General features: G+C 35.5%; 56 protein-coding genes (1 of these 56 running past the window's edge). 55 read left to right on the top strand and 1 reads right to left on the bottom strand.

The annotated features are described in order from the left end of the window. From GMD78_RS16190 to GMD78_RS15995, 40 genes are all read left to right on the top strand, one after another. Positions 1-41 carry the 3' end of a FliA/WhiG family RNA polymerase sigma factor gene (locus GMD78_RS16190; protein WP_155670153.1) on the top strand. The gene continues 727 nt to the left of window position 1, outside the view, so the window shows 41 of its 768 coding nt (coding positions 728-768); its start codon lies beyond the left edge, outside the window; it ends in the stop codon at positions 39-41. A 19-nt stretch (positions 42-60) separates the two neighbouring features. Beyond that, positions 61-1,431, top strand: coding sequence for a flagellar assembly protein A (locus GMD78_RS16185; protein WP_155670151.1), 1,371 nt, complete (start codon positions 61-63; stop codon positions 1,429-1,431). A gap of 21 nt (positions 1,432-1,452) precedes the next feature. After that, a complete protein-coding gene (locus GMD78_RS16180) occupies positions 1,453-1,761 on the top strand; it encodes a hypothetical protein (protein WP_155670149.1) in 309 nt (102 codons plus the stop codon). A 10-nt stretch (positions 1,762-1,771) separates the two neighbouring features. Then, the gene (locus GMD78_RS16175; RefSeq protein ID WP_155670147.1) at positions 1,772-2,257 is read left to right on the top strand and encodes a DUF6115 domain-containing protein; all 486 of its coding nucleotides are present in this window, start codon (positions 1,772-1,774) and stop codon (positions 2,255-2,257) included. A 186-nt stretch (positions 2,258-2,443) separates the two neighbouring features. Beyond that, positions 2,444-3,193, top strand: coding sequence for a 30S ribosomal protein S2 (gene rpsB / locus GMD78_RS16170; RefSeq protein ID WP_155670145.1), 750 nt, complete (start codon positions 2,444-2,446; stop codon positions 3,191-3,193). A 92-nt stretch (positions 3,194-3,285) separates the two neighbouring features. Next, positions 3,286-4,170, top strand: coding sequence for a translation elongation factor Ts (tsf, locus tag GMD78_RS16165; protein ID WP_155670142.1), 885 nt, complete (start codon positions 3,286-3,288; stop codon positions 4,168-4,170). Positions 4,171-4,276: 106 nt separating this feature from the next. After that, the gene (gene pyrH / locus GMD78_RS16160) at positions 4,277-4,999 is read left to right on the top strand and encodes a UMP kinase (RefSeq protein ID WP_155670140.1); all 723 of its coding nucleotides are present in this window, start codon (positions 4,277-4,279) and stop codon (positions 4,997-4,999) included. 2 nt (positions 5,000-5,001) lie between these two features. Next, complete coding sequence (gene frr / locus GMD78_RS16155; protein ID WP_155670138.1) at positions 5,002-5,559, top strand: ribosome recycling factor; 558 nt, start codon at positions 5,002-5,004, stop codon at positions 5,557-5,559. Between the two features lie 230 nt (positions 5,560-5,789). Continuing rightward, positions 5,790-6,554, top strand: a complete 765-nt coding sequence (gene uppS, locus GMD78_RS16150; protein WP_155670135.1) for an undecaprenyl pyrophosphate synthase — start codon at positions 5,790-5,792, stop codon at positions 6,552-6,554. 15 nt (positions 6,555-6,569) lie between these two features. Then, positions 6,570-7,352: a phosphatidate cytidylyltransferase gene (locus GMD78_RS16145; protein WP_155670132.1), complete on the top strand. Its 783-nt coding sequence runs from the start codon at positions 6,570-6,572 to the stop codon at positions 7,350-7,352. A 54-nt stretch (positions 7,353-7,406) separates the two neighbouring features. Next, the gene (gene rseP / locus GMD78_RS16140) at positions 7,407-8,678 is read left to right on the top strand and encodes an RIP metalloprotease RseP (protein WP_155670130.1); all 1,272 of its coding nucleotides are present in this window, start codon (positions 7,407-7,409) and stop codon (positions 8,676-8,678) included. Positions 8,679-8,816: 138 nt separating this feature from the next. Further along, the gene (locus GMD78_RS16135; protein ID WP_155670128.1) at positions 8,817-13,106 is read left to right on the top strand and encodes a PolC-type DNA polymerase III; all 4,290 of its coding nucleotides are present in this window, start codon (positions 8,817-8,819) and stop codon (positions 13,104-13,106) included. 271 nt (positions 13,107-13,377) lie between these two features. Then, positions 13,378-14,232: an STAS domain-containing protein gene (locus tag GMD78_RS16130; protein ID WP_155670291.1), complete on the top strand. Its 855-nt coding sequence runs from the start codon at positions 13,378-13,380 to the stop codon at positions 14,230-14,232. A 251-nt stretch (positions 14,233-14,483) separates the two neighbouring features. Next, a complete protein-coding gene (rimP, locus tag GMD78_RS16125) occupies positions 14,484-14,954 on the top strand; it encodes a ribosome maturation factor RimP (RefSeq protein ID WP_343042386.1) in 471 nt (156 codons plus the stop codon). Positions 14,955-14,969: 15 nt separating this feature from the next. Further along, a complete protein-coding gene (nusA, locus tag GMD78_RS16120) occupies positions 14,970-16,076 on the top strand; it encodes a transcription termination factor NusA (RefSeq protein WP_343042385.1) in 1,107 nt (368 codons plus the stop codon). Positions 16,077-16,089: 13 nt separating this feature from the next. Beyond that, complete coding sequence (gene rnpM / locus GMD78_RS16115) at positions 16,090-16,371, top strand: RNase P modulator RnpM (protein WP_155670124.1); 282 nt, start codon at positions 16,090-16,092, stop codon at positions 16,369-16,371. After that, the gene (locus GMD78_RS16110; protein WP_155670287.1) at positions 16,361-16,660 is read left to right on the top strand and encodes a L7Ae/L30e/S12e/Gadd45 family ribosomal protein; all 300 of its coding nucleotides are present in this window, start codon (positions 16,361-16,363) and stop codon (positions 16,658-16,660) included. Before rnpM ends, GMD78_RS16110 begins: the two co-directional genes overlap by 11 nt. 20 nt (positions 16,661-16,680) lie before the next feature. Then, positions 16,681-18,834, top strand: coding sequence for a translation initiation factor IF-2 (infB, locus tag GMD78_RS16105; protein WP_155670122.1), 2,154 nt, complete (start codon positions 16,681-16,683; stop codon positions 18,832-18,834). Further along, a complete protein-coding gene (locus GMD78_RS16100; protein ID WP_155670119.1) occupies positions 18,831-19,109 on the top strand; it encodes a DUF503 domain-containing protein in 279 nt (92 codons plus the stop codon). The genes infB and GMD78_RS16100 overlap by 4 nt, the downstream gene beginning before the upstream one ends. A gap of 117 nt (positions 19,110-19,226) precedes the next feature. Further along, positions 19,227-19,568 carry a 30S ribosome-binding factor RbfA gene (gene rbfA / locus GMD78_RS16095; RefSeq protein WP_155670117.1) on the top strand — a complete coding sequence of 114 codons (342 nt, stop codon included), beginning with the start codon at positions 19,227-19,229 and terminating at the stop codon, positions 19,566-19,568. 75 nt (positions 19,569-19,643) lie between these two features. Next, positions 19,644-20,537 carry a tRNA pseudouridine(55) synthase TruB gene (gene truB / locus GMD78_RS16090; protein WP_155670115.1) on the top strand — a complete coding sequence of 298 codons (894 nt, stop codon included), beginning with the start codon at positions 19,644-19,646 and terminating at the stop codon, positions 20,535-20,537. A gap of 25 nt (positions 20,538-20,562) precedes the next feature. After that, a complete protein-coding gene (locus GMD78_RS16085) occupies positions 20,563-21,498 on the top strand; it encodes a bifunctional riboflavin kinase/FAD synthetase (protein WP_155670113.1) in 936 nt (311 codons plus the stop codon). Positions 21,499-21,643: 145 nt separating this feature from the next. Further along, positions 21,644-21,913 carry a 30S ribosomal protein S15 gene (rpsO, locus tag GMD78_RS16080; RefSeq protein WP_155670111.1) on the top strand — a complete coding sequence of 90 codons (270 nt, stop codon included), beginning with the start codon at positions 21,644-21,646 and terminating at the stop codon, positions 21,911-21,913. Positions 21,914-22,051: 138 nt separating this feature from the next. After that, positions 22,052-24,163 carry a polyribonucleotide nucleotidyltransferase gene (locus tag GMD78_RS16075; protein ID WP_155670109.1) on the top strand — a complete coding sequence of 704 codons (2,112 nt, stop codon included), beginning with the start codon at positions 22,052-22,054 and terminating at the stop codon, positions 24,161-24,163. A 345-nt stretch (positions 24,164-24,508) separates the two neighbouring features. Then, positions 24,509-25,456: a polysaccharide deacetylase family protein gene (locus GMD78_RS16070; RefSeq protein WP_155670107.1), complete on the top strand. Its 948-nt coding sequence runs from the start codon at positions 24,509-24,511 to the stop codon at positions 25,454-25,456. A gap of 46 nt (positions 25,457-25,502) precedes the next feature. Next, positions 25,503-26,726, top strand: a complete 1,224-nt coding sequence (locus tag GMD78_RS16065; RefSeq protein ID WP_155670105.1) for a M16 family metallopeptidase — start codon at positions 25,503-25,505, stop codon at positions 26,724-26,726. Positions 26,727-26,801: 75 nt separating this feature from the next. Then, positions 26,802-27,035, top strand: a complete 234-nt coding sequence (locus tag GMD78_RS16060) for a YlmC/YmxH family sporulation protein (RefSeq protein ID WP_155670103.1) — start codon at positions 26,802-26,804, stop codon at positions 27,033-27,035. A gap of 211 nt (positions 27,036-27,246) precedes the next feature. Further along, positions 27,247-28,134, top strand: coding sequence for a dipicolinic acid synthetase subunit A (gene dpaA, locus GMD78_RS16055; RefSeq protein WP_155670101.1), 888 nt, complete (start codon positions 27,247-27,249; stop codon positions 28,132-28,134). Continuing rightward, a complete protein-coding gene (gene dpaB / locus GMD78_RS16050) occupies positions 28,131-28,721 on the top strand; it encodes a dipicolinate synthase subunit B (protein ID WP_155670099.1) in 591 nt (196 codons plus the stop codon). The genes dpaA and dpaB overlap by 4 nt, the downstream gene beginning before the upstream one ends. A gap of 66 nt (positions 28,722-28,787) precedes the next feature. After that, the gene (gene asd / locus GMD78_RS16045; RefSeq protein ID WP_155670097.1) at positions 28,788-29,837 is read left to right on the top strand and encodes an aspartate-semialdehyde dehydrogenase; all 1,050 of its coding nucleotides are present in this window, start codon (positions 28,788-28,790) and stop codon (positions 29,835-29,837) included. Between the two features lie 36 nt (positions 29,838-29,873). Continuing rightward, the gene (dapG, locus tag GMD78_RS16040) at positions 29,874-31,124 is read left to right on the top strand and encodes an aspartate kinase (protein ID WP_343042384.1); all 1,251 of its coding nucleotides are present in this window, start codon (positions 29,874-29,876) and stop codon (positions 31,122-31,124) included. 6 nt (positions 31,125-31,130) lie between these two features. Continuing rightward, positions 31,131-31,994 (top strand): 4-hydroxy-tetrahydrodipicolinate synthase, encoded by an 864-nt coding sequence (dapA, locus tag GMD78_RS16035; protein ID WP_155670095.1) that lies wholly within the window; start codon positions 31,131-31,133, stop codon positions 31,992-31,994. Positions 31,995-32,113: 119 nt separating this feature from the next. After that, positions 32,114-32,848: a ClpP family protease gene (locus GMD78_RS16030; RefSeq protein WP_155670093.1), complete on the top strand. Its 735-nt coding sequence runs from the start codon at positions 32,114-32,116 to the stop codon at positions 32,846-32,848. After that, the gene (locus GMD78_RS16025) at positions 32,845-33,051 is read left to right on the top strand and encodes a YlzJ-like family protein (RefSeq protein WP_155670091.1); all 207 of its coding nucleotides are present in this window, start codon (positions 32,845-32,847) and stop codon (positions 33,049-33,051) included. The genes GMD78_RS16030 and GMD78_RS16025 overlap by 4 nt, the downstream gene beginning before the upstream one ends. A gap of 131 nt (positions 33,052-33,182) precedes the next feature. Further along, positions 33,183-35,474, top strand: a complete 2,292-nt coding sequence (locus tag GMD78_RS16020) for an FtsK/SpoIIIE family DNA translocase (protein WP_155670089.1) — start codon at positions 33,183-33,185, stop codon at positions 35,472-35,474. 223 nt (positions 35,475-35,697) lie between these two features. Then, complete coding sequence (locus GMD78_RS16015; protein ID WP_155670087.1) at positions 35,698-36,423, top strand: GntR family transcriptional regulator; 726 nt, start codon at positions 35,698-35,700, stop codon at positions 36,421-36,423. Between the two features lie 103 nt (positions 36,424-36,526). Continuing rightward, positions 36,527-37,633, top strand: coding sequence for a BMP family lipoprotein (locus tag GMD78_RS16010; RefSeq protein WP_425495061.1), 1,107 nt, complete (start codon positions 36,527-36,529; stop codon positions 37,631-37,633). 143 nt (positions 37,634-37,776) lie between these two features. Beyond that, complete coding sequence (locus GMD78_RS16005) at positions 37,777-39,318, top strand: ABC transporter ATP-binding protein (protein ID WP_155670082.1); 1,542 nt, start codon at positions 37,777-37,779, stop codon at positions 39,316-39,318. Then, positions 39,305-40,357, top strand: a complete 1,053-nt coding sequence (locus GMD78_RS16000; RefSeq protein ID WP_155670080.1) for an ABC transporter permease — start codon at positions 39,305-39,307, stop codon at positions 40,355-40,357. The genes GMD78_RS16005 and GMD78_RS16000 overlap by 14 nt, the downstream gene beginning before the upstream one ends. After that, positions 40,354-41,307, top strand: coding sequence for an ABC transporter permease (locus tag GMD78_RS15995; RefSeq protein WP_343042382.1), 954 nt, complete (start codon positions 40,354-40,356; stop codon positions 41,305-41,307). The genes GMD78_RS16000 and GMD78_RS15995 overlap by 4 nt, the downstream gene beginning before the upstream one ends. Before the next feature lie 452 nt (positions 41,308-41,759). On the opposite strand, the gene GMD78_RS15990 is transcribed toward GMD78_RS15995, so the two are convergent. Then, the gene (locus GMD78_RS15990) at positions 41,760-42,191 is read right to left on the bottom strand and encodes an RNA-guided endonuclease TnpB family protein (protein ID WP_196493846.1); all 432 of its coding nucleotides are present in this window, start codon (positions 42,189-42,191) and stop codon (positions 41,760-41,762) included. Positions 42,192-42,601: 410 nt separating this feature from the next. On the opposite strand from GMD78_RS15990, the gene yfmF reads away from it, so the two are divergent. From yfmF to cotE, 15 genes are all read left to right on the top strand, one after another. After that, entirely contained in the window at positions 42,602-43,900 is a 1,299-nt protein-coding gene (gene yfmF, locus GMD78_RS15985; protein WP_155670074.1) for an EF-P 5-aminopentanol modification-associated protein YfmF, read from the top strand. After that, on the top strand, positions 43,893-45,176 hold the full coding sequence (yfmH, locus tag GMD78_RS15980) for an EF-P 5-aminopentanol modification-associated protein YfmH (protein WP_343042381.1): 1,284 nt from the start codon (positions 43,893-43,895) through the stop codon (positions 45,174-45,176). The genes yfmF and yfmH overlap by 8 nt, the downstream gene beginning before the upstream one ends. Before the next feature lie 8 nt (positions 45,177-45,184). After that, positions 45,185-45,901 carry an elongation factor P 5-aminopentanone reductase gene (gene ymfI, locus GMD78_RS15975; RefSeq protein ID WP_155670072.1) on the top strand — a complete coding sequence of 239 codons (717 nt, stop codon included), beginning with the start codon at positions 45,185-45,187 and terminating at the stop codon, positions 45,899-45,901. 88 nt (positions 45,902-45,989) lie between these two features. Next, the gene (locus GMD78_RS15970; RefSeq protein ID WP_155670069.1) at positions 45,990-46,250 is read left to right on the top strand and encodes a DUF3243 domain-containing protein; all 261 of its coding nucleotides are present in this window, start codon (positions 45,990-45,992) and stop codon (positions 46,248-46,250) included. Between the two features lie 167 nt (positions 46,251-46,417). Then, complete coding sequence (locus GMD78_RS15965; protein ID WP_155670067.1) at positions 46,418-47,209, top strand: DUF3388 domain-containing protein; 792 nt, start codon at positions 46,418-46,420, stop codon at positions 47,207-47,209. A gap of 17 nt (positions 47,210-47,226) precedes the next feature. Continuing rightward, complete coding sequence (locus GMD78_RS15960; RefSeq protein WP_155670282.1) at positions 47,227-48,132, top strand: helix-turn-helix domain-containing protein; 906 nt, start codon at positions 47,227-47,229, stop codon at positions 48,130-48,132. A gap of 76 nt (positions 48,133-48,208) precedes the next feature. Continuing rightward, positions 48,209-48,787 carry a CDP-diacylglycerol--glycerol-3-phosphate 3-phosphatidyltransferase gene (gene pgsA / locus GMD78_RS15955; protein WP_155670065.1) on the top strand — a complete coding sequence of 193 codons (579 nt, stop codon included), beginning with the start codon at positions 48,209-48,211 and terminating at the stop codon, positions 48,785-48,787. After that, positions 48,787-50,028 (top strand): competence/damage-inducible protein A, encoded by a 1,242-nt coding sequence (locus GMD78_RS15950; protein ID WP_155670063.1) that lies wholly within the window; start codon positions 48,787-48,789, stop codon positions 50,026-50,028. The genes pgsA and GMD78_RS15950 overlap by 1 nt, the downstream gene beginning before the upstream one ends. 177 nt (positions 50,029-50,205) lie before the next feature. Continuing rightward, positions 50,206-51,243: a recombinase RecA gene (recA, locus tag GMD78_RS15945; RefSeq protein ID WP_155670061.1), complete on the top strand. Its 1,038-nt coding sequence runs from the start codon at positions 50,206-50,208 to the stop codon at positions 51,241-51,243. A gap of 257 nt (positions 51,244-51,500) precedes the next feature. Further along, positions 51,501-53,069, top strand: a complete 1,569-nt coding sequence (rny, locus tag GMD78_RS15940) for a ribonuclease Y (protein WP_343042380.1) — start codon at positions 51,501-51,503, stop codon at positions 53,067-53,069. Positions 53,070-53,288: 219 nt separating this feature from the next. Next, positions 53,289-54,086 carry a TIGR00282 family metallophosphoesterase gene (locus GMD78_RS15935; protein WP_155670059.1) on the top strand — a complete coding sequence of 266 codons (798 nt, stop codon included), beginning with the start codon at positions 53,289-53,291 and terminating at the stop codon, positions 54,084-54,086. Positions 54,087-54,190: 104 nt separating this feature from the next. Further along, positions 54,191-54,451, top strand: coding sequence for a stage V sporulation protein SpoVS (spoVS, locus tag GMD78_RS15930; RefSeq protein ID WP_027447636.1), 261 nt, complete (start codon positions 54,191-54,193; stop codon positions 54,449-54,451). A 230-nt stretch (positions 54,452-54,681) separates the two neighbouring features. Then, a complete protein-coding gene (miaB, locus tag GMD78_RS15925; RefSeq protein WP_155670058.1) occupies positions 54,682-56,262 on the top strand; it encodes a tRNA (N6-isopentenyl adenosine(37)-C2)-methylthiotransferase MiaB in 1,581 nt (526 codons plus the stop codon). Between the two features lies 1 nt (position 56,263). Then, positions 56,264-56,692 carry a YlbF/YmcA family competence regulator gene (locus GMD78_RS15920; RefSeq protein ID WP_155670057.1) on the top strand — a complete coding sequence of 143 codons (429 nt, stop codon included), beginning with the start codon at positions 56,264-56,266 and terminating at the stop codon, positions 56,690-56,692. 170 nt (positions 56,693-56,862) lie between these two features. After that, on the top strand, positions 56,863-57,438 hold the full coding sequence (cotE, locus tag GMD78_RS15915; RefSeq protein ID WP_155670056.1) for an outer spore coat protein CotE: 576 nt from the start codon (positions 56,863-56,865) through the stop codon (positions 57,436-57,438). The last annotated feature ends 233 nt before the right edge of the window (positions 57,439-57,671 follow it).

Below are 57,671 nucleotides of genomic sequence, written 5' to 3'. Positions count from 1 at the left end.
AAGCTGTTGTGAAACTAAGAGGGATACTAGAAAAAATATAACACCAAAGAGGGGAAGAACATGGGGCAGATTCACGAACATTTCACTCTAAAAATTTCCCATGATTATATGTTTGCAGAAATTGATTGCACAGAGTCATATCATGAAGAAGATATTGATGTAGCGTACGAAGAAATCACTCAATATCTTCGTGAACATAATATTGTTTATGGAATTATTGAGCATCATGTTACATTATTATCTAAAAGAATGCCTAAGGATCAATTTCCTATTGTTGTTTCTAAAGGAACACCTGCACAAGTGGGAATTGACGGTAAAATACAATATGCATTTGACCTTAATTCTGACGTTGACAAAGATAATGCTTGGAATTTTCGTGATGTCATGCGTATTCCTTCGGTTACAGATGGGGAGAAGTTAGCAGAAGTAATTCCTCCTACAAACGGTATCAATGGAAAGGATATCTTTGGGAATATTGTACAGGCAAAGCCAGGGAAGGCTCTAACCATTACCGCTAGAAAAAATGTTGAATTTAAAGAGGACACCCAATCATTTTATGCTACTTCAGATGGACAAGTTAGTTTGAAAGGAAACTATATTGACGTACATGAGGTATTTGAAGTACATGATACTTTATCTATGAAAGATGGAAATTTAGATTTTATTGGTTCGATCATTGTTCATGGGAATGTTCCTTCTGGGTATAGGATTAAAGCCTTAGGAGATGTTAAGGTGTTTGGGATGGTTGAAGCAGCAGAAATAGATGCTGGTGGTTCTATTTATATTTCTGGAGGTTTATCGGGATTGCAAAAAGGCAGTATAACAGCTGCAGAAAATATACATATTGGTTATATCAATCAGGGTATAGTGAATGCAGGAAAGAACTTATATGTAGAAAATTCAATCATGCATAGTGTTAGTACAGCGGGAAATCAGGTGTTTTGCCAACGTGGTAATATTATTGGTGGTAGTGTTTCAGCTGGTGAGTTTATCGAAGCAAAAGAGATAGGAAACAAATTACAAACTAAAACAGAAATTAGCTTTGGAGTTAATAAACTTCAACGTGAAAAAGAAGAAGAATTACTACTTAAAAAAGAGGAATTATTAGATTCCTTGACGAAATTAAATATAATTGGAAATAAATTAAAAGAAAGAAACGACATTCAAGATAACCCAAAATTAAGAATTGCCTTGCTTAGACAAAAACACACCTATCAACAAACAACCCAAAAGATAACAGAAGTTAATAAGATGCTTGAGGATATTAATTCAAACTTAGGCGATGAGAAACAGGCTAAATTAATTGTTAATACGTATTTATACCCGAATGTTATGGTTAGTTTTGGTAAGTACAAAAAAACAATTAATACCGTCCATCAACATATACAAATGAAACTGGATCATCATGAGATCATCAGTATTAGCTTGTAACTATGGAGAGGGTGTTTCTAATTGAGTTGGAAATCAATAGAATTACAAGTGGCACTTCCAAGAACACAGGATGCAGGAAAACTACAAGACCAAATGTTAAAGCAGAATCAACATTTCCAGGAATCACTTGTACAAAGTCAATTAAAACAAGAAGAATTAAAACGTAAAAAGGTACAGCAACAGGAAGATGTAGCAAAAACTAAGCTAGAAGATGAGGAAAATAACAGTACTACTAATCAACATGATACGCAGAGGAAAAATTCAACAAAAAATAAGAAGCAATCTATAGATCATCCTTATTTAGGGAATAAGTTTGACTTCACGGGATAGAAGGGATTTTATGACATCTTTTTTACTGATTATTAGTTTTTTATTACATATTATTACGCTAAGTGGTCTTTTCTTTTTACTCAAGCAACTACAAGGGAAAAATGATGAAACTAGTTCAGAGATTCCGAATTTGTTGGAATCCTATTTAGAGGAAATAAAGGCAGAAAACAAACGGCTACAAGATGAAATTTCTGCTAACCATATAGTGAAGAAAGAAAATAGACTAGATCCTTCACCAAATAAGGATCGTGACTTAGATCAGCATATGCAGATAATAGAAACGAAACAAGATACGGTAGAAGGTAGAATTGAAGAGAATGATGATAAATATGTAGCATCAAAATTGGATACGATGAATGACGAAGTACAAGCATCATTGCAAGCAAGAATATTACAATTACATCAAACTGGTTTATCAGAAGAAGAAATAGCTCGAAAATTAAACTGTGGTAAAACTGAAGTAGCATTAACTATTAAATTACATGGAAAAAAATAATATTTTTGCTTGATTACAGGTGTTCTGTATGATATATTTATTTTTGGTGTAAATAATGTTTACTAATTTGAGTGAGCATGTAAAAAAACACACGTTTGTTAATTTGTATATTGGTGCCATTCTTATGAAAGGTCTTATACAAAAATGATACAAACGGAGGATAAAAACCATTTAGGAGGAAACATTATGTCAGTAATTTCTATGAAGCAATTGCTAGAAGCTGGTGTACATTTTGGACATCAGACACGCCGTTGGAACCCTAAGATGAAGAAATATATCTTCACAGAGCGTAACGGTATTTACATCATCGACCTACAAAAGACGGTTAAAAAGGTAGATGAAGCATATAACTATGTAAAGGAAATCGCTGCAAATGGCGGTACAATTCTTTTCGTAGGTACAAAGAAACAAGCGCAAGATTCTGTGAAAGAAGAAGCAATTCGTTCTGGTATGTACTTTGTTAACCAACGCTGGTTAGGTGGTACATTAACTAACTTCCAAACTATTCGCAAACGTATCAACCGTTTAATCGATATCGAGCGTATGGAAGAGGATGGAACGTTTGAAGTACTTCCTAAAAAAGAAGTAGTTGGCTTGTTGAAAGAAAAAGAACGTCTTGTTAAATTCCTTGGTGGAATTAAAGATATGAAGAAACTTCCAGATGCATTATTTGTAATCGACCCACGTAAAGAACGTATTGCGATTGCAGAAGCACATAAATTAAACATCCCAATCATTGGTATTGTTGATACAAACTGTGATCCGGATGAAATCGATTATGTAATCCCTGCTAATGATGACGCAATTCGCGCCGTTAAACTTTTAACTGGTAAAATGGCAGATGCTATTTTAGAAGTTAAACAAGGGGAAGAAATGGAAGAAGTTCAAACAGAAGAAACTGTTACTGCTGAAAAAGAAGAAGTAGAACAGAACTAATTCTTTTTAAAAAGGTCGGGGTGATAAGAGGATAAGCCTTTTATCACCCTTTTTTAAAAACTTATAATCTTAACAATCAAGGAGGAATTACAATGGCTATTACAGCTAAAATGGTAAAAGAATTACGCGAAAAAACAGGCGCTGGTATGATGGATTGTAAAAAAGCACTTACTGAAACAGATGGTGATCTTGATAAAGCAATTGATTACTTACGTGAAAAAGGTATTGCAAAAGCAGCTAAAAAAGCAGATCGTATCGCAGCAGAAGGTTCTACATATATTGAAGTAGATGGAAATACAGCAGTGTTACTTGAAGTAAACTGTGAAACGGATTTTGTTACTAAAAATGATCAATTCAAAAACCTACTTGCAGATTTAGGAAAACATTTAGTTGAGCAAAAGCCTTCTACTGTAGAGGAAGCTCTTCAACAACCATTACATGGTGACGGAGATACTGTAGAAACTTACATTAACTCTGCAGTAGCTAAAATTGGTGAGAAAATTTCACTTCGTCGCTTTACTGTTATAACAAAAACAGATAATGATGCATTTGGTGCATACCTTCATATGGGTGGACGCATTGGGGTTCTAACTTTACTTGAAGGAACTACTGATGAATCTGTTGCGAAAGACGTTGCTATGCACGCGGCAGCTGTAAATCCTAAATACGTTTCTCGTGATGAAGTTTCAGAAGAAGAAGTTGCACATGAGCGTGAAGTATTAAAAACACAAGCATTAAACGAAGGTAAACCTGAAAATATTGTTGAAAAAATGGTTGAAGGTCGTCTTGGGAAATTCTTTGAAGAAATTTGCTTACTTGAGCAAAATTTCGTAAAAGATCCAGATCAAAAAGTGAAAAAATTTGTAGCTGATAAAGGTGCTACTGTGAAAACTTTTGTACGTTATGAAGTGGGAGAAGGTATGGAAAAACGCGAAGAAAACTTCGCAGAAGAAGTAATGAGCCAAGTGAAAAAATAATTTCTTAAGTAGGGGACATCTTTTGTTCCCTATTTCTCCATGAAGAAGCAAATAAGACAGATAATTATAGTAAGGAATAAATCATTAAATTTCTTTGGAGGTTATTATGACAACAGCTCGTTACCGTAGAATTGTGTTAAAATTAAGTGGAGAAGCTTTAAGTGGACAACAGGGTTATGGCATTGAACCAAAAGTAATCCAATCAATAGCTCAACAAGTAAAGGAAGTTGCTGAACTTGGTGTTGAAGTAGCTGTTGTTGTTGGTGGTGGTAATATTTGGCGTGGAAAAGTCGGAAGTGAAATGGGTATGGACCGTGCGAATGCCGATTACATGGGAATGTTAGCTACTGTAATGAATTCACTAGCACTACAGGATAGTCTAGAAACAATTGGTATCCCAACACGCGTACAAACTTCTATTGAAATGCGCCAAGTTGCAGAGCCATATATTAGAAGAAAAGCCATCCGCCACTTAGAAAAGAAACGGGTTGTCATCTTTGCAGCTGGTACTGGAAACCCTTATTTTTCAACAGATACAACTGCAGCTTTACGTGCAGCAGAAATAGAAGCTGAAGTTATACTAATGGCGAAAAATAATGTTGATGGTGTCTATACTGATGATCCAAAAATTAATAAAGATGCTGAAAAATACGATAACCTATCGTATATGGAAATGTTAAATGAGGGTCTAGGTGTAATGGACTCAACTGCATCATCTTTATGTATGGATAATGATATTCCGTTGGTTGTATTTTCAATAACAGAAGAAGGAAATATTAAAAGAGTTGTTCAAGGTGAAGAAATAGGAACAACAATAAGGGGGAAATAAAAATGACAGATGCTATTTTAAAGCAAAGCAAGGATAAAATGAATCAAGCTGTACAAGCGTTTTCTAGGAATTTGGCAACTGTAAGAGCAGGTCGAGCAAACCCTAGTTTATTAGATAGTGTGTTTGTTGATTATTATGGTGCTTCAACTCCATTGAATCAATTAGCTACAATTTCTGCTCCAGAAGCACGTTTACTTGTTATTACTCCTTATGATAAGAGTGCAATTGGAGATATCGAAAAAGCAATTCAGAAAGCAGACCTAGGATTGTCTCCTTCAAGTGATGGAAATGTAATTCGTATTAATATTCCTGCATTAACTGAGGAACGTCGTAAGGACTTAGTTAAAGTTGTAGGGAAATTTGCTGAGGAATTTCGAGTGCAAGTTAGAAATGCTCGTCGTGATGCAAACGATCAACTTAAGAAAGCCGAAAAGAATGGCGACTTAACTGAGGATGAACTACGAATTTCACAAGATGAAGTGCAAAAAGAAACAGACAAACACATCGCTGAAATAGATCAACTTGCTAAAAATAAAGAAGAAGAAATTATGGAAGTTTAATCATTGATTTCTTCCATAACGTATTTAGCTAAAATAAGAAGCAAAAGCCCTCTTGTTTAAGAGGGTTTTTGTATTCTTATGAAAATATCGTTATAATAAATATGCATTACGTGTTATACTAATTTTTATTTACTTTAATACATAGCATGTTATACCTACATTTACATACATATAATTATAATGTAAGAAAGAATAGATTGGGATTATTACCAGGGTTCGGAGGACAAAATATGTCAATGAGACTTCCTTTTTTTAAAAAAAATAAACAATCACAACCTGAGAACGACTCTGAGCTAGTAAACGTACCAGAACATGTAGCGATTATTATGGACGGTAATGGCCGCTGGGCTCAAAAAAAAGGGTTACCTCGTGTTGCTGGTCATAAAGAGGGAATGGATGTCGTGAGAAACACAGTAAAGGCAGCTGTGAATTATGATATTAAAATTCTTACGCTTTTTGCATTTTCCACAGAAAACTGGAAAAGACCTAAATCTGAGATAGAATTCATTATGCGTTTACCTAAAGAATTTCTACATATTTATTTACCAGAGCTAATGGAGAATAATGTACGAATTGAGACTATTGGTGACTTTAATACATTACCAGATTATACAAAAGAAGCTATACAATATGCCAAAGAACAAACGAAAGATAATAATGGCTTATTATTAAATTTTGCTTTAAACTATGGAAGTAGATATGAAATTATGCGTGCAATAAAACTAATTATGTCAGATGCAGATCATGCAAAAATTTCTATAGATGAGATAGATGAAAATTTGTTTTCAGAATATCTATATACAAATGGTTTATCAGATCCAGATTTATTAATTCGAACTAGTGGAGAAATGCGTTTGAGTAATTTCTTATTATGGCAGTTGGCATATACTGAATTTTGGTTTACAGATGTACTTTGGCCAGATTTTAGTGAGGATATTTTCAAACAAGCACTCCTTGACTATCAACATCGAAAAAGACGTTACGGAGGTATATAAGGTGATGAAAGGTAAATGAAACAACGTATTCAAACAGCAGTTATAGCTCTTATCGTATTTATACCAATTGTTATATATGGGAACTTGCCTTTTTCTATTCTTATTTATCTCTTGGCAACAATAGGGTTAATCGAATTAATGAAAATGCATAAAATTCCTATTGTTTCTGTTCCATCTTTTTTAGCAATTGGATTAGTATGGTTGATTATTCTCCCACAAACATCAGAGGCATTTATGTGGTTTAATAAAACACAATTTATCATGATTTTTGTTATGCTACTACTTTCATATACTGTGCTTGTGAAAAATAAATTCACCTTTGATGATACTGGTTTTATTTTACTGGCTGCTCTATATGTGGGTACTGGTTTTCTTTTTTTTCATGAAACAAGACTTGAAAATGGACTAGCTCCGATTTTTTATGTGTTACTTGTTGTATGGGCTACAGATACAGGAGCATATTTTTCTGGTCGTTCATTTGGTAAGAGGAAGCTTTGGCCACAAATTAGTCCTAACAAAACGATAGAGGGAGCTATAGGTGGTATTTTACTAGCTATGGTGGTGGGAGTTATCTATCATTTAATTTTTCCTATGTCATATACTATAGGTATCATTATTATCGTGTCTATTTTAGTATCGATATTTGGCCAGATCGGCGATCTAGTGGAATCTGCTTTTAAACGACATTATGATGTGAAAGATTCAGGGAATTTATTACCGGGTCATGGCGGTATCCTTGATCGCTTTGATAGCTTATTATTTGTTTTTCCAATGCTACACTTCATTTATTTCTTTTAACGAAAAATCGGATAAGCTATTAATCCCTAGCCCATAAAAGGAAGGTGTATCTATTTGAATACGGTTATTGCATTTATTTTCATGTTTGGATTGCTCGTTTTTATTCATGAGTTTGGTCATTTGATCTTTGCAAAACGTGCTGGAATGCTTGCTCGTGAATTTGCAATCGGGTTTGGTCCAAAGATCTTTGCATTTACTAAAAATGAAACAGTTTATACGATACGATTGCTCCCTATTGGTGGTTATGTAAGGGTGGCAGGTGAAGATCCAGAAATTATTGATTTAAAGCCTGGTCATCATATTGGTTTGGAGTTCAATGAATCTGGAAAAGTTAACAAAATCATCGTTAACAACAAATCCAAACATCCTAATGCTCGTGTCATTGAAGTAGAACGAGTTGATTTAGATCATGATTTAATTATTGAAGGATATGAAATAGATGAACAGGATGAAAAACTACGATTTGATGTAGACAGTAAAGCCTATTTCGTCATGGACGAACGTGAAACGCAAATAGCTCCTTATGATCGCCAGTTTGCTTCTAAAACACCTGGCCAACGTGCAATGCAATTATTTGCTGGTCCAATGATGAACTTCCTTTTAGCTATTTTTATTTTCTTGATCCTTGGTATAATTCAAGGTGTTCCAACGGAGGAAGCGCGATTAGGAGAGATTCAACCTGGAAGTCCTGCTGAGGAAGCTGGATTCCAATCGAGTGATGAAGTAATACAAATTGAAGGAAATGCAGTTTCTACGTGGGAAGAGTTTACAACTATTGTTCGCGCTAATCCTGGGCAAGAACTAAATATGACAGTGTTAAGGGATGGTCAATCAGAGGCTGTTACAGTTATTCCTGGTGAGGTTATTGTTGAAGGACCTGAAGGTGAAGAAACGATTGGTCAAATTGGTGTTTACCAAGCGTTTGAAAAGTCCATATTAGGAACATTTAAGTATGGTATAACCCAGACCTATGATACAACTTCCCTTATTTTAACAAACCTTGGTATGCTAATAACTGGTCAATATTCAATCGATATGCTATCTGGTCCTGTTGGAATTTATGACGCAACAGATCAAGTTGTTCAAACTGGGTTTATGAATTTTCTTATGTGGACAGCTATCTTAAGTATTAACTTAGGTGTTATTAACTTAGTTCCACTTCCTGCACTAGATGGTGGACGTCTATTATTTGTAGGGGTTGAACTAATACGAGGAAAACCGATGGAACCAGAAAAGGAAGGTATTTTTCATTTTGTCGGGTTTGCTTTCTTAATGTTACTTATGATAATCGTAACATGGAATGACATACAACGATTATTTTTATAAAATAATTTTAAGAGTTATCATGAAACGAAGGACTTAAAACCCTTGTCTATTTCTATTAAATGGCAAGGGTTTACCTTGTTTAAAAATGATATAATGAATCTTACCGTTACACTGTAAATTGTAACAGGAGGAATACGAATGGACATTTTAAAACGAGAAAAGATGGATATTTTATTACAGCAGGTACAGATGAATGCAGACCAAATCGAAACATTTTTTAAAGATAGTTTACTGGAGCGATTGGTAGTATATAAAAATGAGAAACGCTGGCATTTTTATATACAAGTTAATAGCGTACTACCTGTAGCCGTTTATCAGGAGTTTCGAGCAAAGCTACAAGAATCATTTAGTCAAATTGCAGCCGTAGATATCACATTAAATACATTAGATAATCAGTGCAACGCTGAAGTACTATGCGATTACTGGAAACTATTTATACAATCTACGAATGACTTGTCACCGGCATATCGAGATTTGGTGTTCAATCAAAAGCCAGTAGTTAACAATAATAAAATTATGTTAACTGTAAGAAATATTGCTGAAGGTAATGCTTTGAAAAAAAGATTAGAAGAGGAGTTCCGTTCGTTTTGTAAAAAGGCAGGAGTTCCATTTTCTTCACTTGAAGTAGAAGTCAAATCTCAGGATGAAGAAATTCAAAAATTTAGAGAGCAAAAAGCACTAGAAGATCAGCAATTGGTGATGAAGACGATCCAAGAAAAAGAAAAACGTGATCAAGATCGTATGAAAAATGAAGATCAACCATTTACGATCGGATATAAAATTCCAGACGAACACACACTTTTGGAAGAAATTCAAGAAGAAGAGCGTCGTATTACTGTACAGGGTTATGTGTTTGATGTTGATATTCGGAAACTACGCTCAGGTAGAAGCTTATTAATTGCAAAGGTTACAGATTACACCGATTCATTACAAATTAAAATGTTCTCAAAAGGGGACGAAGACGCAGCTAAATTTGATCAACTGAAAAAAGGTATGTGGATTAAAGCACGCGGAAGCATCCAAACAGATATGTATTCCAACGAATTAGCTATGATGGCAAATGATATGCATGAAATCAAGGTGGAAGCTCGTCAAGATACGGCTAATGAAGATGAAAAAAGAATCGAGTTTCATGCTCATTCGACAATGAGTCAAATGGATGCGGTTGTTTCGCCTAGTCGTCTTGTCGAACAAGCAGCAAGATGGGGACATAAGGCAATAGCTATTACAGACCATGCGGGGGTCCAAGGGTTTCCAGATGCTCATTCAGCAGGTCAAAAACATGGAATTAAAGTAATGTATGGAGTAGAAGCTAACCTTGTTGATGACGGTGTGCCAATCGCGTATAACGAAACCGATGTAGATTTAGAATCAGGTACCTATATTGTTTTTGACGTGGAGACAACGGGTTTGTCTGCCGTTTATGATACGATCATTGAATTGGCTGCGGTTAAAATACAAGGTGGGGAAATTGTTGACCGGTTTGAATCATTTGCTAATCCACACCACCCTTTATCCCAAACAACTACTGATTTAACTGGTATTACAGATGATATGGTGAAGGATGCTCCCGAGATTGATGATGTCTTAAGAGATTTTTATGAGTGGTGTGGCAATGATATTTTAGTTGCCCACAATGCAAGCTTTGATATTGGATTCTTAAATCAAGGGTATAAAAAGATTAACTATGATAAAGTTATCAATCCAGTTGTTGACACGTTAGAATTGGCTAGATTTTTATTTCCAGAATTGAAGAATCACCGCCTAAATACATTGTGTAAGCATTTAGATATTGAATTAACACAACACCATAGAGCAATTTACGATGCAGAGGCAACGGGTTATTTATTATGGAAATTAGTTCAAAGGCTATTAGAGAAAGAAATTACGAACCATAATCAATTAAATAATCATATGGGTGAAGGAAATGCATATCAGCGTTCTAGACCTTTCCATTGTACTTTAATTGCTAAGAATGAAGAGGGATTGAAAAATTTATATAAACTTGTCTCTCACGCTCATATCGATTATTTTTACCGGGTACCAAGAATTCCACGTTCTCTATTACAGAAACTGAGAGAAGGAGTTTTAGTAGGGACTGCTTGTGACCAGGGTGAAGTCTTTGAAACGATGATGCAAAAATCAGCAGATGAAGCTGAAAGTGTTGCAGAATTCTATGATTATATTGAAATACAGCCACCAGCCAACTATACACATTTAATTGAAAAAGATCTTGTGCAAAACGAAGCACAAATTTTAGATATTATTACAAAAATAGTAGACTTAGGTGCTAAAATGAATAAAACAGTTGTTGCGACAGGAAATGTTCATTATATTGATGAGCATGAGAAGCTGTATCGACAAATTTTAATAGCTTCGCAAGGTGGTAACCCATTGAATCGTGTTACACTTCCAGACACACCGTTTAGAACAACAAATGAAATGCTTGAATGCTTCAACTTTTTAGGTGAAGAGAAGGCGAAAGAAATTGTTGTAACAAACACACACGCATTAGCGGAACTTATTGAGGAGGTTTCCCCGGTTAAGGACGGGCTGTATACACCAACGATTGAAGGTGCTGACCAAGAAATGCGAGATTTGTGCTATGCTCGTGCGAAGCATATTTATGGGGAGCCAGTACCACAAATCGTTATTGATCGATTAGAAAAAGAATTAGATAGTATAATTAGTAATGGGTTTGCGGTTATCTATCTGATTTCTCACAAGCTAGTGAAAAAGTCATTAGATGATGGTTATCTTGTTGGTTCAAGAGGTTCAGTTGGATCCTCGCTAGTAGCAACGATGACGGAAATCACCGAGGTGAATCCATTACCTCCACATTATGTTTGTCCAACTTGTCATCATAATGAATGGATTACAGATGGATCGGTTGGTAGTGGATTTGACTTACCAGATAAAAATTGTCCACATTGTGATACACCTTTAACAAAAGATGGACAAGATATTCCATTTGAGACGTTTTTAGGGTTTAAAGGAGATAAGGTTCCGGATATCGATCTCAACTTCTCAGGGGAGTATCAACCGAATGCACATAATTATACAAAGATTTTATTTGGTGAAGATAATGTTTATCGTGCAGGTACAATTGGTACGATTGCAGAAAAGACTGCTTATGGTTATGTAAAAGGATATGCATCTGATAAATCTTTAGTATTTAAGAATGCAGAAGTCGATCGATTAGTGCAAGGATGTACTGGTGTGAAGCGTACTACAGGACAACATCCAGGTGGAATCATTGTTGTACCTGACGATAAAGAGATATATGATTTTACACCAATTCAATATCCTGCTGATGATCGAAAAAGTGAGTGGAAAACAACACATTTTGATTTCCATTCCATTCATGATAATTTATTAAAATTAGATATACTTGGACACGATGATCCGACCGTAATACGTATGTTGCAGGATTTAAGTGGAATTGATCCAACAACTATTCCAACGGATGATAAAGAAGTAATGAAAATATTTTCTGGTACAGAGTCATTAGGTGTTACAGAAGACCAAATTAACTGTAAGACAGGAACACTAGGTGTACCCGAGTTTGGAACGAAGTTTGTTCGTCAAATGCTTGAGGACACAAAACCAAGTACATTTGCTGAACTTGTTATTATTTCTGGTCTTTCCCATGGGACAGATGTATGGTTAGGAAATGCCCAAGAATTAATTAATGATGGTATTTGTGAACTACCAGATGTTATTGGGTGTCGTGACGATATTATGGTCTATTTAATGCATAAAGGTCTAGAAGCTTCATTAGCCTTTAAGATTATGGAATTTGTTCGTAAAGGTAAGGGGCTACAGGATGAATGGATTGTTGAAATGAAAAAACATGGTGTACCAGATTGGTATATTGAATCTTGTAAAAAGATTAAGTACATGTTCCCTAAAGCTCATGCTGCCGCATATGTATTAATGGCCGTTCGCATTGCCTATTTTAAAGTTCACTATCCAATTTATTTCTATGCGGCTTATTTTTCCGTACGAGCTGGAGACTTTGATTTAAATACAATGGTGAAAGGTTCAGACGCTATTAGAAAGCGTATTGAAGAGATCTCCTTAAAAGGAAATGATGCTTCACCTAAGGAAAAAAACTTATTAACAGTACTAGAAATTGCTCTAGAAATGAGTGAGCGTGGCTTTTCGTTCCAAAAAGTAAACTTATATAAATCGAAAGCATCAGAATTTATTGTGGAAGGAAACACGTTAATTCCTCCTTTTAATGCAGTAGATGGACTAGGAACAAATGCTGCGATCAACATTGTTAATGCGAGAGAGGATGGCGAATTTCTTTCTAAAGAGGACTTGCGAGAAAGAAGTAAGATCTCTAAAACGGTATTAGAGTATTTAGATAATCATGGTTGTCTAGAAGGGATGGCAGAGAAAAACCAGCTATCTTTATTCTAAGTTTATTGATTTTCAAAGTAATAAATCTTGATGAATAATTAACGTAGACTCCGTAGTAACTTATATGGTTTACTCTTAATTTACCTGATATAGGGATCTTTCCTATAGGATAAAAAGAGTCATTTAAATACAAGCACTAGCAGAGATGTTAGTGCTTTTTATATTAATAGGTAAACTATAATATGCTATAATAAAATTCATAACATTGACACATTTATCTAGAAATATTAGTAAGGAAGTGAGTATTTTGAATCTTAATTTTAATGAAACGATGGATATTCGAGAATTTTTAATTATAAATAGAGGAGTATTTGAGGAGAATCTTTTAAATGAAGCTGTAAACGTAAGAGATAAAATTGATGAAATACATTTAATTGGAAATATCAATTTACTAGATAATGCCCATAAATTGGTTTTACTAGTCGTGGAAGAAGACTATGAAGAGGTGACTAACTTCGCAAAACAAGAAGGTGTTTTGTGGGCGAAGTTTTCTCTAACACTAGCATTCAAACTAGAATGGCTCCAAGCAATTAGAAGAACATTATGGAAGTTTTTACGTGAATATGATGTACTAAGTGGAAATATTGATGTTGGAGAACATTTTTATGATATGGAAAGTAAAATAAATGATTCCATTGATATGTTCTTAAATGGTTTTTTCATTAGTTATTCTAAATATAAGGATGAGCTAATTGAAAGTCAGCGGAAGTTAGTAGATAATTTATCTGTTCCAATTATTCCAATCACACCATCTGTTTGCATTCTACCTTTGATTGGAACCATTGATACATATCGTTCACAAATTATTGAAGAGAAAGTACTTATGGAAATTGGGAAATTACGGATTCAAACATTAATTATGGATCTATCGGGAATAGCAGAAATGGATTCTGAATCCATTAAACTTTTCCTTAAGTTGCTAGACGGAATTTCAATGATGGGTACAAAGTCTGTTATTACTGGTTTACGACCAGAGATTGTTCGGGATATCGTTAAACTTGACATCTCATTTGGATCTAAAGCTGATACTAAAGGATCATTACAGAAGGCGTTACGAGATTATTTGAATATTGGCTTTCCGTCAGATGAGCGAAATATAACGGTTGACTTGCAAGCGAAAAAGTAACAAGCTTATTTTGTTGCGAAATTTTACTTCTTATGATATAGTAAAAACGTGTTGATATGAACGTTTAAAAGAGTGGGCACTCCCCACTCTTTCTTTCATACCAAAATCATCTTTTGTCGTATCCCTTGCCACTTTTTTAGGCAAGGGTTTTATATTGAATATAAGCTAAGCAATACATATGGAAATGAAAATGGCTATGTTTGTCCATAATAAGAAGAAGTAGGAATAATCGAAGTAAAGGAGGATTAAAGGTGAGTTCTCAAGTTATACACACAACCGAAGAATTAGTAAAACCAATTTTAGAAGATAAAAATCTAGAGTTAGTAGATGTAGAGTACGTAAAAGAAGGGAAAAACTGGTTTTTAAGAGTTTATATTGATAAAGAAGGCGGCGTTGATATTACCGAATGTGGTGAGGTTTCAGAAAAATTAAGTGAAAAACTCGATGAAGTCGATCCAATAAAAGAAGCTTATTTTCTTGAAGTATCTTCACCAGGTGTTGAACGACCACTTAAGACAAAAGAAGATTTTGCTAGTAATGTGGGAAGTAATGTTTATATCAAATTATATGAACCAATTGATGGAGAAAAAGAATACCAAGGTATTTTACAATCATTTAGTAATGATATGGTAACCATTGAATACAAGAAGAAAACACAAAAAAAACAAGTGGAGATACCATTTGGAAAAATTGCCAAAGCAAGGCTAGCAGTTTCATTATAAAGGGGGAAAAGAAAAGTGAGCAGTCAGTTGTTTGACGCAATTGAGAATTTAGGAAAAGAAAAAGGTATTGACAAAGATATATTATTAGAAGCTTTGGAAGCAGCATTAATTTCAGCATATAAAAAGAACTTTAAATCTGCTACAAATGTTCGTGTTGATTTGGATGAAAGCGCTGGAACAATGCGTGTTTTCTCTCGGAAAACAGTAGTAGACGAAGTAGAAGATAGTCAGCAAGAGATATCCTTAGATGAAGCAAAAAAAATTGATCCTAATTATGAGTTAGAGGATATTATTGAAGTAGAAGTGACCCCAAAGGATTTCGGACGAATTGCTGCCCAAGCTGCAAAGCAAGTTGTTACACAACGAGTAAGAGAAGCAGAACGTGGAGTTATTTTTGGTGAATATGCTGACCGAGAAGAAGATGTAATGACTGGTATTATTCAACGAAAAGATAGCCGTTTTGTATATGTGAATTTAGGGAAAATAGAAGCGAAATTGGCTGAAGCTGAACAAATGCCAACAGAAGAATATCATATCCACGATCGAATTAAAGTATTTGTAACGAAAGTTGAAAATACAAACAAAGGACCACAAATTTACATTTCAAGATCCCATCCAGGACTTCTAAAGAGATTGTTTGAGATGGAAGTGCCTGAAATTTATGATGGTATCGTAGAGATAAAATCAGTGGCTAGAGAAGCTGGGGATCGTTCCAAAATATCTGTTTATGCACCAGATCCTGAAATTGATCCAGTTGGTTCTTGTGTTGGGCAAAAAGGACAACGTGTTCAAGCGATAGTTAATGAGCTAAAAGGCGAGAAAATCGATATTGTTGAATGGTCAGAAGATCCAGTTGTATACGTATCTAATGCATTAAGTCCTTCTAAGGTTATTGATGTACTAGTTAATGAAGAGGAAAAATCAACAACAGTAATTGTTCCAGATTATCAACTTTCACTTGCGATTGGAAAGCGTGGTCAAAATGCTCGCTTAGCTGCGAAGTTAACTGGCTGGAAAATTGATATTAAAAGTGAATCGGAAGCTCGTGAAGAAGGGCTATTGACTGAAACAGAAAATACTTATTCCGATATCGAAGAAGTGGAAGAAGATTTATTCGAATAGAGGGGGTATTTTAATGGTCCAAAAACGAAAAGTTCCGGAGCGTAAGTGTGTTGTCACGAATGAAATGAAGCCCAAAAAAGAATTAATCCGTGTGGTTCGAAACAAAGAAGGAGAAGTCTTTGTTGATCCAACCGGTAAGAAGAATGGCCGTGGGGCGTATGTGTCCAAGGATATAGAAGTTATTGAAAAAGCAAAAAAAACTGGAGTACTAGCACGACAACTTAATGCACAAATCGATCCGATAGTTTATAACGAGCTAAGCGATTTGGTTCTTGGTGAGAAGAATGAAAAATGATTATCTAAACATGGTCGGGCTTGCTTATCGAGCTAGGAAATGTTCCTTAGGCGAAGAGACCATTGTAAAAGATATACAGAAAAAGCGTGCTAAGTTAGTTCTGATAGCTAAAGATATTGGACCTCAAACACATAAGAAGTTAACAAATAAGTGCAAATCGTATGATGTACCTTATGTCATCGTGGATGATCGGGATACATTGTCAAATGCGATTGGAAAATCCCAGAGAGTAGCAATTGCGATTTTAGATGAAGGCTTCGCAGCTAAGATTAAATCGTTACTCGGGTAAATAAATTCGGGGGTGAACGTATGAGTAAAATGCGTGTATATGAATATGCAAAACAAAATAACACAAGTAGTAAAGATGTTATAAACTATTTAAAAGAAATAAATGTGGAAGTATCGAATCATATGTCAACAATTTCTGATGATGTTATTTCCAAGTTAGATGGTAAATTTGGTACTGCAAAACGTTCTGAATCAAAAGGGAATAGCTCTAAGAAAGAGGAAAATAAGAACACGAACCAAAATAAAAAGTCTGTGCAGTCAGGATCAAATCATAATAAAGATCATAAAGGAAAACCCAATAAAAAGGGTAATCACCAACAAGGACAAAAAAATAAGCCTCAAAATAAAGATAAAAATAAAAAACAAAAAGGTAATAGAAACAAGCAGGCATATCAATCTCAACAGCCTGTAGTAAAAGAGACTCCAAAAGAAATTAAATATTCTGGTACACTAACTGTTAGTGAATTAGCTGAGAAATTAAATAAAGAGGCTTCTGAAATCATTAAAAAGCTTATGTTTTTAGGGGTAATGGCTACTAAAAACCAAGATTTAGATGATGATGCAATTGAATTAATTTGTTCAGAATTCGATGTGGAAGTAGAAAAAGAAATCGTATTGGAAGATACAGATTTTGATAAGTATGTTGAAGAAGATGATGAAGCAAATCTTCAAGAAAGACCTTCAGTTGTTACCATCATGGGACATGTTGACCATGGTAAAACAACGTTACTTGATGCAATTAGACATACTAAAGTAACAGAGGGTGAGGCAGGTGGAATTACCCAGCATATTGGGGCTTATCAAATTGAGAATGAAGGCAAAAAAATTACATTCTTAGATACACCTGGTCACGCCGCTTTTACTAGTATGCGTTCACGTGGTGCTCAAGTAACTGATATTGCTATATTAGTCGTAGCCGCAGATGATGGAGTAATGCCACAGACAGTGGAAGCAATTAACCATGCCAAAGCTGCTGAAGTTCCAATCATCGTTGCTGTAAACAAGATTGATAAAGAAGGTGCCAATCCTGATCGCGTAATGCAGGAGTTAACGGAGTATGAATTAATTCCAGAGGACTGGGGCGGAGAAACGATTTTTGTCCAATTGTCTGCACTACAAAACCAAGGTATTGATGATTTACTTGAAATGATTCTTCTTGTAAGTGAGGTTGAAGAGTTAAAAGCTAATCCAAATAAAAATGCATTTGGTACAGTAATTGAAGCGGAGCTTGATAAAGGTAGAGGATCTGTAGCTACATTATTAGTACAAAACGGTACATTACATGTTGGTGATTCCATTGTAGTCGGTAATACATTTGGACGTGTGCGTGCAATGGTTAATGATTTAGGCCAACGTGTAAAAGAAGCAGGACCATCTACTCCTGTTGAAATTACAGGTCTTAACGATGTACCTCAAGCTGGAGATCAATTCTTAGTATTTGATGATGAAAAGAAAGCACGTCAAATAGGAGAAGCTCGTCAACAAAAACAAATCCAAGAGAATCGTGGAGAGCAAACCAAAGTAAGCCTAGATGATTTATTCGAGCAAATCAAACAAGGTGAAATGAAAGAAATTAATGTTATTCTAAAAGCAGACGTTCAAGGTTCTGTTGAGGCATTAGCATCCTCCCTACAAAAAATTGAAGTAGAGGGCGTTAAGATTAAAATTATCCATACTGGTGTAGGAGCAATTACGGAATCAGATATTATTCTAGCTTCTGCTTCCAACGCAATTGTTATTGGGTTTAATGTTCGTCCAGATGCAAATGCTAAGAAAGCAGCAGATTCTGAAAATGTCGATGTACGTTTACACCGTGTAATTTATAAAGCAATTGAAGAAATAGAGGCTGCAATGAAAGGGTTACTTGACCCTGAATTTGAAGAAAAAGTTATTGGTCAGGCAGAGGTTCGTGAAACATTTAAAGTATCACGAATTGGAACAATTGCTGGAAGTTATGTAACGGAAGGTAAAATCACTCGTGATGCTGGTATTCGACTTATTCGCAACGGCGTAGTCCAATTTGAAGGAGAAATAGATGCACTTAAGCGTTTTAAAGATGACGTAAAAGAAGTTGCCACGAACTATGAATGTGGTATTACCATTAAAAATTTCAATGATATTAAAGAAGGCGATATTATTGAAGCGTTTGTGATGGAGGAAATTGAACGCAAATGATCTTCTACCTAGAAGTAGAATGTATGATGTATGAAGGTCATTCTTTAAAACAAAAACGATCTGTTATTAAACGAATTATGGCTAAACTACGTCATGAGTTCAATGTTGCTGTAACAGAGCTGGATTATCATGATTTATGGCAGCGAACCAAACTTGGGATCGTTACCATTTCAAATGAAAGAAAGCATGGAGAACAGATTATGCAAGAGGTTTTACGTGTGATCGATACGTATTCAGAGCTTGAGCGTACAGTAACGAATGTTGAGCGACTTTAGAAAAATCTCTTATTGGAGTGTAGGATCATAAACAGCACGAAGAATCCAATATCTTGCTTCGCATTCGTCATTATGTTGCTGGCGTATGCCAAGTTTCCTAATAAAGAGGTGATAGAAATGAGCAATTTACGTGCAAATCGTGTAGCAGAACAGATGAAAAAAGAATTAGGAGAAATACTAACTCGTAAAATTAAAGACCCACGTGTTGGGTTTGTAACTGTTACTGATGTAGAAGTGACTGGAGATTTACAACAAGCTACCATCTATATTTCCGTTCTTGGAGATGAAAAGAAGAAACATGATACATTATTGGGTCTTGCGAAAGCAAAGGGATTTATACGCTCTGAGATTGGAAATCGTATTCGCTTGCGAAAAACGCCAGAACTAACATTTGAGTTTGATGAAGCATTAGAACAGGGAAATCGAATCGAAACTATACTACGTGATTTAAACAAATAAAACCATTAAAATCTGGCTCATTATTACTACTAAATGGGTCAGATTTTTCCTTACCTAAAGGAAGGTGAATGACAATTGGACGGAATATTAGCTCTATGGAAACCAAGAGGAATGACTTCTCATGATTGTGTCATGAAGATTCGAAAACTATATAAAACGAAAAAAGTAGGACATACAGGTACTCTAGATCCTGAGGTTGAAGGTGTATTACCAATATGTATTGGCCAAGCTACAAAAATTGTTCCCTATCTTACGGAAACCAAAAAAGTTTATATTGCGGAAATTATGCTTGGGTCAGCAACAGAAACGGAAGATAGTTATGGTAAAATAATCGAAAAAGTAGATGTAAAGGAAATTCCATCTAAACAGAATATTGAAAACGTGTTACAATCTTTTAAGGGTGATATTGTGCAAATACCACCTATGTATTCTGCGGTTAAAGTAAACGGGAAGAAATTGTATGAGTATGCACGTGCTAATCAATATGTAGAGCGTCCAAAAAGAACGGTTACTATATATGATATTAAGCGCTTACCAAATGAGAAGAACGATCCAAGATATATTAGTATGGAAGTCGTTTGCTCCAAAGGTACATATATTCGTACATTATGTGTTGATATTGGAAAAGAATTAGGGTTCCCAGCACATATGTCTGATTTAGTTCGTATAGAAACTGGATCATTTACCAGAGATGAAACCGTAGATTTTCATGAGATTGAACAAGCAGTTGATGAAGGAAAACAAGCAGAGTTATTATTACCAATTGTAAGTGGGCTGAGCCATTTAGAGAGTTTCCGAGTTGATGAAAGCACGAAACGAAAAGTTCTAGTCGGACAAAAATTAGCGAAGCCTGAAACTATTCGGAGCACGAAACCATTTGTAATCATGTATGGGAAACAATTATTAGCAATATATCAAGTCCACCCAAATAATCCTGATGAAATTAAACCGGTTCGTGTTTTTTCATGAATGAGAAAGTTGTAGGTGATGAACAATGAGAACGATTGAATTAACATATCCTCATACTTTGTCAATCGAGGATCTACCTGAAACAGTATCAGCAATCGGTTTCTTTGATGGGATACATAAAGGTCACCAGCGTGTTATTCAAACGGCTGTTGAAGAAGCCAAACAGAGTGGGATGGAAAGCGCAGTTATTACGTTTCATCCACATCCATCTGTTGTCTTAAATAAAGAGAAAAAGCATGTTAAGTACATTACACCTATGCGAGAAAAAAAAGAAGTACTTACTAGAATGAATGTAGATCGCCTTTATATAATTACATTTAATAAAGAGCTTTCTTCGTTATCTCCAGAAGATTTTATTGACCACTTTATTATTGGCCTAAATATTAAACATTTAGTAGCAGGATTTGATTTTTCTTATGGTCATAAAGGAAAAGGAAATATGAATGTTATTGGCGACCATGCAAAAGGATTATTTACTTATACTACTGTAGATAAAGTGATCAATGAAGGAGAAAAAATTAGTTCGACAAGGATTAGAAAGCTTCTTGATCAAGGAAATGTAGAGAAGGTTCAAGAACTATTGGGACGACCGTTAAGTATCTCAGGTAAAGTAATTGAGGGGGCTAAACGGGGAAGGGAAATAGGTTTTCCTACAGCCAATATAGAAATTAACTCAGATGTACTATTACCTAAGCCAGGTATTTATGCAGTAAAAGTAATATATAAAAACACCCCATATGAAGGAATGGCAAGTCTAGGAATAAATCCTACTTTTACAGCAGATCGCGTTGATCTATCATTAGAAGTTAATATATTTGATTATAATAATGATATATATGGGGAAGAATTACAATTACAATGGTTTAAGTTTATTAGAGATGAAGAAAAGTTTGATAGTGTTGAAGAACTAATTGATCAAATTCATCATGATGAGAAAGTAATTCGTACTTATTTTAGTTAATCTAGTATTGCATATTCGTATTTTCCCTTGCATTTTGGTCGAAAAAGATGTACGATATAAAAGTTGAAACCTTCGCTTGGCAATTCGTAACTCCGACGTTTGCTAGGGGACAGGGGATATTTAATATTATTAGGAGGTGGGCCGAATGGCTATTACAAAAGAACGTAAGAATGAAATCATTAATGAGTACAAAGTTCATGAAAGTGATACTGGTTCTCCAGAAGTACAAATCGCTGTACTTACGGAAGAAATTACTACATTAAATGAACATTTACGTGTACACAAAAAAGATCATCATTCACGTCGTGGTCTTTTGAAAATGGTAGGTAAGCGTCGTAACTTGCTTAACTACTTACGTAATAAAGACGTTACTCGTTACCGTGAATTGATTAAAAACCTTGGCTTACGTAGATAAACTAAAAGCAGGAGTAATCCTGCTTTTTTTCATATATGTTTTATTAACCGACAAGTTTAACATACATAAAATTTACTTTATTGCTGATAAACTATAAAATAGGTACTAGAATGATTATTGAAAGGAGTACTACTACTAATGGCAGAAGAAAAACAAATATTCTCCACAGAAATTGCGGGCAAGCCGTTTATTATTGAAACTGGAGAATTAGCTAAGCAAGCAAATGGTGCATGTATGGTTCGTTATGGTGATACATCGGTATTATCTGTAGCAACAGCATCAAAAGAACCGAAGGATTTACCATTCTTTCCACTAACCGTTAACTATGAAGAGCGATTATATGCAGTCGGAAAGATTCCTGGAGGATTTATCAAACGTGAAGGAAGACCAAGTGAAAAAGCAATTTTAGCATCACGATTAATCGACCGACCAATCCGACCAATGTTTCCGGATGGGTTCCGTAATGAGGTACAAGTAATTAGTACCGTAATGAGCGTAGACCAAGACTGTTCAACTGAAATCGCGGCAATGGTCGGTTCATCTATTGCACTAAGTATCTCTGACATTCCATTTGCAGAGCCAATTGCAGGTGTGCATGTTGGACGAGTAGATGGCGAATTCATCATTAATCCCACGGTAGAACAGGAAGAGAAAAGCGATATTGATTTAACCGTAGCTGGTACGAAAGATGCAATTAATATGGTTGAGGCGGGTGCAAATGAAGTACCTGAAGAAACGATGCTTGAAGCGATCATGTTTGGACATGAAGAAATTAAGCGTTTAGTTGCTTTCCAAGAAGAGATTGTACAAGCAATTGGCCAAAAGAAATCAGAAGTATCTTTGTTTGAATTAGAAGAAGATTTACTTGCAAAAGTGGAATCTGAAGCTAAGGACAAGCTTTTAGAAGCAATTCAAGTAAAAGAAAAACATGCAAGAGAAGATGCGATTAATCAAGTCAAAGAAGAAGTACTTGTAGCATATGAAGAGGAAGAAGATGTAATTAAACAAGTTAAATCTATTTTAGATAAAATGGTTAAAGAAGAAGTCCGACGTTTAATTACAAAAGAGAAAATTCGTCCCGATGGTCGTAAACCGGATGAAATACGTACACTGTCATCTCGAATTAATGTGTTACCAAGAACTCATGGTTCTGGATTATTTACTAGAGGTCAAACACAAGCATTAAGCATCTGTACACTTGGCGCTTTAGGTGATGTACAAATCCTTGATGGTTTAGATCTAGAAGAATCCAAACGTTTTATGCACCACTATAACTTCCCACAATATAGTGTAGGTGAAACGGGACCAATTAGAGGACCAGGTCGTCGTGAAATTGGACATGGTGCATTAGGAGAACGTGCATTAGAAAAAGTTGTTCCATCAGAAAAAGACTTTCCATACACAATTCGTTTAGTATCTGAAGTTCTAGAATCAAATGGTTCTACTTCACAAGCAAGTATTTGTGCAAGTACATTAGCGATGATGGATGCGGGTGTTCCGATTAAAGCACCGGTGGCAGGTATTGCAATGGGCCTTGTTAAATCAGGTGATGATTATACCATTTTAACGGATATTCAAGGAATGGAAGATGCACTTGGTGATATGGACTTTAAAGTAGCAGGTACTGAAAAAGGTGTAACAGCTTTACAGATGGATATTAAGATTGATGGATTATCTAGAGAAATCCTTGAAGAAGCATTGACACAAGCGAAAAAAGGTCGTATGCAAATTCTTGAATCCATGCTAGCTACAATTAAAGAACCAAAACAAGAATTATCACAATATGCACCTAAAATCATGACAATGACAATTAATCCAGATAAAATTCGTGATGTTATTGGACCAAGTGGAAAACAGATTAACAAAATCATTGAAGAAACTGGTGTGAAAATTGATATTGAACAAGACGGTAGTGTCTTCATATCTTCTACTGATCCTGAGATGAACGAAAAAGCGAGGAAGATTATCGAAGATCTTGTACGTGAGGTTGAAGTTGGTCAGATGTACTTAGGAACGGTAAAACGTATTGAGAAATTTGGTGCATTCGTTGAATTGTTTAAAGGAAAAGACGGATTAGTTCATATTTCTGAATTAGCAGAAGAGCGTACCAATAAAGTAGAAGATGTTGTAAGTATTGGTGACCAAATCATGGTTAAAGTAAAAGAAATTGATAATCAAGGCCGTGTTAACCTTTCTCGTAAAGCGGTGCTTAAAGAGGAAAAGGAAAAAGCGGAAAAACTCAAATCATAGAAAAAGTAAGAAGCTGGAACCCCAGTTTCTTTTTTTATTATTGTCGTTTCCTAACTGGTTAGGGTGATTTTTTCGAAACAGATATTAACCACCCACGGCAAAGTAGACACTGTGATAGCGACTAAAAAGGAGCTTGAACAGATGCCGCCCTTGTGCTCGAAGTGAAAGCAAAATGTGTTTCCGGAGCGGTTTAAAAGCTCCAATCCATCAATTCTAGTTACTACGCATTCTATATCAACTACAAGGCTTAATAATAAAATAGGATATAGTCTTGTTTAAAATCAGATCATCTTTTTCATAACTTGTCCTCCTCGTTCATATAATCTGAAAGAGGAGGGAGAATGCATGTATCTATACAAAGATTTTATCAACCTTTGTGTGTTTATTATAGTTGTTGCTGTAACATTTAACCCAGAAACAAACCCTTTTGCTACAAATCATATAGATAGTGTTTCAGTTACCGAGGTTTCTAAAAATGATCCCTTATATGCTGAAATTCAACAAAAAAGCACTACCCTAGAGCAAGAACCACAAGACGCATATATTGATAAAGTATGGAAAAAAACCCCTGGTCTAAATGGTGTGCGAGTAAATTTAGACCGATCCTATAAGCAAATGAAAAAAGAAGGAAGATTTAACGAATCATTAATCGTTTATGATCAAGTATCTCCAGATGTAACCTTAGATGACTTGCCAGCTGCACCCATTTATCGTGGTCATCCAGAGAAACAAATGGTTTCTTTTTTGATCAATGTATCATGGGGTGAAAAATACATACCTGATATCCTAAATATTTTGAAAAAAAATAATGTAAAGGCTACATTTTTTATTGAAGGGAAATGGGCAAAAGAAAATATAGATTATGTAAAAATGATTAATGAACAGGGGCATACTATAGGTAATCATGCATACAATCATCCTGACATGTCTAGATTATCCGAACAAGCAATTGTTGAGCAGGTAACGAAAACTAATGAAGTGTTAAACGGAATTACCGGTGAGGAACCGAAATGGTTTGCTCCTCCAAGTGGTAGTTATTCCGATTTAGTTGTAAAGAAGATAGATCAAATAGGAATGGAAACGATCCTATGGACTGTAGATACGATTGATTGGAAGAATCCATCCGTTAGTGTTATGATGAATCGAGTAATGGGGAAAATACATCCAGGTGCAACTATTTTAATGCATCCAACGGAGTCTGTGGTTAATGCGCTTCCAAATATGATAGCCGATATTAAAGGAAATGGGTATAAAATTGGTACAATAGATCAATTATTGGACGAGAAAAGATAACCTATTAGATATCCCTAATGAACAGGAAGGTATAGGAGGCAACAATTTGATACAAAAACATACAAGTAAAAATGGACTGAGAGTCGTCTTAGAGAATATTCCATCAGTTCGTTCAGTAACAATAGGAATATGGGTATTAACGGGTTCAAGAAATGAAACAGAAATTAATAATGGTATATCGCATTTCTTAGAACATATGTTTTTTAAAGGTACCGATACTAGGTCTGCAATTGACATTGCTGAAGCTTTTGATTCGATCGGTGGTCAAGTGAATGCATTTACTTCTAAAGAATACACTTGCTACTATGCTAAAGTGCTTGATACACATAAAGATTTTGCATTAGAGGTATTAGCTGACATGTTTTTTAATTCTTCGTTTGATGCAGAAGAAATGGAGCGCGAGAAAAAAGTAGTTTATGAGGAAATAAAAATGTATGAGGATACCCCTGATGATATTGTACATGATTTATTAGCACGTGCATCATTTGGTGGGCATCCACTTGGATATCCAATCCTTGGGACAGAAGAGCATTTAAGAACATTCTCACCAGACATATTAAGAAATTATGTAAAAGATCGATATGCACCAGAAAATGTTGTCATATCTGTTGCAGGTAATGTAGATGAATCATTTATTCATAAAGTAGAAGGTTATTTTGGTAACTATGAATCACATCGTCATATAGAGTCCATTTCAGAACCGACATTTATGGCTAATCATATAGAGCGGAATAAAGAAACGGAGCAAGCGCATTTATGTATTGGTTACAATGGGCTATCTATTGATTCTGAAAACATATATAGTCTAATTATAATGAATAATGTCCTTGGTGGAAGTATGAGCTCTCGATTATTCCAAGAAGTTAGAGAAAAGCAAGGACTTGCCTATTCAGTGTTTTCCTACCACTCATCCTTTCTTGATAGTGGAATACTTACCGTCTATGCAGGTACAGGAAAAGAGCAATTACCTTTACTAAAAGAAACGATACAAAAAACCACCGATACTCTAATTACTAAAGGCCTAACCGATAAAGAATTGAAAAATAGTAAAGAACAACTAAAAGGAAGCCTAATGCTAAGTTTAGAAAGTACAAATAGTCGAATGAGTCGAAATGGAAAAAATGAGTTATTACTAAAAAGACACCGTACCTTAGATGAGATGATTGCCGAAATTGATGCAGTAAGTCATGATTCTATTCAAGAAGTAATTCACAAGATCTTTGAAAAAGAACCGTCAACCGCTTTAATTGCACCTAAAGTTTCATTTTAAGAGCCAATGTATAACATAGGCTCTTTTTTCTTTGCATATGTATATAGCAAAGAGATTTTAATGGAGGCTATACCAATGCGCTATAACGATATTAGTGGTAAGGAAATTGTAAATGTCAAACATGGTTCAAGGCTAGGAATATTAGGTCAAACCGATTTAGAAATCGATGAGAAGACGGGTCAGATTGAAGCGTTTATTTTACCAAATTATAAATGGTTTGGACTAAAGAAAGAGGGTGGTGAAACAAAAATTTATTGGAACTCCATTACTAAAATTGGTGAAGATATGATAATGATTGATATTGATTAAAATGGTAAAACCATTGATTAGGCTAGTGTCCAATATATGGATACTAGCCTTTTTTGTCGTTTTTTAAAAACTACTATTCACTAACAGCCCATAAATTCATAAGCTATAAAGAAAGTGGATTTTGAGAAGTTGTTTATTTTAGGTTCTTATATTTTCAGGTAACTTTATATAAACAACACGGACATATAGTTGTTTGGAGGGTGTTCAAAAGATGAAACGACTTATAGCAGTAATAGGTGGAGATGCAAGATATTTAGAACTCATTCGACAGTTAAAAAGTTTATCTGATACTGAAATTATTCTAGTAGGCTACGATAAATTAGAACAAGGCTTCACTGGGTTAAACCAGATGGATTTTGGAGATCTAGAGATTGATCAATTAGACGTGGTAATTTTACCAATTACAGGGACTGATAAAGAAGGAAATGTTGAGACCGTATTTTCCGATCAAGAAATAGCATTAACGAAAGAATGGTTTGAGCAGTTAAATGAAGGAGCATTAGTATTTACAGGTATTACAAATGACTATTTATCATCGGTTACACAAGACACGAATACAGATTTAGTGCCATTATTAAACCGTGATGATGTTGCTATTTATAATTCTATTCCTACTGCCGAAGGAACCATTATGATGGCAATTGAACATACTGATTATACGATCCATTCTTCGAAGGTAATTGTTGCAGGATTTGGCAGAGTAGGTCACACCGTGGCTAATAAATTCTCTGCACTTGGTGCAAAAGTATCAGTTGCAGCTAGAAGTACGAAAGACTTAGCGAGAATTACCGAAATGGGGCTCCATGCCATCCCGTTAGATGATTTAGCGGATTACACAAATGAATGTGATATTCTAATTAACACAATTCCAGCACTAGTAATTGATAAAAACTCCATTCAACATTTACCACCACATGCACTAATTCTTGATTTAGCTTCAAAACCTGGTGGTACAGATTTTGAGTTTGCAAAGCAGCGGGGTATAAAAGCAATTTTATCAAGAAGCTTGCCTAGTATTGTTGCCCCAAAAACGGCTGGAAAGATTTTAGCCGATGTAATTACGCAAATCTTATATGATCGAAAGGAGTTAGATGTATGAGTTTAGAAGGCAAAAGAATTGGCTTTGGGTTAACTGGTTCGCATTGTACCTATGATGATGTCTTTCCTCAACTAGAACGTCTAATGGAATTAGGAGCAGATGTTGTACCAATTGTATCTTATACAGTAAGAAATACAGATACCAAATTTGGAAAAGCGGAGGATCATATTGAAAAGATTGAATCCATCACAGGGAAAAGAGTTATCTCTACGATGCCAGAAGCAGAGCCATTAGGACCAACGTATCCTTTAGATTGTATGGTAATTGCCCCATTAACAGGTAATTCTATGAGTAAATTGGCAAATGCTTTAACAGATTCACCTCCTTTAATGGCAGCTAAAGCAACGATGCGAAATCAAAGTCCGGTTGTTTTAGGTATTTCTACAAATGATGCCTTAGGATTAAACGGAGTGAATCTAATGCGTTTAATGGCAAGTAAATTTATCTACTTCATTCCCTATGGTCAAGATGATCCTTACAAAAAACCAAATTCTTTAGTTGCCAAGATGGATTTACTTCCAGATACGATTAAAGCTGCACTTGATCGAAAGCAATTACAACCAGTTATTGTTCCTCATTTGGAATAAATATGGTAGAATTATTATTTATGATAGATAAACTATAAATGTGGATCGAGAAAGGAGTCGGACTAGATGACGGAAAGAAAAAAGTATAATGTAGCAGTAGTTGGAGCAACAGGGGCTGTAGGAGAAAAAATTATTAAAATACTTGAAGAAAAGGATTTTCCAATTCAAGAATTAAAACTTCTTTCTTCTAAACGATCGGCAGGTACAAAACTAGTATTTAAAAATGAAGAGATAACGGTTGAAGAAGCGACAGACGATAGTTTTAAAGGTGTAGATATTGCTCTATTTTCTGCTGGAGGAAGTGTATCGAAGCGATTTGCACCTTCAGCAATAAAACATGGAGCTGTCGTAGTTGATAATACAAGTGCATACCGTATGGACGAAAATGTTCCATTAGTTGTACCAGAAGTAAATGAAGCAGATATTGCTTCACATCAAGGAATTATTGCTAATCCTAATTGTTCAACGATACAAATGGTTACCGCATTAAAACCAATTCAAGATCATTTTGGATTATCCCGGGTAATTGTGTCCACTTACCAAGCAGTTTCTGGAGCAGGTGCCCAAGCAAATAACGAACTAGAGGAACAGTCGAAGCAATATTTAAATGGGGAAGAAATGCAAGCAGAAATATTACCTGTAAAAGGGGATAAAAAGCATTACCCTATTGCTTTTAATGCTTTGCCACAAATTGATGTGTTCCAGGAGAATGGATACACATTTGAAGAAATGAAAATGATTAATGAAACGAAAAAAATCATGCATACTCCAGAACTATCTGTTACTGCAACATGTGTTCGATTACCATTTTTCACTTCACATGCTGAAAGTATTTATGTAGAAGTAGAGAAAGATGGTTTGTCTGTAAAAGATATTTGGGAGGTACTTGAAAATGCGGATGGTGTCTTGTTAGAGGATGACCCAAGTACCCAAACGTATCCAACTCCATTAAGTGCAGCAAATAAAGAGGAAGTATTTGTTGGTCGTGTCAGAAAAGATTTAGATCATGAAAAAGGTTTTCATATGTGGGTCGTTTCCGACAACTTAATTAAAGGTGCAGCATGGAACACAGTTCAAATTGCTGAAAAACTAATTGCTAATAATTGGTTAAGTTAACTTGAAAAAAGTTATGTAAGGTAGAGGTGTAATAATGTGCAGATATTAGTTCAAAAATTTGGCGGGACTTCTGTACAGAATGAAGAGAATAGACTTCATGTGATAAAGCATATAAAAAAAGCCCTCTCAACTAACTATAAATTAGTCGTAGTAGTATCTGCATTAGGAAGAAGTCCAGAACCATATGCTACAGATACGTTACTAAAGCTCGTAAATTTCCCAGCAAACTACAACTCTAAACGGGAATTGGATTTACTCATGTCATGTGGGGAAACAATTTCCTCTGTAGTATTATCAAATGAATTACAAAAGAATCGAATTGATGCCATAGCGTTAACAGGCTCACAAGCGGGATTCATTACTAACTCCGATTTTAATCAAGCAAAGATAAAGAAAGTGAATCCGGAACGTATTAAGAAAGAACTAACCACACGGGATGTTGTCGTTGTAGCAGGCTTTCAAGGGCAGTCAGAAACTGGAGAGATCACAACTATTGGACGTGGTGGAAGTGATACAACAGCGGCAGCCCTTGGTGCGGCATTAGAAGCGGAACGAGTGGATATTTTCACAGATGTTAATGGGATTATGACAGCAGATCCACGGGTTGTTAAAGCTGCTCGCCCATTGGATATAGTTACCTATACAGAAATTTGTAATTTAGCTTATCAAGGTGCCAAGGTAATTCATCCAAGAGCTGTTGAAATTGCTATGCAAGCTAAGGTTCCGATTCGTGTACGCTCCACCTACGCAAAAGATGGAGGTACACTAGTAACTAATTCTAGAACGAAAGAATTTGGTAAGGATATAACCGATCGTCCGGTTACTGGAATTGCACATATGTCATCCATATGCCAGTTAAAAGTTCACACAAAGGAAGAGGCTTATCGTTACCAATCGGAAGTTTTTAAATCGATGGCCGACGCAGGGATTTCTGTTGATTTCATCAATATTTCACCAAGTGGCGTCGTGTATACTGTGCCAAATACACTGGCACAAAAAGCAGTTGAAGTATTAGAAATGCTTGGGTTTCAGCCGGAAATTACGGAAAACTGTGCAAAGGTTTCTGTTGTTGGTGCTGGTATGACTGGAATTCCTGGCGTAGCGTCCAAAATTGTCTCAGCTCTTACAAATCAAGGTGTTCAAATATTGCAGTCAGCTGATAGTCATACTACTATATGGGTCCTTATTCATGAGAAGGATCTTTTTACAGCGGTAAATGCATTGCACGATGTGTTTAAGTTGAGTAATATTAATAAAAAGGTACAGGATTTTATAATAGAAAGGTGAATGTAAATGGATTTCGGTAAAGTTCTTACAGCAATGATTACACCCTTTGATCAAGAAGGAAATATTGATTTCGATAAAACAAGTGAATTAGTAGAGTATCTAATAGCGAATGGAACGGACGGTCTTGTCGTAGCAGGAACAACAGGAGAATCTCCTACGTTATCCACCGATGAGAAGGTTCAATTATTCAATCATGTAGTTAAGGTTGTTAATAAAAGGGTGCCGGTAATTGCAGGAACTGGAAGCAATAATACCGCTACTTCCATTTCATTAACAAAAAAAGCAGAAGCTAGTGGTGTTGATGGAATCATGTTAGTCGCACCATATTATAATAAACCGAATCAACAAGGCTTATATGAACATTTTAAAACGATTGCAAATGAAACTAAATTACCTGTAATGCTGTATAACATCCCTGGTAGATCCGTGGTAAAGATGTCTTCTGAAACAATTATTCGCTTAAGTGAGATTGATAATATTGTTTCTGTAAAGGAAGCAAGTGGTGACTTAGATCAAGTCGCTGAAATTATTGAAAACACAAGCGATGATTTTAGCTTATACTCTGGAGACGATGGCTTAACATTGCCAATGCTCGCGGTTGGTGCTCATGGTGTGGTTTCAGTGGCATCCCATGTTATTGGTAATGAAATGCAATCTATGATCGATCATTATGTAAATGGTCGTAATAAAGAAGCGGCTTCCGGGCACCGTAAATTATTACCTGTTATGAACGCTTTATTTAGTGCACCATCTCCAACACCAGTTAAGGCTGCTTTAAAATTAAAGGGACTAGATGTTGGAAGTGTACGATTACCATTAGTACCACTAACGGAAGATGAACTAAATAATATTAAGAATGTTATTTTATAAGAATGATGAGGTAATATGAGAGATATCGGTAATTCAACTATCGATATCTTTCTTTTATGCATGTATTGAACATTTTACGATCATACTAAATTTAACACGTGTTAAAGGAGTGTCGTAAAATGGATAAAGACATGGAAAAAAAAGCACAACCACAGGAGGATCAATCGTCATCTAGTTCATCATTGGTGCAGAAGATTCAATCGTTAGGACAAACCAATGTACCTCAAGCACCAGATTCTAATATACATGTACTTTCAATCGTAGGACAAATTGAAGGACACATTCAATTGCCTCCTCAAAACAAAACAACAAAGTACGAGCATTTACTTCCTCAGCTAATTGCAATTGAGCAAAATCCAAAAATTGAAGGATTAATTATTTTACTAAATACAGTCGGTGGAGATGTAGAAGCAGGTCTTGCATTATCTGAAATGATTTCATCCATGTCCAAGCCTACCGTTTCGATTGTATTAGGTGGAGGGCATTCGATTGGAGTACCAATTGCTACATCAGCTAATTATTCTTTTATCGTTCCAACAGCAACCATGACGATCCACCCTGTTCGTTTGACAGGTCTAGTTATTGGCGTACCTCAGACGTTTGAATACTTAGATAAAATGCAGGACAGAGTTATTAATTTTGTTGTAAGTCATTCCAATATTAAAGAAGAAAAATTTAAAGATCTAATGTTTGCTAAAGGAAATTTGACGAGAGATATTGGTACTAATGTAGTTGGTAATGACGCAGTTGATTATGGCTTAATCGATGCTGTTGGCGGAGTGAAGGATGCAATGGAAAAAATCAATGAGTTAATAGAAAATACGAAAGGTAGTCAACAGGAGGTTATACAATGATCTTGTATACTCCGTTGGCAGAAACAGATATTTTTCCTAATGAAGCAGGTGAAAATGTTAATAGGGAATGCGTTTCATATAATGGAAAACAGGTCTATGTGGAAAGAAACAACGATGGAACATATCAAGTACTTCAACTGCTTTCAACAGACCCACAGGATTTTCTTGATAGTACGTATGCACCTGGAACAATTCTTAAATGAATTTTTTAATCATTCATTTACACATCTATGTTATACTAAATATAATTACATCTAAGAGAAACCCTTACCAACTATGTGGTAAGGGTTTACTCTGCTACATATCATTGTTTGATTTAACAGAGGTGAAACCCATGGCTAAAAAACGTAAAAAAAGAAAAAGTAAATTAAAAAAACAGGTAAAATATGAGTTGTTAGGACTTTTATTTATATTTCTAGCTATTTTCGGAAGTGGAGCGAGTGTTATAAGTGATGGAGCAATACCAGGAGGTTTAGAGCATTTATTTAGATTCTTTCTAGGAATATGGTATTTTGTTGCCTCAATTTTTCTATTGATTACAGGAGGTATTTTAGTAGTTAAAAGACGCTATCCAAATTTTGCACATAAAAAAATGATAGGATTTTATATCCTATTTACAGGTGTTTTACTGTTAACACATATCCAAACATTAGAACGATTATTGGTGACATCGACAGACGTTTCGATTATCAAAGCGACATGGAATAATTTTTTTGCATTCATTGATGGACAAGGCACCGCAGCTCAAACAGGTGGGGGAATGATTGGTGCGTTTATGTTTGCATTTTGTTATTATCTTTTCTCTTCTGTAGGAGCAAAAATAGTAGCTGTATTTTCAGTTATGATTGGACTTATGTTTATAACTGAGTTTTCATTAGGTGATTTTTTCTCTAAGTCTCTTAAAAGAACAAATAATATTGTACAGCAATTAAAGACAAAGTGGGTGGAATCCCGACAAGCTAAAAACGAGGAACAACCTATCGATGTCCCTGATGTAGTGGCTCCGGATCCAATAGATGTAGAACCAGAAGTTCAAGATTTCCCGGATGTTACCTATGCATTTGATGGAAGTAACGAAACACAATCTAACGCGGAAGAATTAAAGGGTGAACTGGAAAAAGAAGAGACTAACAGTGATGGCAATAGCGTCGACGATGAATTACTTGAGAATATGCCAATGACAGAACCCGAAAACTATGAATATATTCTTCCATCAACCAATTTACTAGCTGAACCAACCGTGAATTCTCAACAACATGAAAAATCTCAAATTCAAGCAACAGTTAGGAAACTTGAAAAAACGTTTCATAGTTTTGGTGTAAAAGCAAGAGTAACGAAGGTTAATGTTGGACCAGCAGTTACGAAGTATGAAGTATATCCAGAAGCAGGCGTAAAGGTTAGTAAAATTGTTAGTTTACATGATGATTTAGCTCTAGCCTTGGCAGCAAAGGATATCCGAATTGAGGCACCGATTCCTGGAAAATCTGCTGTAGGTATTGAAGTGCCTAATAATGAAGTTGCTATGGTTTCCTTAAGAGAAGTGCTAGATAGTATCGTTCATAATCAAACTTCAAAATTATTATTTGCTCTTGGACGAGATATTTCTGGTGATGCAGTTGTAGCAGAATTGAATAAAATGCCACATTTATTAATAGCTGGTGCTACTGGTAGCGGGAAAAGTGTGTGTGTAAATGGAATTATTACCACGATACTAATGCGTGCTAAACCGCATGAAGTAAAGATGATGATGATCGATCCGAAAAAAGTTGAACTAAATGTTTATAATGGAATCCCCCATCTCTTGGCACCGGTTGTAACAGATCCTAAAAAGGCTTCTCAAGCTTTGAAAAAAGTTGTTGCTGAAATGGAGCGAAGATATGAATTATTCTCCGATACAGGTACGAGAAATATAGAAGGATATAATGAATATGTTCGTAAATATAACCAGACAGTTGATGAAAGTGAGGCACAACCTAACTTACCATATATTGTAGTACTTGTTGATGAATTAGCAGACTTGATGATGGTTGCTTCAAATGATGTGGAGGATTCCATTACTAGACTTGCACAAATGGCCCGTGCTGCAGGAATTCATTTAATCATTGCAACCCAGCGTCCTTCTGTAGATGTTATTACTGGAGTAATTAAAGCAAATATTCCATCTAGAATTGCCTTTAGTGTTTCCTCAGCAACAGATTCCCGCACAATCCTGGATTCAGGTGGTGCTGAAAAGCTATTAGGCCGAGGAGATATGCTATTTGTACCTGTTGGAGCGTCTAAACCAACTCGTGTTCAGGGAGCATTTTTATCTGATGAAGAGGTAGAACGAATTGTTGATCACTGTATTGAACAACAAAAGGCATCCTATCAAGAGGAAATGATTCCAGAGGATGTTAGCGAATCACAAACAGAAGTAGATGATGAGTTGTATGACGATGCCGTGCAGCTTGTAATAGAAATGCAGAGTGCTAGTGTCTCCATGCTGCAACGAAGATTTAGAGTTGGATATACAAGAGCAGCAAGGCTGATTGATGCAATGGAAGATAGGGGAATCGTTGGCCCTTATGAAGGAAGTAAACCAAGGACTGTACTAGTATCTCAATTAAGTGAAGAAAAAACTTCCTAACTTGTAAAATGGACAAGTAACATAAGCAATTATGTTATCGTGTCCATTTTTTATGTCATCCTTTTCGACTAAAAACGACATATTTTATGAATAAATTAAGAAATTTGTCATCAAACTATTTATTTATTTTTAGAAAAATGATATGCTTATTTCAGCCAAAAATAGTCATACGTCAGAGGTCAGATCTCTCTGAAAGAATGAATCGACGACTAGGAGGGATTTCATGTCAATCAAGGCTGATTCACGTCATTTGTATCTCCAGGTAATAGATGAGATTAAACGTGATATTGAAAGCGGTGTATATAAAGCAAAAGAAAAATTACCATCGGAGTTTCAGCTTTCAAAAACGCTAGGGGTTTCTAGAGCTACATTACGAGAAGCATTACGAATACTAGAAGAAGACAATGTTGTTACTAGACGTCATGGCGTTGGAACCTTTGTTAATCAAAAACCTATTTTTTCGTCAGGCATTGAACAATTAACTAGTGTTACAGACATGATTGAACAATTTGGAAAAAATCCTGGGTCTTATTATCTATCTACAGATATCGTAGAACCGACTGAAGAAGAACGAGTGAAGTTTTCGACTAAAGAAGTCAAAACACTAGCAAAAATTGAACGAGTCCGAACCGCAGATGGCAATCCTGTTGTTTTCTGTATTGATAAGGTTCCAGAAGGATATGTCCCTTTAGAATTAGTGAAAAATGAAGATTCCTTATTTAAGTTGATGGAAGAGCATTCTAATAAACGAGTTTCATATGCGGTTACGTATATAGAACCTATTAGTTATCATGAGCGTATCTATAAAATACTAGAATGTGATCCGGATCAACCATTGTTATTACTTAAGCAAATGCATTATACGGATGATGATGAGCCAGTATTATATTCTGCTAACTATTTCCGTTCTGATGTGTTTAGTTTTTATGTTTTAAGAAAGCGCTTATAAAATGGAATTTTCATCCATTTTAGGAGGTGGTCGTTGGAGAGGAATACAAAGTGTTATTTATCACATTATAAGATGGAATAGATTACAAAAGGAGGCAATTACATTGAAAAAGTTTACACTATTATTCGCACTTTTATTAACCTTAGGCATGCTACTTGCGGCATGTGGCGGTGGAGCAGATGAAGAGGATACAACAAACGAAGATAATACTGGTGGCGATGATGCTACTGAAGAAGCAGGAGATTTCAGTGCTGCAATGGTAACTGACATTGGTGGTGTTGATGATAAATCATTCAACCAATCAGCATGGGAAGGTTTAACTGCTTGGGGCGAGGAAAATGGCCTATCAAAAGGAAATGGAATTGACTATGCGCAATCTAATGATAAGGCAGATTATGTTCCAAACTTAACTCGTCTAGTTCGTGACGAATATGATTTAATCTTTGGTATTGGATTTGAATTAAAAGAGGATCTTCAAACAATCGCAGATCAATATGAGGATACAAACTTTGCATTAGTGGATGACACTGTTGATGCACCGAATGCAGTTAGTATTTTATTTAAAGAACATCAAGGATCATTCTTAGTTGGTGTTGCAGCAGCTCATAAAACAAAGACTAATAAATTAGGTTTTGTTGGTGGTGTTGATTCTCCGCTAATCAATAAATTTGAATCTGGATTTATTGCTGGTGCAAAATCTGTAAATCCTGACATTGAAATTGAAATAGAGTATGCAGAATCATTTGGTGATGCTGCAAAAGGTAAAAGTATTGCATCTTATATGTATGACAGTGGTGTAGACGTAATTTACCATGCTTCTGGTGGTACTGGTAATGGAGTATTCAACCAAGCTAAAGATATCAAGCAAAATGATCCAGACCGTGAAATTTGGGTAATCGGTGTTGACCGTGACCAGCACGAAGAAGGTGCAATTGGTGATCATAACGTTACATTAACTTCAATGGTTAAGCGTGTTGACATTGCTGTTCAAGATGTAACGAACTTTGCAATGAATGGTGAATTCCCAGGTGGAGAAACACTTGAGTTTGGTTTAGAGGAAGATGGTATTAGTGTTGCTACCACCAACTCTGAAGCTATGACTGAAGAGATTATCAATGAAGTACAACAGTGGGAAGAAAAAATACGTAATGGCGAGATAGATGTACCTCAAACTCGTGAAGAAACTGAAGCATTTGTGGATGCACTATAAACATATCTTGGAAAAGGCTGTTAGAACAGCCTTTTCCAAATTATAAAATCTTCAACTGAAGAGGATTTTTACAAGGAAGATCCTTTTCATTTGGCGATTTTATATCATATACTTTAATTTTCTCCAAAAAGGGGTGAGGTTACTTGGATTATGTAATTGAAATGTTGAATATAAGAAAAGAGTTTCCAGGAATCGTGGCAAACGATAATATAACGATTCAGGTAGAAAAAGGTGAAATTCATGCATTATTAGGTGAAAATGGTGCAGGGAAATCAACATTAATGAATGTTTTATTTGGTTTATACCAACCTGAAAAAGGTGAAATTCGCGTTAAAGGGGAAAAGGTTAATATTACTAACCCAAATGTTGCAAATGATTTGGGGATTGGCATGGTGCATCAGCACTTTATGTTAGTGGAGCCGTTTACTGTAACGCAGAACATCATTTTAGGTAGTGAGCCTAAAACTAAAATGGGAAATATCAACATTAAAAAAGCAGAAAAAGAAATTCAAGAGCTTTCCGATCGTTATGGCTTAAAAGTTGATCCGTCTGCAAAGATCAGTGATATTTCAGTTGGAATGCAGCAACGAGTGGAAATATTGAAAACATTATATCGAGGTGCGGATGTATTAATTTTTGATGAACCAACTGCGGTATTAACACCTCAGGAAATTAGTGAATTAATTGAAATCATGCGTTCCTTAGTTAAGGAAGGTAAGTCAATTATACTAATTACCCACAAACTGAAGGAAATTATGGAAGTTTGTGATAAATGTACGGTTATTCGTAAAGGTAAGGGCATTGGCACTGTTGAAGTTGCTAATACAACTACCAACGAGTTAGCATCATTAATGGTTGGTAGAGAAGTTAACTTCAAAACGGAGAAGAAAGAGGCTGAACCTAAAGATACCGTCCTTGATATTAATAATTTATATGTGAAGGATGCAAGAAAAGTAGATTTAGTAAAAGGGTTAGATTTGGAAGTTAGAGCTGGAGAGATTGTTGGTATAGCTGGTATTGATGGAAATGGTCAAACAGAGCTAATTGAAGCAATAACCGGTCTAAGAAAATCCACTTCTGGAAAAATCACACTCAGAGGGAAGGACATTACGAATAAGAGTCCAAGAAAAGTAACTGAAAGCGGTATAGGCCATATTCCGCAAGATCGTCATAAATATGGACTAGTTCTAGACTATCCAATTGGAGCAAATATAGTTCTGCAAACGTATTACCAGAAACCATACTCCAAGGCAACTATCTTAAACTACAAAGAAATTTATTCGAAGGCAAAATCCTTAATTGAAGAATACGATGTTCGCACACCAAGTGAATACACATTAGCTCGTGCCTTATCTGGTGGAAACCAACAAAAAGCAATTATTGGTCGTGAAGTAGACCGTTCACCTGATCTATTAATTGCAGCTCAACCTACAAGAGGGTTAGATGTTGGTGCTATTGAATTTATTCATAAAAAATTGATCGAAGAGCGTGACAAAGGAAAGGCTGTTTTACTAATTTCCTTTGAGCTAGATGAAATTTTAGATGTAAGTGACCGAATTGCGGTTATGTTTGATGGTAAAGTTGTAGCAGACGTTAAGCCTGAGGAAACCAATGAGCAAGAACTGGGACTTCTCATGGCTGGTAGTCAGGTTAGTAAGGTAGGTGGAACAAATGACGGAGAATAATAAGCTTTTTGGCATTTTAGTTCCTATCGTTTCTGTTATTCTTGGATTGATTGTCGGTGCAATTATTATGCTATTTTCTGGTCATAATCCAATTATTGCATACACTTCTCTATGGAATGGTGCATTTGGTGACGCATTTACGATTGGGGAAACGGTTAGACGAATTACCCCATTAATTTTAACTGGTTTAGCAGTAGCGTTTGCTTTTAAATCTGGATTATTTAACATTGGTGCAGAGGGACAAGTAATTGTTGGATGGCTGGCAGCCGTTTGGGTCGGTCTTACAATTGATGCACCTATGATCATTCATTTACCACTTGCGGTAATAATGGGCGCAATAGCTGGTGCGATTTGGGGATTCATTCCTGGTTTATTGAAAGCTAAAATTGGTGTCCACGAAGTAATTGTAACAATTATGTTGAACTATATAGCTTTATTTAGTACCAATGCAGTTATTAGAGGAGTTTTAACTGACCAAAGTACTACTACTGAACGAATTTCTCCTACGGCATCATTAGCTTCTGAGTGGTTACAAAGCTTAACATTCTTTTCAAGAATGCACTATGGTATATTAATCGCTCTATTTGCAGCTGTAGTCATGTGGTTCTTAATTGAAAGAACGACAATTGGTTATGAACTTAAAGCGGTCGGTTTTAACCAACATGCATCTAAATATGCTGGTATGAACGTAAGTAAAAATATCATTCTATCTATGGTGATCGCTGGTGGATTTGCTGGATTAGCTGGGGCAATGGAAGGTTTAGGAACCTACGGAACTATTTCAGTAATGTCAGGATTTACGAACTTAGGTTTTGATGGTATTGCCGTAGCTCTGTTAGGTGCGAATAACCCTCTTGGTGTTATATTTGCAGCTGTTCTTTTCGGTGTATTAAAAGAAGGGGCAGGAGAGATGCCTACAGGTGCAGGTGTTCCAACAGAATTAGTTGATATTATTATTGCGTTAATAATTTTCTTTGTCGCTTCAAGCTATTTAATTAGATGGTTATTACTTCGCTTTAAAAAGGAGGGGGATAAGTGATGGATTTATTACAGTCAATTATTCCAACCGTATTGTTTTATTCAGCTCCTCTAATTCTAACAGCGTTGGGCGGAGTATTCAGTGAACGATCTGGTGTAGTTAATATTGGACTAGAAGGATTAATGGTTATGGGGGCATTTGTTGGTATCGTATTTAACCTTGCATTTGCTGATGTATTTGGAACCTGGACTCCTTGGTTATCCATTCTAGTGGCTGCTCTTGTTTCAGCTGTATTTTCAATCATCCATGCGGTAGCATCTGTATCGCTACATGCTAATCAAGTCGTAAGTGGTGTAGCAATTAATATGCTAGCATTGGGAATAGGGATTTATTTAACAAAAGTTTGGTATGGAAAAGGGCAAACGGATATGGTTGATCAACCTTTCTATACACAGAATCTAGGATTTTTAGCTGATATACCTATTATCGGACCTATTTTCTTTAAGGGCGTCTACGTTACATCTTATGTAGCAATTATTTTAGCATTTGTAGTATGGTACGTTCTTTATAAAACTCCATTTGGACTTCGCTTGCGTGCAGTCGGTGAACATCCAATGGCTGCTGATACCAATGGAATTAGTGTAACTAAAATGCGATATATTGCGGTTATACTATCTGGTGCCTTAGGTGGTTTAGGTGGTTCTGTTTTCGCACTAACCATTGTATCTAACTTCTCGCATTCAACGATTGTTGGACAAGGATTTATGGCTCTTGCAGCAGTAATTTTTGGTAAATGGCATCCACTAGGCGCTATGGGAGCAGCACTTTTCTTTGGTTTTGCTCAAAGTTTAAGTGTTGTGGGTGGAAGTATTCCGTTACTACAAGATATTCCACAAGTGTTCTTGTTAATTGCACCTTATGTGCTAACAATTTTAGCATTGGCTGGATTTATCGGACGTGCAGAGGCTCCAAAGGCAAATGGTGTTCCATATATTAAAGGGAGTAGATAGAGTTTAAAACTGACTTGCAATAATGCAAGTCAGTTTTTTTATGCGTATTTAATGTAGAATGTGCAGTAACTTTGTTACGAATTTGCTCTTTCACTCTTAATTTATTCGGTGTGTGCTATAACACCGCTACGGCAGAACACTTCGCTTGTAGAGGTGTTCTGAATATTAGAAGTATCTCCTCCTGGTATATTTAATATAAGAACGTTACAACGCACGAATCCTAAAAGAAGAGCAGAGCTATTTTGTATTTATTGACATCCTCTCCCCACCTAAAATCCTAACGGATTTTTTAGGAAGGGGATTCCAATAGACCAAAAGACTATTGGGTGGTTACCGTTACTTCAGTTCAGTCCCGTTTTTCGTTTATGCGAATTACGGGTAGAGCGTCATTAGCTAGGTGTACAGCGCAGTCAGGCGCCTTACAGAAAACATTAGGTTTCCTGCTACGACTGTTAAGTCGCAGTTATTGCTTTTTCTTCGTTAGATGGTCTTGTGGAAATGACAAAGCTGACATTAACGTCAGCGTCTTTCTTATACCCACAAGAGCATGTATACAGCGAACCTCGACGGTTCTTTTTAACTACGTTACCGCAGTTTGAACATTCATGGCTAGTTTTGAACGGATTTACTTTAACCACTTCTAGCTCGGCTAGTTGTGCTTTGTAAGTAAGTTTTTCTTCCAAGTCAAAAAAAGCCCAAGAGTTAATATTTCGGTCGCTACGTTTCCAAAACTTTTTCATAGAGCGGATATTCTTCAAATATTCGATTTTAATAATAGAGGCTCCTTGTTTTTGGGTGAAGCGTACAATTTCTTTTGAAATCACATGATTCCAGTAGTGAATGATGCGCTGTTCTTTGTTTTCAAGACGTTTTAAAGCCTTCATATTTTTCATCTCCCACCTAAACACTGTCGCGTTTTGAGAAAGGAGTCTTCTCGCCCAAGTTCGATAAAACACTAAAAAAGATATATTATCGATACTTAAAGAACTATACAGCGGAGAAAATACATGAAGACTCCTGGAGGAGGAAAGGCATCGGTGAGACCCCACAGTGCGTAGCACGAGGAGGCTCACCAGCCGACCGGGAAAGCGAAGTGTATTTTCGGAGCGGTAATAAGACACTAACCGTTAATATACACCACATTAAATATATATCGTTCTATGTTTTCATTCTTGGCTGTACATCCATATAATGGTAAACTAAATATAATTGATTAAACAGAATGTGTTTATGAATTAGAAAAACGTATAAACTAGTATAGATTAATGTTGGTATTCAAAATGGAGGATCAGTTATGGAGGCAATTAAAGAAGACGTACTAGATGTAAATGGATATAACCTGCATTTAGTACCAAATAAGAAATTTAAAACGATAAATATTGTAGCAAAATTTAAAGCTACTTTAAATCGAGAAACAATTACAAAACGGGCTCTGATTCCATATTTACTAAAACAAGGGCCGAAAAACCACCCAAGTCGCAAAGAATTACAAATACAATTAGATAACTTGTATGGAGCGGTTCTTTCAATTGATGGTGGTAAAAAAGGAGAAAACCACATTATAAGTTTGCGTTTAGAGGTAGCAAACCAAAAATTTATACCAAATGAGTCTGGAATTTTAGAGGGTGCTGTTGAATTATTTAATGATGTAATATTTCACCCCAATACCTCAGGCCAAGCTTTTCAACCAACAATTTTTAAACGTGAAAAAAACACATTAAAGCAAAAGATTAATTCCATCAAGGATGATAAAATGAGTTTTGCCAATATGCGTTTAATTGATGAAATGTGCGATGGAGAGCCTTACCAATTACATGTTCATGGCTATGAAGAAGATTTAGATTCAATGACACCAGAAGATACGTACGCTTATTATCAAGAACTTCTACAACAAGATGAGTTAGATATTTTTGTTCTAGGTGATTTTGATATCGAAGAAATGAAACAGTTAATAACAAGTAAAATTAAAAGAGACGAAAAACAGGCTACGAATCACAATGACAATGTTACGGAAGCAGATAACAATTCAAAAGAAAAACCGCAAGAAGTTATTGAAAAACAAAATATCCAACAAGCTAAACTTCACATTGGTTATCGAACCAATATTACGTACCAGGATGAGGAATATCCAGCATTACAAGTATTCAATGGAATATTAGGGGGATTCCCTAGCTCCAAGTTATTTATTAATGTAAGAGAGAAAAACAGCTTGGCCTATTATGCGTCATCAAAGCTTGAAAGCCATAAAGGATTATTACTTGTTTTTAGTGGAATTGCACCTGCCGATTATCAAAAGGCGAGAGAAATAATGGAGTTACAAATGTCCGCTATGAAAAATGGAGAAATCTCGAATTCAGAGTTAAGCGAAACAAAAGAGTTAATTGTGAATCAATTGTTGGAAACAATGGACCATCCACAAGGTATGATTGAACTGTTATATCAACAAGTGATTGCTAAGAAAGATCTGAAGCCTAGTGAATTAATTGAAAAGATTAAAGCTGTTCAAGTAGAGGAAGTTACCGAAGTTGCATCACGTATTGAAGAAGATACGGTGTACTTGCTAACAAGTGAGGGAGGTGAGCCAAGTGAGTAGAAAGACATATGACAATATTAATGAGACTGTTTATTTGGAACGACTAGACAATGGTTTAACTGTATTTTTACTACCTAAGCCAGAAATGTCAAAAACATATGGTATTTTTTCAACTAACTATGGCTCGATTGATCAAACGTTTGTTCCAATTGGTAATAACGAAAAAATTACTGTACCAGAAGGGATTGCACACTTTTTGGAACATAAGTTATTTGAAAAAGAAGACCGCGATGTATTTACAGACTTTGGCAAGCAGGGTGCATCAGCAAATGCGTACACATCCTTTACAAAAACAGCATATTTATTCTCTGCAACGAATCATATTGAGGACAACGTAAAAACATTAATTGATTTTGTTCAAGATCCATATTTTTCGGAGCAGTCGGTTGAAAAAGAAAAAGGTATAATCGCTCAAGAAATTAAAATGTATGATGATCAACCTGATTGGCAGTCATTTATGGGTACGATCAAAACAATGTTTAAAAATCATCCAGTTAATGTTGATATTGCAGGTACGGTCGAATCGATCAATTCAATTACCAAGGATGATTTGTATACTTGTTATAATACCTTCTACCACCCGGAAAATATGATCCTTTTTATAGCAGGGAATTTTGATCCAGAGAATATGATGAGCTTAGTTAAGGAAAACCAGGCAGCTAAAGAGTTTGAAAAAATGAATGAGATAGTACGTGATTTTCCTGATGAACCAGAGCAAGTAGGCATGAAGGAAAATAAAATTGTAATGCCTGTGTCTGTTTCAAAATGTACGGTAGGTATAAAAGAAGCTAACAAGGAATTAGACCGCGATGAATTTTTAAAAAGGGATTTACTTCAGGATATGCTATTAAATTTTTATTTTTCAAAAAGTGGTCAGTTTTATCAGGAGCTATATGATGATAATTTAATCGATGATAGCTTTTATTTTGAGATGAATTTAGATCGAAACTTTGGTTATACCTTAATTGGAGGTAATTCTGATAATCCGGATCAATTAGCAAATAAAATAAAAGAATTATTAATGACGACAAATTCCGAAACTATACAAGAAGAAGACTTTGAAAGAATGAAAAAGAAAAAAATTGGTCAATTATTACGTTCAATGAACTCCTTAGAGTTTATTGCAAGTAAACATATTCATTATCACACATTGGGAATTGATTTCTTTGATTTAATTCCTGAAATTCAATCGTTAACAATTGATGATGTGAATCATTACTTAAAACATTGGATCTCAGAAGAAAAGTTAGCAGTTTGTAAAATAGTAGCAGAGTAGGATGTAACATGGGGACAAACATATTAATTATCGGAGCTAGTGGTGATATAGGTAGTGCTATAGCGGTGCGCCTTGGAAATGAAGGGTATAAATTAATATTGCATTATAACCGTAACCGGGAAAACATTAACAAAATTAAAGGAAAACTTGACAACGAATGTGTTTTAGGCGAGATTAAAGCAGATTTAAGTAAGGATGAAGAAGTAAAAAGGTTGTTAACAGAACTAGTTTTTCCTGTTGATGGAATTATTTTTGCAAGCGGAAATGCTTATTATGGTTTATTTCAAGATACAACAGAAGAAAAAATGGATGAAATGCTTACCATTCATGTAAAGTCTCCTTGGATGATTACCAAGCATTTATTAAATTCAATGATCCAGCGGAAGTATGGAAAGATTTTATTTATCACTTCGATTTGGGGAGATGTTGGTGCTAGCAATGAGGTGGTTTATTCCACTGTAAAGGGAGCTCAAAATTCCTTTGTTAAAGCATTGGCCAAAGAAACAGGTCCAAGTGGTATATCGGTTAATGCGATTAGTCCTGGTTTTATTGATACAAAAATGAACGAGCATTTTAATGAAGATGAAAAAGCCATGATCGTATCAGAGATCCCATTAAACCGAGTTGGAATGCCGAACGATATAGCTAATGCAGTTAGCTTTTTAATGGGAGATCAATCATCATATATACAGGGTGAAATCATACGAATAAATGGTGGTTGGTAAAAAAGGGGCATATTTCTCCTTACTTTACAATGTATAATCATGTTTTAAATTCAAATACTATACATGTACAAATGAAGGAGGAGATAAAATGTCTGTTCTAGATAATTTTGGAACTTGGAAAGAGTTTTTAGCAAACCGTCTTGAACAAGCTCAATCTCAAGGTATGTCTCAACAAACGATTAATGAAGTAGCATATGAGGTTGGGGATTACTTGTCGAAGAGTGTTGATGCTAAAAATAGTGAAGAAGCTGTGTTAAGAGAGCTTTGGAATGCTGCTTCTAAAGAAGAACAGCATGCAATAGCTAACTCAATGGTTAAGCTAGTGCAGAATCAAGGAAATACCCAGTAATCAACAAACCTCTTGATAGAAGCTGCAGTACAATAAGCAGCTTCTTTTTATTAATTAATTGTATAATGTTGAAATATTTCCTTTTAACTGAGGCTAAAATCATTTATTATAGAGATATATTGCATTTATAGTTAATAGTTTCCTATTATCAACAAAGGAGATTGCATATGGATCGAACCCAATGGTATCTTGAATATGAAATTCAATATAACCGTCCTGGATTACTTGGGGATATTTCTTCACTATTAGGGATGTTATCGATTAATATTATTACCATTAACGGTGTCGAAAATGGGCGAAGAGGTATGTTGTTGCTCGCGAAATATGACGAACAAATAACACGGCTAAAATCCATTTTAGATACAATGGACACAATACAAATTACTAAATTACGAAAACCCAAGCTTCGAGATAAGTTAGCAGTTAGGCACGGAAGATACATTCATCGTGATGTCGATGATCGTAAAACAATTCGATTTGTTCGTGATGAATTAGGTTTACTGGTCGATTTTATGGCTGAGTTATATAAACAAGAAGGTCATAAACTAATCGGCGTGAGAGGGATGCCACGTGTTGGGAAAACTGAATCTGTCGTAGCAGCAAGTGTTTGTGCAAATAAACGATGGTTGTTTGTTTCTAGTACGTTGCTTAAACAAACTGTTCGTAACCAGCTGATCGAAGGTGAATATAGCAGTGATAATATCTACATTATAGATGGGGTTGTATCAAAAAAAAGAGCTAATGAAAAACATTGGCAATTAATACGTGAGATTATGCAGTTACCCGCTATAAAAGTTGTGGAACATCCTGATATTTTTGTTCAAGCTACCGAATATAATATTGATGATTTTGATTATATTATTGAATTACGAAGTCATGAAGATGAAGAGATTACATATGAACAACTTGAAAAAACACAATATAATCAAGAAAATGGTTTTTCAATGTTTGATTTTTAAATTGGATGGTGTTAAGTATGGGAATAGGTGCTAGGTTAAAAGAAGCAAGAGAAGAAAAAGACATTTCTTTAGAAAGTCTGCAGGATCTTACAAAAATACAAAGAAGATATTTAATCGCAATCGAAGAAGAAAACTTTTCTATTTTACCTGGTAAATTCTATGCTCGAGCATTTATAAAGGAATATGCAAATGCTGTAGGCTTGGATGCCAATGAACTATTGGAGGAATATAAAGAAGACATCCCTTCACCAGATGAGGAAAGTACGGTACAATACACTAGAATTAGTCGTTCTAGAAAAGAGAACAGTCCAGCTAAGAACTCACAAATATTTTCTCTAATACCCACAATCATTGTTATATTATTGGTGATTGGTATTGTATTTGCTGCATGGTGGTTCTTCCAACAATCAAACGCTACTAACGATGATGATCTTGTAGAAGATCCTGAGGATAACGAAATTTATCGACCTGAAGGAAATGTGAATAATGATACAGATGAAGAAGAAGCAACTGAGGATGATGAACCTACTCAAGACGAAGAAACAGAAGAAGGATCAGATCCTGAGGAACAGGAAGAAGAGCCTGCTGCTGAAACAGAATTAATCTTGACGGAAGAAGGAGAAGTGGCTGAATTTGACTTGATTAATCCAGGGGAAGAATTAATTTTCACATTTGAAGCAGAAGATAGAATTTGGTTTTCTGTTGAGAACGATGAAGGAGAATCTTTTTTCGCCACTTTCTTAGAACCGGATGATTCACCAATGGATATTGATTTAACTGGAGAAGATAGAATTTATTTTAATATCGGTTATTCTCCTAATTTAAATATTACTGTAAATGGAGTTGAATTTGAATATCCAGTAGATCCTTCCGAGAAAGATGTTCAGCGTTTTTGGATTAATGTAAATCAAGAAACTGAATAACCACATAGATACCCTTCCCGATATTGTGGAAGGGTTTTATACCTTAAAATTGAATTTATTTTAGGAGGACATTTGTATGAATATACCTAACAGAATTACGATCTCTAGAATTTTGCTAATCCCAATTTTTATTATTTTACTAAGTGTTCCGTTTGCGTGGGGAAAATGGAATATTGGAGAAAACACCCTCCCGATATCACATTTTGTTGCAGCTCTAATTTTTATTATTGCATCTGCGACAGATTGGGTGGATGGTTATTATGCTAGAAAATATAATTTAGTTACTAATTTAGGGAAGTTTTTAGATCCACTAGCAGATAAATTATTAGTTTCTGCAGCCTTGATTTTACTTGTAGAAATGGGATTTGCTCCAGCGTGGGTAGTAATTATTATTATTAGTAGAGAATTCGCGGTTACTGGTTTACGATTAGTTGCTGCTGGGGAAGGAATCGTCCTTGCAGCAGGTAATATGGGGAAAATCAAAACGGCTACACAAATGATTGCTATTGCAGCATTACTGTTACATAACTTTCCATTCTCATTCATAGGCTTTCCATTTGCAACAATTATGCTATACGTAGCCCTGTTCTTTACGGTTTTATCAGGATATGATTATTTCGCTAAAAATTGGCATGTCATGAGGGATTCAAAATAATGAAACAGTTAAATGCAGAAATAATTGCTGTTGGTACCGAGTTGCTATTGGGACAGATCGCAAATACAAATGCACAATGGATTTCTGAGCAGTTAGCAGCCTATGGTGTTAATGTTTTTTACCACGGGGTAGTTGGCGATAATTTGAAGCGTGTGGAAGAAACGTTTCAACAAGCAAAAGGTCGTTCAGATTTAATCATAGTAACAGGGGGCTTAGGTCCAACAGATGATGATTTAACTAGAGAAGCTTTTCAAACTGTTTCTAACTTATCGATGTATGAGCATAAGCCTTCTATGGATAAGATATCGGAATACTTCCGTAAACAAAAGTCTGAAATGACGATAAATAACCGAAAACAAGCCCGCGTATTTACTGATTCTGAGGTAATAGAGAACAAGGTTGGTATGGCACCGGGAATGGTTGTTAGCATGAATGAGCAAAAATGGATCTTTCTACCTGGTGTACCACGAGAAATGAAACAAATGATGCGTGATGATGTGTTGCCATATATTCAAGAGTTAATGGGCACTAGTGAAATGATCAAATCAACGGTTTTACGATTTATAGGTATTGGAGAAGCAAAGCTTGAGCATGAAATTTCCGATATCATTCAATCGCAACAAAATCCTACTATAGCACCTCTAGCACAAAATGAGGGGGTAGTTATACGACTTACGGCAAAAGGTAATTCAACTGAGATGGTAAATAATTTATTACAACAAGGAAAGCAAAACATTCTTGATAGAGTTGGCAAGTTTTATTACGGAGTGAATGAAGAAACAATCGAATGTAAAATAGTTTCTCTATTAATAGAAAACCATAAGACGATTGCTGCAGCTGAAAGTTTAACAGGGGGATTATTTACAGAAAGGGTTATTTCAGTCAATGGCGCTTCTGCAGTTTGTCCCGGGGGTGTTGTTTGTTATGACACTACAGTTAAAACCAATGTATTAGGAGTTCATGAGGATACTATTGTGACCAATGGAGCCGTAAGTAAAGAATGTGCTCTAGAAATGGCTACTAATATTCGAAATCTATTAAAAACGGATATTGGAATTAGTTTTACAGGTGTTGCTGGACCAGATGCAATTGAAGGGAAGCCTGTAGGAACAGTATATATTGCGATATGTTCTGAAGGACAAACAATTATAGAGAAATTCACTTTTCAAGGAAATCGTGATGCTATCAGACGTAAAACCATTTTAAAAGGATTTGAATTATTATTCAATCAGTTAAAATAGTGTTTCTATAGCATAAACTATGATAAAATTTATTATTCGTTAGTTGTTTTAGTAGAGAAAAATGAAATTTCTATAAAAAAATGCCATGAAAATATAAGAACATTTATTCGTTTTTTGCTTGGCAAAAGAATCAAAACAATGTATGATATATATAGTTCTAATTAGGAGGTAGTTTCGTTGAGTGATAGAAAACAAGCTTTAGATATGGCGTTAAGACAAATAGAGAAGCAATTTGGTAAAGGTTCTATTATGAAGTTAGGAGAACAAGCTGAACAAAAAATAGCAACAATCCCAAGTGGTTCACTTGCACTAGACGTTGCATTAGGTATTGGTGGTTATCCTAAAGGTCGTGTTGTAGAGATCTATGGTCCTGAATCTTCTGGTAAAACAACTGTTGCTCTACATGCTATTGCGGAGGCACAAAGAAAAGGTGGTCAGGCTGCATTTATTGATGCAGAGCATGCACTTGACCCAACCTATGCAAGAGCATTAGGAGTAAATATTGAAGAATTACTTCTATCTCAGCCGGATACTGGAGAACAAGCCTTAGAAATTGCGGAAGCTCTTGTTCGAAGTGGTGCAGTAGATATTATTGTTGTTGACTCAGTTGCGGCTTTAGTACCTAAAGCAGAGATTGAAGGGGAAATGGGTGACGCTCATGTCGGTTTACAAGCTCGTCTTATGTCCCAAGCGTTAAGAAAACTATCTGGTGCAATTAATAAATCAAAAACAACTGCGATTTTCATTAACCAAATTCGTGAAAAAGTAGGCGTTATGTTCGGTAATCCAGAAACAACACCAGGTGGTCGTGCACTGAAATTCTATTCTTCTGTTCGTTTAGAAGTTCGCCGTGCAGAAACATTGAAGCAAGGTAATGACATTTTAGGTAATAGAGCTAAAATTAAAGTAGTAAAGAATAAAGTTGCTCCACCATTCAAACAAGCAGAAGTAGATATCATGTATGGTCAAGGAATTTCTAAAGAGGGAGAAATTATTGATATTGGGGCAGATTTAGATGTTGTCGATAAAAGTGGTGCTTGGTATTCCTATCAAGGTGAAAGATTAGGACAGGGTAGAGAAAATGCGAAGCAATTTTTAAAAGAAAATCCTGATGTTATGAGTGAGATCCATAATGCCATTCGATTACATTATAATCTTGACGCTACCGCAGAAGAAGCACAAGAAGAAATTGGTCAAGAAACTTTAGACGTATAATGAATGTAGAATCCTTTGCCACAGCGTAAAGGATTTTTCTTTTATAGATATCATATTAGTATAGCTATGGAAATCTACTCTACAGACAAGTTTTCTTACAAATATATGACGATTCCTTGACAACACTATCATAGACAATTAAAATTAAATTGTATAATTTTATATTTTTATTATACGAATTTAATTTTATTCATTGAATATGGTACATGCCGACAATAATGAATTGAAACAACTTTATAGCAAGAGGAGGTGAAACCGTGGACAATCCCTTAATCATCTCCATTTTGCTTGCCTTAATTTCCCTAATCGTCGGTATTGTTGTTGGTTATCTGATTCGTAAATCTATTGCAGAAGCTAAGATTTCTAGTGCAGAAACCTTAGCCAAACAAATAGTTGATGAAGCACACCGAAATGCAGATGCCGCTAAAAAAGAGGCACTTCTTGAGGCGAAGGATGAAAATCACAAACTTCGCCAGCAGACAGAGCAAGAACTACGTGAACGTCGTGCTGAAGCACAAAAACAGGAAAATCGCCTGATGCAAAAAGAAGAGAATCTGGACAGAAAAAGTGAAACGCTGGACAAGCGTGAGCTCTTGTTAGAGAAGAAAGAACAATCACTAACAGAAAAACAACAACAAATTGAAGAAATGGAAAGCAAAGTGGAATCAATGATACAAGAGCAGCAAACCGAGCTTGAGCGCATTTCAGGATACACTACTGATCAGGCAAGAACTATTATTTTAGAGCGAATCGAAAAAGAGGTAGCGCATGAATCAGCATTAATGATAAAAGAAGCTGAAAATAGTGCGAAAGAGGAAGCTGACAAGAAAGCGAAAAACATACTTTCTCTGGCCTTACAGCGCTGTGCTGCAGACCACGTTGCTGAAACAACAGTTTCTGTTGTAAACCTACCAAATGATGAGATGAAAGGTCGTATTATTGGTCGTGAGGGTCGTAATATTCGTACGTTAGAAACATTAACTGGAATTGATTTAATCATTGATGACACACCAGAAGCTGTTATATTATCTGGCTTTGACCCGATTCGAAGAGAAACAGCTCGTATGGCGTTAGAAAAACTTGTACAAGATGGCAGAATTCATCCTGCGAGAATTGAAGAAATGGTGGATAAAGCTAGACGTGAAGTTGATGAATATATACGAGAAGTTGGAGAAGAAACTACATTTGAGGTTGGTGTACATGGTCTACATCCAGATCTAATCAAAATACTCGGTCGTCTAAAATATCGAACAAGTTATGGTCAAAACGTGTTAAAGCATTCAACTGAAGTTGCATATCTTGCTGGTTTACTCGCTGCTGAGTTAGGTGAAGATGTAACATTAGCTAGAAGAGCTGGTTTACTTCATGATATTGGTAAAGCAATAGATCATGAAGTAGAGGGAAGCCACGTTGAAATTGGGAAAGAGCTAGCAATGAAATACAAGGAGCATGAGGTAGTCATTAATTCGATTGCTTCTCACCATGGTGATGAAGAACCTACATCAATCATTTCTGTTTTAGTAGCTGCGGCTGATGCGTTATCGGCAGCACGCCCTGGAGCAAGAAGTGAAACATTGGAGAACTATATTAAACGACTAGAGAAATTAGAGGAAATTTCTGAGTCATTTACAGGTGTAGAAAAATCATTTGCTATCCAAGCAGGTAGAGAAATTCGAATTATGGTTAAACCTGATGAAATTGATGACATTGAATCTGTAAGAATAGCACGTGATATCCGTAAACGGATTGAAAGTGAGCTCGATTACCCAGGTCATATTAAAGTAACTGTGATCCGTGAAACAAGAGCAGTTGAATATGCGAAATAATACAGAAAAGCGAATTGCCTGTTCAGTGACAGATGGAATAAACCCTGCCCAAGATAAAGGGAGATAAGTCCATTAGTCACTAGGCATGTAGCTAGACAAAGAAGCGAGGCATTTTTTGCCCGCTTTTTTCTTATTCACAAGTATAAAATAACTAATTTTTGACATGATAAATTAACTATGGAAAACTATAGATATATTAATAGTTAGGATGAAATAGATATGAAAATTTTATTTATAGGTGATGTTGTTGGTTCACCTGGAAGAGATATGGTACAAGAATACTTACCAAAACTAAAAGATAAATACCGTCCCAATATGACCATAATTAATGGAGAAAATGCTGCCTCTGGAAAAGGAATTACTGAAAAAATATATAAGCAATTTTTAGAATGGGGTGCCCATGTAATAACAATGGGTAATCATACTTGGGATAAAAAAGAGATATTTGAATTTATTGATGATGCTAAAAACATGATACGACCTGCAAATTTTCCTGAGGGCAACCCAGGAAAAGGATTGGTATTTGTAAACATCAACGGTGTCGAGGTAGCCGTTATTAACCTTCAAGGTAGAACGTTTTTACCAGCAATTGATGATCCCTTTAGTAAGATTGATGAACTCATCGATGAGGCCAAAAAGCGAACAAATTTAATATTTTTGGACTTTCATGCGGAGGCAACTAGTGAAAAGCAAGCAATGGGGTGGTATGTAGATGGGCGCGTTAGTGCAGTGGTTGGAACTCATACACATACACAAACAGCTGATGAACGAATTTTACCAAATGGCACCGCATATATTACAGATGTTGGAATGACAGGACCATATGATTCTATTTTAGGGGTGGATCGTGAATTAGTATTAAAACGCTTTAAAACGAATCTCCCTGTTCGCTTTGATATAGATAAAAAAGGACGGACTCAGCTTAACGGTGTTCTTATTACCATTGATGAAAAAAATGGGAATGCCACCAAAGTAGAGCGCATATTAATTAATGATGACCATATTTTCTTTTCATGAGTATTTGAATTTTTTGAATTCTTGATGCATAATGGTAATAAGCTAACATCTCCAAGAATATAGTAGCAGTAGAACTATAATAGCAAATGAAGGAGGTACTAGTAATGGAAATATTAAAAGTCTCAGCAAAATCAAATCCTAATTCAGTAGCGGGAGCACTTGCAAATGTATTACGAGAACGTGGCTCAGCAGAAATCCAGGCTATCGGCGCGGGAGCTCTTAACCAAGCTGTGAAAGCAGTAGCAATCGCAAGAGGGTTTGTGGCACCTAGTGGAGTTGATTTGATCTGTATTCCTGCATTTACCGATATTTTAATCGATAATGAGGAACGTACAGCTATTAAATTAATTGTTGAACCTAGATAAAATGAAACGGAATGATATCTATTACTTTATAGTGTTACGCAGTTTGCGTGGCACTATTTTTGTGTATCATAGAAATATGACAAATTTAGTAATCTTGCAATTAAAAAATAGATGTTTTTTGTTGAGATTTGTATCATCTGTTGTTAAATTTAATTGTAGGCTTTATACTGAAATAATGAACAACTATGCATAAAAGAAATCTTTTATATATAAAGGAAAGGAGTTTCGGTATGAACGAACAGCAGCGTAAAGAACAATCGCAAATTAAACAAACAGATCATCCAACGGACGGAAAATCCGGTAAGGATAATATCGAACGCATAAAAAGTACTACTAGTGATGAAATGATTGCAAAGTATTTCCAAACTAGTTATCAACCACCTGATATTAAAAAAGCGAGAAAACGTCGTAAGGAAGATGTTCAATTTCATTATGACTTCTCCATCCCAGAAGATATGGCAAACATCGGAAAAGGGAAAAAGTTTCTTATTCGTACATATGGGTGTCAAATGAATGAGCACGATACAGAAGTTATGGCAGGTATTCTAACAGAAATGGGATACGAATCAACGGCTGATACGAATGAAGCCGATATTATATTGTTAAACACATGCGCAATCCGTGAAAATGCAGAAAACAAAGTGTTTGGTGAAATCGGTCATTTGAAACCATTAAAGCTAGAAAAACCCGATTTAATCCTTGGTGTTTGTGGTTGTATGTCCCAGGAAGAATCAGTTGTAAATCGTATCTTAGAGAAACATCATCATGTAGATTTGATTTTTGGTACGCATAATATCCATCGATTACCACATTTAGTAAAAGAAGCAATGTTTGGTAAAGCACAGGTAGTTGAGGTATGGTCTAAAGAAGGCGACATTATAGAGAACTTACCGAAAGCTCGTAATGGTAAAATCAAAGCATGGGTTAATATTATGTATGGATGTGACAAATTTTGTACGTACTGTATTGTTCCGATGACACGTGGAAAAGAGCGTAGTCGTCGACCGGAGGACATTATTCAAGAAGTTCGTCATTTAGCGTCACAAGGGTATCAAGAAATAACATTATTAGGTCAGAATGTTAATGCATATGGTAAAGATTTTGAAGATATGGAATACACGTTTGGTGACCTAATGGATGATATGCATAAAATTGACATCCCACGAGTTCGGTTTACAACTTCACATCCTCGTGATTTTGATGATCATTTGATTGAAGTCTTAGCGAAAGGTGGTAATCTTCTCGATCATATTCACTTACCAGTTCAATCTGGCAGTAGTGAAATTCTTAAAAAAATGAACCGTAAATATAGTCGCGAGGAATATTTAGAGCTAGTACGTAAAATCAAAGAAGCAATTCCAAATGTAACATTAACAACAGACATAATTGTAGGTTTCCCAAATGAAACAGAAGAGCAGTTTGAGGAAACGATGACATTAGTCGAAGAAGTTGGTTTCGAAGCAGCATATACGTTTATATATTCACCTCGTGAAGGTACACCTGCAGCTCGTAAAAAGGATGATGTACCAGAAGAAGTGAAGAAACAACGCTTATACCGTTTGAATGAGCTTGTGAATAAGCAATCAGCAAAATCTATGAAGTCCTATGAAAACAAAGTTGTTAAGGTTCTTGTTGAAGGTGAAAGTAAGAAAGACCCTAATGTACTTGCAGGTTATACAGAAAAGAATAAACTTGTAAACTTTAAGGGACCAAAATCAGCTATTGGACACATTGTGGAAGTAAAAGTTACAGAAGCAAAAACATGGTCATTAAATGGTGAAATGGTAGAAAAAACAGTTGAGGTGAACTAACATGGTGGAATACACACGTACACAAGTATTGGATGAAGCAAAAAAGCTTGCAGAAATGCTTGCTAATACAGAAGAGATCGATCGATTCAAACAAGTGGAAGCAAAATTAAATGAGAATAAAAAAGTACAACAATTAATCAATCGTATTAAAGCATTACAAAAACAAGCAGTAAACTTCCAAGCATATGAAAAAACGGAAGCACTGAAAAAAGTAGAGGCAGAAATTGACCGTCTCCAAGCAGAGATTGATGAAATTCCAGTAGTTCAAGAATTTAAGGAATCACAAATTGTAGTGAATGATGTCTTACAATTAATTTCTGGAACAATTGCTAGAGAAGTAACAACTAAAGTTATTGAATCAACCGGTGGTGATGTACTTGCTGGTGAGACAGGTTCAAAACAGAAAAACAGCTCATCTTGTGGGCATTAATTAAAATCCAAGCAAGAATTTTCTTGCTTGGATTTTTTTGAGATTAGCATGATGACAATGCTTTCTAAGCAATTATTTTGTAAACTTCTCTTGGATTCATAGAATAGCTATGCACTTTAGGTATTTGTCTTGCATAAAATGACTATGAAAAAAGAGGAGGTAGCGTAATTATGAGTTTTCTAGATAATGACTATAGAGAGATCATTACTAAAGCTGTCATCGGTAAGGGTAAAAAATTCACGCAGGCAACTCATTCCATTTCACCGTCACATAGACCTACCAGCATTTTAGGTTGTTGGGTAATTAACCACCTGTATAATGCTAAACAAAAATCAGATGATACTGTTGAAATAAACGGTAGCTATGAAATTAACGTTTGGTTTTCCTATAATGATAATACCAAAACAGAGGTAGTGACAGAAAGAGTCACTTACTGTGATTTAGTTCCACTTGGAATCAAAGATGACAATTGCCTAAATGACGAATTTGATGTTATTGCTAAAGTACTTCAACAACCTAACTGCTTAGAGTGCAAAATCTCTAATCAAGGTCACAAAATCTTAGTAGAAATTGAACGCGAGTTTCTTGTTCAAGTAGTTGGTGATACAAAAGTATATGTAAAGGTTGATCCAAAAGGTGTTAAAGTTAATAATGACGATGAAGAATGGGATTTTGCCGTAACTGATGATGAATTAAGTGAAATTGACCCTGAATTTCTTGAAAGCAGCAGTAGAAGTAAAGACTAAAAAACTTACGAGGGTATACTCCTCGTAAGTTTTAATTTTAAGGTATTTTCGAAGCGATGTCAGAGGCAGTACATTACGTCTCAAATTATAATCAAGTTTTTCATACCATAAGTTACTCCCTCAGTTAGATTCTATTTACTCACAAATGCTCGCTTATTCGCAGGATTTCAAACCACTTCTAAGAACAATGACGGATGAATGGAATGAGTATGGGTATTAAAGGCTACATGAAG

Origin of the sequence: Ornithinibacillus caprae, from assembly GCF_009728145.1 — a bacterium.
GTDB lineage: Bacteria > Bacillota > Bacilli > Bacillales > Amphibacillaceae > Ornithinibacillus > Ornithinibacillus caprae.
Note: the sequence above shows the minus strand (reverse complement) of the source record. Positions and strands in the feature narration are given on the sequence as shown.

What these genes read in the sequence shown, in the direction of transcription:
- GMD78_RS15970 (WP_155670069.1), top strand. Translation starts at nt 45,990, where the DNA reads ATGTCTGTTCTAGATAATTTTGGAACTTGGAAAGAGTTTTTAGCAAAC.
- GMD78_RS16145 (WP_155670132.1), top strand. Translation starts at nt 6,570, where the DNA reads ATGAAACAACGTATTCAAACAGCAGTTATAGCTCTTATCGTATTTATA.
- GMD78_RS16060 (WP_155670103.1), top strand. Translation starts at nt 26,802, where the DNA reads ATGCGCTATAACGATATTAGTGGTAAGGAAATTGTAAATGTCAAACAT.
- GMD78_RS16030 (WP_155670093.1), top strand. Translation starts at nt 32,114, where the DNA reads ATGGATAAAGACATGGAAAAAAAAGCACAACCACAGGAGGATCAATCG.
- uppS (WP_155670135.1), top strand. Translation starts at nt 5,790, where the DNA reads ATGTCAATGAGACTTCCTTTTTTTAAAAAAAATAAACAATCACAACCT.
- dpaA (WP_155670101.1), top strand. Translation starts at nt 27,247, where the DNA reads ATGAAACGACTTATAGCAGTAATAGGTGGAGATGCAAGATATTTAGAA.
- miaB (WP_155670058.1), top strand. Translation starts at nt 54,682, where the DNA reads ATGAACGAACAGCAGCGTAAAGAACAATCGCAAATTAAACAAACAGAT.
- pyrH (WP_155670140.1), top strand. Translation starts at nt 4,277, where the DNA reads ATGACAACAGCTCGTTACCGTAGAATTGTGTTAAAATTAAGTGGAGAA.
- GMD78_RS15960 (WP_155670282.1), top strand. Translation starts at nt 47,227, where the DNA reads ATGGGAATAGGTGCTAGGTTAAAAGAAGCAAGAGAAGAAAAAGACATT.
- ymfI (WP_155670072.1), top strand. Translation starts at nt 45,185, where the DNA reads ATGGGGACAAACATATTAATTATCGGAGCTAGTGGTGATATAGGTAGT.
- GMD78_RS16000 (WP_155670080.1), top strand. Translation starts at nt 39,305, where the DNA reads ATGACGGAGAATAATAAGCTTTTTGGCATTTTAGTTCCTATCGTTTCT.
- rpsO (WP_155670111.1), top strand. Translation starts at nt 21,644, where the DNA reads ATGGCTATTACAAAAGAACGTAAGAATGAAATCATTAATGAGTACAAA.
- GMD78_RS16175 (WP_155670147.1), top strand. Translation starts at nt 1,772, where the DNA reads ATGACATCTTTTTTACTGATTATTAGTTTTTTATTACATATTATTACG.
- dapA (WP_155670095.1), top strand. Translation starts at nt 31,131, where the DNA reads ATGGATTTCGGTAAAGTTCTTACAGCAATGATTACACCCTTTGATCAA.
- GMD78_RS16110 (WP_155670287.1), top strand. Translation starts at nt 16,361, where the DNA reads ATGAAAAATGATTATCTAAACATGGTCGGGCTTGCTTATCGAGCTAGG.
- GMD78_RS15990 (WP_196493846.1), bottom strand. Translation starts at nt 42,191, where the DNA reads ATGAAGGCTTTAAAACGTCTTGAAAACAAAGAACAGCGCATCATTCAC.
- GMD78_RS16015 (WP_155670087.1), top strand. Translation starts at nt 35,698, where the DNA reads ATGTCAATCAAGGCTGATTCACGTCATTTGTATCTCCAGGTAATAGAT.
- rbfA (WP_155670117.1), top strand. Translation starts at nt 19,227, where the DNA reads ATGAGCAATTTACGTGCAAATCGTGTAGCAGAACAGATGAAAAAAGAA.
- GMD78_RS16130 (WP_155670291.1), top strand. Translation starts at nt 13,378, where the DNA reads ATGGATATTCGAGAATTTTTAATTATAAATAGAGGAGTATTTGAGGAG.
- GMD78_RS16070 (WP_155670107.1), top strand. Translation starts at nt 24,509, where the DNA reads ATGTATCTATACAAAGATTTTATCAACCTTTGTGTGTTTATTATAGTT.
- GMD78_RS16025 (WP_155670091.1), top strand. Translation starts at nt 32,845, where the DNA reads ATGATCTTGTATACTCCGTTGGCAGAAACAGATATTTTTCCTAATGAA.
- tsf (WP_155670142.1), top strand. Translation starts at nt 3,286, where the DNA reads ATGGCTATTACAGCTAAAATGGTAAAAGAATTACGCGAAAAAACAGGC.
- GMD78_RS16020 (WP_155670089.1), top strand. Translation starts at nt 33,183, where the DNA reads ATGGCTAAAAAACGTAAAAAAAGAAAAAGTAAATTAAAAAAACAGGTA.
- pgsA (WP_155670065.1), top strand. Translation starts at nt 48,209, where the DNA reads ATGAATATACCTAACAGAATTACGATCTCTAGAATTTTGCTAATCCCA.
- rnpM (WP_155670124.1), top strand. Translation starts at nt 16,090, where the DNA reads ATGGTCCAAAAACGAAAAGTTCCGGAGCGTAAGTGTGTTGTCACGAAT.
- asd (WP_155670097.1), top strand. Translation starts at nt 28,788, where the DNA reads ATGACGGAAAGAAAAAAGTATAATGTAGCAGTAGTTGGAGCAACAGGG.
- infB (WP_155670122.1), top strand. Translation starts at nt 16,681, where the DNA reads ATGAGTAAAATGCGTGTATATGAATATGCAAAACAAAATAACACAAGT.
- spoVS (WP_027447636.1), top strand. Translation starts at nt 54,191, where the DNA reads ATGGAAATATTAAAAGTCTCAGCAAAATCAAATCCTAATTCAGTAGCG.
- GMD78_RS16135 (WP_155670128.1), top strand. Translation starts at nt 8,817, where the DNA reads ATGGACATTTTAAAACGAGAAAAGATGGATATTTTATTACAGCAGGTA.
- frr (WP_155670138.1), top strand. Translation starts at nt 5,002, where the DNA reads ATGACAGATGCTATTTTAAAGCAAAGCAAGGATAAAATGAATCAAGCT.
- GMD78_RS15950 (WP_155670063.1), top strand. Translation starts at nt 48,787, where the DNA reads ATGAAACAGTTAAATGCAGAAATAATTGCTGTTGGTACCGAGTTGCTA.
- GMD78_RS16085 (WP_155670113.1), top strand. Translation starts at nt 20,563, where the DNA reads ATGAGAACGATTGAATTAACATATCCTCATACTTTGTCAATCGAGGAT.
- GMD78_RS16185 (WP_155670151.1), top strand. Translation starts at nt 61, where the DNA reads ATGGGGCAGATTCACGAACATTTCACTCTAAAAATTTCCCATGATTAT.
- GMD78_RS15920 (WP_155670057.1), top strand. Translation starts at nt 56,264, where the DNA reads ATGGTGGAATACACACGTACACAAGTATTGGATGAAGCAAAAAAGCTT.
- GMD78_RS16100 (WP_155670119.1), top strand. Translation starts at nt 18,831, where the DNA reads ATGATCTTCTACCTAGAAGTAGAATGTATGATGTATGAAGGTCATTCT.
- GMD78_RS15965 (WP_155670067.1), top strand. Translation starts at nt 46,418, where the DNA reads ATGGATCGAACCCAATGGTATCTTGAATATGAAATTCAATATAACCGT.
- cotE (WP_155670056.1), top strand. Translation starts at nt 56,863, where the DNA reads ATGAGTTTTCTAGATAATGACTATAGAGAGATCATTACTAAAGCTGTC.
- yfmF (WP_155670074.1), top strand. Translation starts at nt 42,602, where the DNA reads ATGGAGGCAATTAAAGAAGACGTACTAGATGTAAATGGATATAACCTG.
- rpsB (WP_155670145.1), top strand. Translation starts at nt 2,444, where the DNA reads ATGTCAGTAATTTCTATGAAGCAATTGCTAGAAGCTGGTGTACATTTT.
- GMD78_RS15935 (WP_155670059.1), top strand. Translation starts at nt 53,289, where the DNA reads ATGAAAATTTTATTTATAGGTGATGTTGTTGGTTCACCTGGAAGAGAT.
- dpaB (WP_155670099.1), top strand. Translation starts at nt 28,131, where the DNA reads ATGAGTTTAGAAGGCAAAAGAATTGGCTTTGGGTTAACTGGTTCGCAT.
- GMD78_RS16075 (WP_155670109.1), top strand. Translation starts at nt 22,052, where the DNA reads ATGGCAGAAGAAAAACAAATATTCTCCACAGAAATTGCGGGCAAGCCG.